This is a genomic window from Anabaena subtropica FACHB-260 (assembly GCF_014697105.1).
Lineage (GTDB): Bacteria > Cyanobacteriota > Cyanobacteriia > Cyanobacteriales > Nostocaceae > Trichormus > Trichormus subtropicus.
Window position 1 is genome coordinate 1 of record NZ_JACJRF010000011.1, and the last position, 57,671, is coordinate 57,671.

At 41.3% G+C, this 57,671-nt stretch carries 41 protein-coding genes, 1 pseudogene and 1 CRISPR repeat array; of the genes and pseudogenes, 27 read left to right on the top strand and 15 right to left on the bottom strand.

Annotated features, from left to right (window positions below; translation table 11 throughout):
• Positions 1-108: 108 nt before the first annotated feature.
• Positions 109-1,329: pseudogene (locus H6G18_RS08665) on the top strand (FAD-dependent oxidoreductase); the annotation flags it as partial.
• Between the two features lie 81 nt (positions 1,330-1,410).
• On the opposite strand, the gene H6G18_RS08670 reads toward H6G18_RS08665, so the two are convergent.
• Positions 1,411-2,277, bottom strand: coding sequence for a WYL domain-containing protein (locus H6G18_RS08670; protein WP_190406693.1), 867 nt, complete (start codon positions 2,275-2,277; stop codon positions 1,411-1,413).
• Between the two features lie 99 nt (positions 2,278-2,376).
• On the opposite strand from H6G18_RS08670, the gene cas3 reads away from it, so the two are divergent.
• The 12 genes from cas3 (at position 2,377) to H6G18_RS08730 (ending at position 19,737) form a co-directional block, all read left to right on the top strand.
• Positions 2,377-4,593, top strand: a complete 2,217-nt coding sequence (gene cas3, locus H6G18_RS08675) for a type I-D CRISPR-associated helicase Cas3' (protein ID WP_190406694.1) — start codon at positions 2,377-2,379, stop codon at positions 4,591-4,593.
• A gap of 274 nt (positions 4,594-4,867) precedes the next feature.
• A complete protein-coding gene (locus H6G18_RS08680; RefSeq protein ID WP_190406695.1) occupies positions 4,868-5,113 on the top strand; it encodes a hypothetical protein in 246 nt (81 codons plus the stop codon).
• Positions 5,114-5,126: 13 nt separating this feature from the next.
• On the top strand, positions 5,127-6,146 hold the full coding sequence (locus H6G18_RS08685; RefSeq protein ID WP_190406696.1) for a PDDEXK nuclease domain-containing protein: 1,020 nt from the start codon (positions 5,127-5,129) through the stop codon (positions 6,144-6,146).
• Between the two features lie 64 nt (positions 6,147-6,210).
• The gene (cas10d, locus tag H6G18_RS08690; protein ID WP_190406697.1) at positions 6,211-9,690 is read left to right on the top strand and encodes a type I-D CRISPR-associated protein Cas10d/Csc3; all 3,480 of its coding nucleotides are present in this window, start codon (positions 6,211-6,213) and stop codon (positions 9,688-9,690) included.
• A 90-nt stretch (positions 9,691-9,780) separates the two neighbouring features.
• Positions 9,781-10,815 carry a type I-D CRISPR-associated protein Cas7/Csc2 gene (gene cas7d, locus H6G18_RS08695; protein ID WP_190406698.1) on the top strand — a complete coding sequence of 345 codons (1,035 nt, stop codon included), beginning with the start codon at positions 9,781-9,783 and terminating at the stop codon, positions 10,813-10,815.
• Entirely contained in the window at positions 10,815-11,522 is a 708-nt protein-coding gene (gene cas5d, locus H6G18_RS08700; protein ID WP_190406699.1) for a type I-D CRISPR-associated protein Cas5/Csc1, read from the top strand. Before cas7d ends, cas5d begins: the two co-directional genes overlap by 1 nt.
• A 20-nt stretch (positions 11,523-11,542) precedes the next feature.
• Positions 11,543-12,154: a 2OG-Fe(II) oxygenase gene (locus H6G18_RS08705; RefSeq protein ID WP_190406700.1), complete on the top strand. Its 612-nt coding sequence runs from the start codon at positions 11,543-11,545 to the stop codon at positions 12,152-12,154.
• 38 nt (positions 12,155-12,192) lie between these two features.
• On the top strand, positions 12,193-13,020 hold the full coding sequence (gene cas6 / locus H6G18_RS08710) for a CRISPR-associated endoribonuclease Cas6 (protein ID WP_190406701.1): 828 nt from the start codon (positions 12,193-12,195) through the stop codon (positions 13,018-13,020).
• A 38-nt stretch (positions 13,021-13,058) separates the two neighbouring features.
• A complete protein-coding gene (cas4, locus tag H6G18_RS08715) occupies positions 13,059-13,649 on the top strand; it encodes a CRISPR-associated protein Cas4 (protein ID WP_190406702.1) in 591 nt (196 codons plus the stop codon).
• A gap of 79 nt (positions 13,650-13,728) precedes the next feature.
• Positions 13,729-14,730 carry a type I-D CRISPR-associated endonuclease Cas1d gene (gene cas1d / locus H6G18_RS08720; protein ID WP_190406703.1) on the top strand — a complete coding sequence of 334 codons (1,002 nt, stop codon included), beginning with the start codon at positions 13,729-13,731 and terminating at the stop codon, positions 14,728-14,730.
• 40 nt (positions 14,731-14,770) lie between these two features.
• Positions 14,771-15,043, top strand: coding sequence for a CRISPR-associated endonuclease Cas2 (cas2, locus tag H6G18_RS08725; protein WP_190406704.1), 273 nt, complete (start codon positions 14,771-14,773; stop codon positions 15,041-15,043).
• Positions 15,044-15,299: 256 nt separating this feature from the next.
• A CRISPR array of direct repeats spans positions 15,300-17,648; the repeat unit is 37 nt; unit sequence GTTTCTATTAACATTAATCCCTATCAGGGATTGAAAC.
• Between the two features lie 142 nt (positions 17,649-17,790).
• Positions 17,791-19,737 (top strand): ATP-binding protein, encoded by a 1,947-nt coding sequence (locus tag H6G18_RS08730; RefSeq protein ID WP_190406705.1) that lies wholly within the window; start codon positions 17,791-17,793, stop codon positions 19,735-19,737.
• Between the two features lie 79 nt (positions 19,738-19,816).
• Here the strand turns inward: H6G18_RS08730 and H6G18_RS08735 are convergent, their stop codons facing one another.
• Positions 19,817-21,871, bottom strand: a complete 2,055-nt coding sequence (locus tag H6G18_RS08735; RefSeq protein ID WP_190406706.1) for a chromosome segregation ATPase — start codon at positions 21,869-21,871, stop codon at positions 19,817-19,819.
• 152 nt (positions 21,872-22,023) lie between these two features.
• On the bottom strand, positions 22,024-22,929 hold the full coding sequence (gene hslO, locus H6G18_RS08740) for an Hsp33 family molecular chaperone HslO (protein WP_190406707.1): 906 nt from the start codon (positions 22,927-22,929) through the stop codon (positions 22,024-22,026).
• A gap of 413 nt (positions 22,930-23,342) precedes the next feature.
• Between hslO and H6G18_RS08745 the strand changes: the two genes are divergently transcribed.
• Positions 23,343-23,729, top strand: a complete 387-nt coding sequence (locus H6G18_RS08745) for a hypothetical protein (protein WP_190406708.1) — start codon at positions 23,343-23,345, stop codon at positions 23,727-23,729.
• Positions 23,730-23,808: 79 nt separating this feature from the next.
• On the opposite strand, the gene H6G18_RS08750 is transcribed toward H6G18_RS08745, so the two are convergent.
• Positions 23,809-24,234, bottom strand: coding sequence for a universal stress protein (locus tag H6G18_RS08750; RefSeq protein WP_190406709.1), 426 nt, complete (start codon positions 24,232-24,234; stop codon positions 23,809-23,811).
• Between the two features lie 73 nt (positions 24,235-24,307).
• Entirely contained in the window at positions 24,308-25,609 is a 1,302-nt protein-coding gene (gene hisD / locus H6G18_RS08755) for a histidinol dehydrogenase (protein WP_190406710.1), read from the bottom strand.
• Between the two features lie 720 nt (positions 25,610-26,329).
• Between hisD and rpsT the strand changes: the two genes are divergently transcribed.
• Both rpsT and H6G18_RS08765 read left to right on the top strand, forming a co-directional pair.
• Positions 26,330-26,623 carry a 30S ribosomal protein S20 gene (rpsT, locus tag H6G18_RS08760; protein WP_190406711.1) on the top strand — a complete coding sequence of 98 codons (294 nt, stop codon included), beginning with the start codon at positions 26,330-26,332 and terminating at the stop codon, positions 26,621-26,623.
• Positions 26,624-26,708: 85 nt separating this feature from the next.
• Entirely contained in the window at positions 26,709-27,494 is a 786-nt protein-coding gene (locus H6G18_RS08765; protein WP_190406712.1) for a TatD family hydrolase, read from the top strand.
• 469 nt (positions 27,495-27,963) lie between these two features.
• On the opposite strand, the gene H6G18_RS08770 is transcribed toward H6G18_RS08765, so the two are convergent.
• Positions 27,964-28,206 carry a hypothetical protein gene (locus H6G18_RS08770; RefSeq protein WP_190406713.1) on the bottom strand — a complete coding sequence of 81 codons (243 nt, stop codon included), beginning with the start codon at positions 28,204-28,206 and terminating at the stop codon, positions 27,964-27,966.
• Between H6G18_RS08770 and rpoB the strand changes: the two genes are divergently transcribed.
• The 3 genes from rpoB to H6G18_RS08785 all read left to right on the top strand — a co-directional run bounded on the left by rpoB (position 28,205) and on the right by H6G18_RS08785 (position 37,710).
• Positions 28,205-31,558, top strand: a complete 3,354-nt coding sequence (rpoB, locus tag H6G18_RS08775; RefSeq protein WP_190406714.1) for a DNA-directed RNA polymerase subunit beta — start codon at positions 28,205-28,207, stop codon at positions 31,556-31,558. The genes H6G18_RS08770 and rpoB overlap by 2 nt on opposite strands.
• Before the next feature lie 123 nt (positions 31,559-31,681).
• Positions 31,682-33,559 carry a DNA-directed RNA polymerase subunit gamma gene (locus tag H6G18_RS25000; protein ID WP_190406715.1) on the top strand — a complete coding sequence of 626 codons (1,878 nt, stop codon included), beginning with the start codon at positions 31,682-31,684 and terminating at the stop codon, positions 33,557-33,559.
• Positions 33,560-33,654: 95 nt separating this feature from the next.
• Positions 33,655-37,710, top strand: coding sequence for a DNA-directed RNA polymerase subunit beta'' (locus tag H6G18_RS08785; RefSeq protein WP_190406716.1), 4,056 nt, complete (start codon positions 33,655-33,657; stop codon positions 37,708-37,710).
• A 67-nt stretch (positions 37,711-37,777) separates the two neighbouring features.
• On the opposite strand, the gene H6G18_RS08790 is transcribed toward H6G18_RS08785, so the two are convergent.
• From H6G18_RS08790 to H6G18_RS08800, 3 genes are all read right to left on the bottom strand, one after another.
• Positions 37,778-38,857: a fatty acid desaturase gene (locus H6G18_RS08790; RefSeq protein WP_190406717.1), complete on the bottom strand. Its 1,080-nt coding sequence runs from the start codon at positions 38,855-38,857 to the stop codon at positions 37,778-37,780.
• A gap of 345 nt (positions 38,858-39,202) precedes the next feature.
• Complete coding sequence (locus H6G18_RS08795; protein WP_190406718.1) at positions 39,203-40,255, bottom strand: fatty acid desaturase; 1,053 nt, start codon at positions 40,253-40,255, stop codon at positions 39,203-39,205.
• Between the two features lie 230 nt (positions 40,256-40,485).
• Complete coding sequence (locus H6G18_RS08800; RefSeq protein ID WP_190406719.1) at positions 40,486-41,304, bottom strand: acyl-CoA desaturase; 819 nt, start codon at positions 41,302-41,304, stop codon at positions 40,486-40,488.
• Between the two features lie 87 nt (positions 41,305-41,391).
• On the opposite strand from H6G18_RS08800, the gene H6G18_RS08805 reads away from it, so the two are divergent.
• Positions 41,392-42,621 (top strand): methionine gamma-lyase family protein, encoded by a 1,230-nt coding sequence (locus tag H6G18_RS08805; protein WP_190406720.1) that lies wholly within the window; start codon positions 41,392-41,394, stop codon positions 42,619-42,621.
• A 74-nt stretch (positions 42,622-42,695) separates the two neighbouring features.
• Positions 42,696-42,824 (top strand): GxxExxY protein, encoded by a 129-nt coding sequence (locus H6G18_RS08810; RefSeq protein WP_242040239.1) that lies wholly within the window; start codon positions 42,696-42,698, stop codon positions 42,822-42,824.
• Between the two features lie 23 nt (positions 42,825-42,847).
• Here the strand turns inward: H6G18_RS08810 and H6G18_RS08815 are convergent, their stop codons facing one another.
• Both H6G18_RS08815 and H6G18_RS08820 read right to left on the bottom strand, forming a co-directional pair.
• Positions 42,848-44,041, bottom strand: coding sequence for a Coenzyme F420 hydrogenase/dehydrogenase, beta subunit C-terminal domain (locus tag H6G18_RS08815; protein ID WP_190406721.1), 1,194 nt, complete (start codon positions 44,039-44,041; stop codon positions 42,848-42,850).
• 161 nt (positions 44,042-44,202) lie between these two features.
• Positions 44,203-44,904, bottom strand: a complete 702-nt coding sequence (locus tag H6G18_RS08820) for a DJ-1/PfpI family protein (protein ID WP_190406722.1) — start codon at positions 44,902-44,904, stop codon at positions 44,203-44,205.
• 87 nt (positions 44,905-44,991) lie between these two features.
• Here H6G18_RS08820 and H6G18_RS08825 point away from each other — a divergent pair, with 87 nt between their 5' ends.
• The 4 genes from H6G18_RS08825 (at position 44,992) to H6G18_RS08840 (ending at position 50,345) form a co-directional block, all read left to right on the top strand.
• Positions 44,992-45,714: a helix-turn-helix transcriptional regulator gene (locus H6G18_RS08825; protein ID WP_190406723.1), complete on the top strand. Its 723-nt coding sequence runs from the start codon at positions 44,992-44,994 to the stop codon at positions 45,712-45,714.
• A 249-nt stretch (positions 45,715-45,963) separates the two neighbouring features.
• Positions 45,964-48,243, top strand: a complete 2,280-nt coding sequence (locus H6G18_RS08830; RefSeq protein WP_190406724.1) for a glycoside hydrolase family 65 protein — start codon at positions 45,964-45,966, stop codon at positions 48,241-48,243.
• A 188-nt stretch (positions 48,244-48,431) separates the two neighbouring features.
• Positions 48,432-48,683: a hypothetical protein gene (locus tag H6G18_RS08835; protein WP_190406725.1), complete on the top strand. Its 252-nt coding sequence runs from the start codon at positions 48,432-48,434 to the stop codon at positions 48,681-48,683.
• A 63-nt stretch (positions 48,684-48,746) separates the two neighbouring features.
• On the top strand, positions 48,747-50,345 hold the full coding sequence (locus H6G18_RS08840) for a B12-binding domain-containing radical SAM protein (RefSeq protein ID WP_190406726.1): 1,599 nt from the start codon (positions 48,747-48,749) through the stop codon (positions 50,343-50,345).
• Positions 50,346-50,446: 101 nt separating this feature from the next.
• On the opposite strand, the gene H6G18_RS08845 is transcribed toward H6G18_RS08840, so the two are convergent.
• From H6G18_RS08845 to fni, 4 genes are all read right to left on the bottom strand, one after another.
• Positions 50,447-51,340 carry a LysR family transcriptional regulator gene (locus H6G18_RS08845; protein WP_190406727.1) on the bottom strand — a complete coding sequence of 298 codons (894 nt, stop codon included), beginning with the start codon at positions 51,338-51,340 and terminating at the stop codon, positions 50,447-50,449.
• 448 nt (positions 51,341-51,788) lie between these two features.
• Positions 51,789-52,328, bottom strand: a complete 540-nt coding sequence (locus tag H6G18_RS08850; RefSeq protein WP_190406728.1) for a GNAT family N-acetyltransferase — start codon at positions 52,326-52,328, stop codon at positions 51,789-51,791.
• 20 nt (positions 52,329-52,348) lie between these two features.
• Positions 52,349-54,178 (bottom strand): signal peptide peptidase SppA, encoded by a 1,830-nt coding sequence (sppA, locus tag H6G18_RS08855; protein WP_190406729.1) that lies wholly within the window; start codon positions 54,176-54,178, stop codon positions 52,349-52,351.
• A 64-nt stretch (positions 54,179-54,242) separates the two neighbouring features.
• Entirely contained in the window at positions 54,243-55,292 is a 1,050-nt protein-coding gene (fni, locus tag H6G18_RS08860) for a type 2 isopentenyl-diphosphate Delta-isomerase (protein WP_190406730.1), read from the bottom strand.
• Positions 55,293-56,076: 784 nt separating this feature from the next.
• Here fni and H6G18_RS08865 point away from each other — a divergent pair.
• Positions 56,077-56,880 (top strand): SDR family NAD(P)-dependent oxidoreductase, encoded by an 804-nt coding sequence (locus H6G18_RS08865; protein ID WP_190406731.1) that lies wholly within the window; start codon positions 56,077-56,079, stop codon positions 56,878-56,880.
• Positions 56,881-56,993: 113 nt separating this feature from the next.
• A complete protein-coding gene (locus tag H6G18_RS08870) occupies positions 56,994-57,671 on the top strand; it encodes a DUF305 domain-containing protein (protein WP_190406732.1) in 678 nt (225 codons plus the stop codon).

A 57,671-nucleotide genomic window follows, 5' to 3' on the forward strand; every position in this document is an offset into this window, starting at 1 on the left:
AGGTAGACATGACAAGTCCCAATTCATTGAGGAGCCGTGTGAATTGAAAGATTCAGGCACGGTTCTGAAGACGAGTCAAAAAGGCGACTTTTTGGCTTAGTTTAACCAACGACTGAAGTAGAGAACTTTCCGGGGTTTCCCCAAGGGATTACTGGGCCGGAATTAATGGACAGGATGAAGGCTCAGGCGGAACGCTGGGGGGCTGAGTTATATACTGAAGATGTTATATCAGTTGATTTAAGTCAGCGTCCATTTACTGTACGCTCAGAGGAACGAGAAGTTAAGGCACACACTATTATTATTGCTACTGGTGCAACTGCCAAGCGTTTGGGTTTACCTAGTGAGCATCAATTCTGGAGTCGGGGGATTTCTGCTTGTGCAATCTGCGATGGTGCAACCCCAATTTTCCACGGTGCAGAGTTAGCTGTGATTGGGGCTGGTGACTCGGCGGCGGAAGAGTCGATTTATTTAACTAAGTACGGCTCGAAGGTTAATTTGTTGGTGCGTTCTGAAAAGATGCGGGCTTCTAAAGCGATGCAAGACCGCGTTTTGAGTAACCCCAAAATCCAAGTGCATTGGAATACAGAAGTAGTCGATGTGTTTGGTAATGGTTTTATGGAAGGGGTGAAAGTCCGCAATAACCAGACTGGGGAAGAAACCAAAGTACACGCCAAGGGTTTATTCTACGCCATTGGTCACAAGCCCAACACCTCGTTATTTCAGGGACAACTAGAACTGGATGAAGTTGGCTATGTTGTAACTCAACATGGTTCACCAGAAACCAGCGTAGAGGGTGTGTTTGCGGCGGGTGACGTACAAGACCATGAGTATCGCCAAGCAATTACGGCGGCGGGTAGTGGCTGTGCGGCGGCGCTGTTAGCAGAACGGTGGTTGTCTGCAAATGCGTTGATTCAAGAGTTCCATCAACAGCAAACTATCAACAATGAGTTAGAAACTCAACCAGTAGCACAAAAAACCGAAGCTGAACAAGAAGCGGGATTTGAATTGAGTGCAACTCGCCATGCTGGTGGTTATGCTTTACGGAAATTATTCCATGAAAGCGATCGCCTACTCATTGTCAAATACGTCGCCCCTGGTTGTGGCCCTTGCCATACCCTGAAACCGATATTAAATAAAGTAGTCGATGAATTTGACGGTAAAATCCACTTTGTGGAAATTGACATCGACCAAGACCGGGATATTGCGGAAAATGCTGGTGTCACTGGAACACCAACAGTCCAGTTTTTCAAAGATAAAGAACTGGTAAAAGAAGTTAAAGGTGTGAAGCAAAAGAGTGAATATCGCCAGTTGATTGAAACTAATATTTAGGGATGGGGGAAGATGCTTCCCCATCTCTTGTCTAGGAACTAATAATCAATACTATTCTTAAACTACCTCTACCCTCCAAGATTAGCTCTTGGTTTCAATGTCATACAACTGACATAGGGTGAGGAGTTTTTGTTTGAGGCGATCGCGCACATTCTCCGGTGATACAATCACACAATCTGGTGCATACTGCATAACTTCGCGGTTAAACCAAAAGGTACTGGAAACACCTCTAACTACTCGCCGTACACGTTGTCTGTCAGGTAGCCATTCATTAGTCTTATCTTCTGGTTTGGCTTGGTAGGCAAAAGCTAAACCAGAAAATAGGTGCATTTCGACATCAATTTCATCTAATTGAGTACGCCATTCACCGTCAACTTGGGAGACTGCGGCATCAAGTATGCGGTCTAAACGAAAACACCAGTTATGTGTAAGTTCTGGGATATCCAAGTTTCCTGTTGTCTCCTCACACCAGCAATCAAGATACTCTCGCTTTTCATGGGGAGTGATTTTAGCATAGCGAATTGTAAAATTAGATACTCGTTCTGCTGCATCTTGATAGGAAAGTTGAAAGGGTTGTTGACGGAGAATATAGCGGTCTATTTGCACCCGCCAAGCTGGGAGTGTGTTCCCTAGTAAGGCTTGAATTTCGTTCCGTAGTGGGGTTGATAGTTCACCTCGTTCTAGTAATAATTCAGCAATAATTTCTGCTTGTTCAATTTGTCCAATATCGGTTAAAGCACCAATACACCGATGTAAGGCGCGGATACGTGATTCTTGCCAATCATTATTTTTACCAATAATTAGCTGACGTTGGGCGATCGCCTTGATGAGTTTGGAGATATTGGGATCATCTCCCCACATCATACCGAACTCACGGGCGATCGCTTCTAGTTCGGCTTTATCTCGTTCTGTTACCGACAGGGTTATAGACTGACCTTTACGACTCATGAAAATACACGGACACTTTTATACAGATAAATATTGCCAATCTCTATTTTGCGTGTCAATATAGTTTTTAACAACCAGTTACGGACACTATTTAAGTTTATGTCCGAAAGTTACAAAATCACTCTCAAGCCTGTTTATTCGCAAACAGTCCCCACACCTGATGGGGTGCAAATACCTAAAGATTGGTCACTATCTTGGCATCAAGCCGCTACCTTAGAAGCACTACGCAATCCCAATATTGACGTAATATTCAACACTGCGATGACTGGCGATGGTAAAAGTCTCGCCGGATACCTAGATATTTTGCAAAGACACTCTCCAGTTTTAGGGCTATATCCCACAAACGAACTCGCTAGAGATCAAGAAAAACAAATTAGAGGATACATTGAAAAATTTCAGCCTGAACATAAACCGCGTGTTAATCGATTAAGTGGGCAAGAATTAGAAATTTATGCTGAAGAAGAAAACTTGAAAAAAGGAGTAGCTTTAGAAACTCGCGCTGGGCAATCTGAAATTTTGCTTACCAATCCTGATATTTTTCATTATCTACATTATGGTGCATATTTACTATATAAAGATAATCCAGATAAACTCTGGAATAGAATAGATAAGCGTTTCAATGTCATTCTTTTTGATGAATTTCATGTGTTCAAAGCACCACAAATTGCAAGCGTAATTAACACAATGCTTTTGATTCGTCGCACTAATAGGCGTAAAAAGTTTTTATTCCTTTCTGCTACCCCAAATACCCAATTAATTGAAAGGCTTAAATTAGCAGATTTTCGCTGTCATGAAATTAATCCACTTAAAGAGAATAAATATCATTTTCCTGATACTCTTACTGAATCCAAGCATCTAAAAACTTCAGATTGGCGAAAAGTTGTAGGGGAAATATCATTGCATTTTTTCGGTTTAGAATCTACACCTAAAGCTTCTGAAACTTGGTTAAAAGATAATGCAGCGTTGATTTTAGATCATTTACAAAAGTATCCAGGTAGCAAAGGCGCAATTATTCTTAATTCTATTGCTGCTGTGAAACGATTAAAGGATTTTTTTACACCTTTTTTCCAGCCGTATAATTTCACAGTTGAAGAAAATACTGGTTTATCTGGGAAAAAAACTAAAGAAGAATCCCTAGATGCTGATTTAGTTTTGGGAACTAGCACTATTGATGTGGGTGTTGATTTCAAAATCAATTTCTTGTTTTTTGAATCAGCAGACGCAGGTAATTTTATCCAGCGTTTAGGCAGACTGGGACGACATGATGGTTATGAACGTGACGGACAGCAGATTAATTTTACTAACTTTACTGCTTATGCACTTGTCCCTGAATTTTTGGTGAAAAGGCTTTTTGAAAAAGATGAGAAGGATGAAGCACCACTATTGAAGTCAGGCGAAGTTTATGAACGTCCATTTTTTCATGATCAAATTAGGGATAAATACCGCAAAATTAATGATTTTACAGGCTATTACTTTAAATGGGGTGTTGTTCAATCTATGCGACTGGTTCGACAGTTGGGACATCCTAATATTAAACAGCAATATGCAGCAGGTAGTCAGGAAGCACTAAAGAAAGATTGTGAGATAGTTTTCAGCACTGACAAAAGAAAAGCCAGTCTTAAAGCAGCGTTTGTCCGTAGCAAGGAATGGGAAGAAAAATGGCACGAACTTTCACGAACAGATAAGGGAAATCCTATTTTAGAAGAGGCTGTGAGTTTTCGGGGTAAGAGTCCTTTACTGTGTGGAATTTACGACACTACTGAGAAAAATGAGGTGGATAAGTTCAAAACTTACGATTTACCAGGAATTCTCAGCAACTTGGAAATTGAACCGATGAAGGGGACAGAATTTGAACGACTGCGACAAGCAACAGCAGAACGCACAGATACAACTATTCCCAAAGGCAGATTTAAAAACTGTCTAGGATTTATGAAATTACTTCGCTATCGAGAAGAAAGACTAGATTGGAAATTTACTTATCCTGGGGACTTGAAACCCTTTGCTGATACTTGGGATGTGCAGGTGTTGTTAGGTATTCAGGTTTGGCAACCTGCAAACTATTGGATTAGTGAAATTAACAAGCAATTGAAGAAACAGGCATTAGTTAGTTATCTGCTGCCTTTTCCCTTAGAGAGAGTACGTCAGCAAGGACGATTGCCAATGCACTTTCAGATTTACCCAATTAGTGACCAATATAGTGTTTTAGATAATACACCACCATACTGCATTGCCTTCGGGCAGTCTGCACTATTGCTAGATACCTTGACACATTGGTTTAAGAGTAAAGGGGATGAGATATGGATAACGCCATGTTGAGATCCCTAATAGGGATTCGCTGCTTTGTCAGCAGGGTGGGTTCAGTATCAGTGAATTATGAGTCTGTGTTTCAATCCCTAAGAAGGGATTATTTAAAGACCCCACCATTATAAGGTAGCACGAAAGAGGCATTCACAGTTGAATTTATTTATGGTTACAGAATCATTATTCACCGATATATTGTTAAAGAGTGCTTTTACGATGAAAATCAATGGTCTGAGGAAAAATAGTATGCTAGGCTCTAAAGTAATCCTTTAAACCAGGAAACACTTAGATGCAAAGCCAAAACTCTGACCCCTTAGACCAACTCCGTTATGCCATCAATGATCTGATTGATCGCATTAAAGCGCAGCAGCAGCACAATCTCATTCAAGATAATCGACTCTCAGAGCATGACCGTAGAATTGAGGAAACTGAGGAATCAATCCAATTGTTATGCAGAAAAGTTGCTCAATTCGACTATCTAATTGGTAGAAATCAGGAACTAGAAGAAAAAAACAATTTTTACTGTAGAGATTGAAATATTGTCAATTATGAGTAATTCCATTTCTGACGATTACAGAAATCTACTTATGGAAGTACAACAACGGATTCGTTCAGCCCAGTACGAAGCATTAAAGGCAGTTAATCGGGAAATGATTAACCTGTATTGGGATATTGGGCAAATGATTGTTATCAAACAACAGGATGCTAGTTGGGGTAAATCAGTAGTAGAACAGCTAGCAAAAGACTTACAAGCAGAGTTTCCTGGTATTAGTGGGTTTTCTGTTCGAAATATCTGGAATATGCGGAATTTTTACGTCACATATAGCCAAAAAGAAAAACTGCAACCAATGGTTGCAGAAATTGGATGGACTCACAATTTGGTCATTTTAGAAAAATGCAAAGATGACTTAGAACGAGAATTTTACATTAGAATGACTCGGAAGTTTGGCTGGACAAAAAACGTTTTAATTCACCAAATTGAAAATCAAACTTATGAAAAAACTCTGCTAAATCAAACTAATTTTGATCAAAGTATTTCAGCAGAGATCCGTAACCAATTAAAGTTAGCAGTTAAAGATGAATATACTTTTGATTTTTTGGAATTAGCAGATGAACACAGCGAACGACAGCTAGAAGAGTCAATTTTAGCAAAAGTTCAACCTTTCTTACAAGAAATGGGTGGAATATTTGCCTTTATTGGTAGCCAATATCGTTTAGAAGTTGATGATGAAGAATATTTTATAGATATCCTATTATATCATCGCCGTTTAAAGTGTTTGGTGGCAATAGAATTAAAAATTGGTAAGTTTTTACCTGAATATATTGGCAAAATGCAGTTTTATTTAGCTGTTTTAGATAATACGGTAAAGCTACCAGAAGAAAATCCTTCTATTGGCATTATTCTTTGTAAATCCAAACAGAGAACTATTGTTGAATATGCACTAAAGGAATCTAATAAACCAATTGGTGTTGCAACTTACCAAATAGTTTCTAAAGTACCAAAAGAATTAAAAAATCAGCTTCCAGATCCAGAACAAGTTGCTAGATTGCTAGAAGGATTTGAATGAATCTTGACGATTATCGATAATGCTGGAGAACTCAAATCTTATTTAATTTCATTTAATAAAGAAGATGGCTAAAAAAAGTAAGAAATCAGATGAATATCAACAACTATCACTCTTAGAAGCAGAAACAGAAAATGATTCAACCGCCGAAATATCAGATGATGATTGGATGTCTGGAGATGATTCTGACTTTCAAGAAACATCTAATCTAAAAGTCGAAACACAAACAGCAGAACTCTTAACTCTCAAGTTACTTCAAGATGCAATTAAATCAGAAAATGACGATGATTTAATTATGCAGGAATTTAGTGATTACGTTTTACCCAATCTTTTACGGGTAGCAGTTGGAGTGACAGCAAAAGGTGGAAAATTTTTTGATTATCTTGATAAAAAGAGAGAAAAGGAGATAGAAAATTTCCACAAAAATAATTTAGGAAAAAGTCACAAAATAAAAGAGCCAAAAAAACTTGATCGAAGAAATGCAGGCGATCAATCTTTGAATACTCATTTACTCAATGGGTTACTACCAGCTAATTTAATAGAACGTTGTCTAAATAAGCTTGATACCACTGCAAAAAGGGTAATTCAAGAACAAGAAAGGCGCTTATTAATTGCTGGGTTTATTTTACATGATTTTGAAAAGTTTGATTATCGGCTATTTCCTAAAATGCCAGATAATTATAAAGCAATTAGCCAAGATAAAGAACAAGACATTCGCAAGTTATCTGTAGATGCCCACCGCGAAATTATAGATGTTATAGTCTGTGAATTAGCTCTTGATAAATTTGTTAGTCCTGATGAACCAACAGCATGGCAAGAATATCGAGATGATTTGTTATTTATTGCTTACAATGCCCAGCGCCGAAATGATACAAATCTCAATGTTTCTGAGCATGGTTTACAACCAATAATTGATGATTATATTCTGATATGTCTTGCTGATTTAACTTGTTTAGCTGATTTACTTTCCTCAGTTATTAAACATCCTCAAGATGCAGAACACCAGACATTAAATGGAATTCTCCACAGCCTCAGTGATGGACAATTAAAGTTTACCTATCACAGCATTGCTGAGAATCGTGGTGTTTTAACTAATGTGGTGAATAATGCTTTAATTCAGGCTCATACTAGTCTCAATACTGATGAGCATACCTACTATGAACCTTTGTTATATCTGCCAACAGGCGTAATTTACTTAGCTTCGCGCAATGCTCTAGCTATCTCGCCGGAAGATTTACCAGACCGTGTAGTTAACAGTATTAAATCGCTTTGTGCAGGTCAATTACGCCTCAGACAAACAGGATTTGGTAGAGATGGCAAAGGCATGAAATATGCCGAATATTACAACTTATTTTTTGATGATATAGGCTTGATGAAAGTAGCCTTAGATGCTACATTACGCATCTTAAACCCTAATAAAGCCTCTGTTGCTAAAAGTCGCAGTGACAATCTGAATAAGTTTCAGCAACAAAATGTTTTATCTGCTGATTATGACTTCACATTTGAAGATGATATCCGCATTGATCAAATAGCAGAGTTTGGTGATTTAGTTAGCCGAAAGATTTGGAAAGAGACAGTTAATCGCATTGATTCTGCTCGTAAAAAAGATAAAAAGCTGCCAGCAGTTCCCGATTTTGATTTAACTCATAAAGTTGCAGAATTTTGGAATTTAGCAGAATGTTTACCCCAAATTAGAGAAATTCAACGTATTAATGAAAGTCTGAAAGAAAATAAGTTAAAGGGAAATACGGGAGGAGTACCTTATGAATGGTATTATCTGGCAGCTAAGTATTTAGAACATCATCCAGGAATTGAAGATGTACGCGAAGCTTGTCAGCAAGTCATTGACTATTTGTCAACCTTAATTTCTCCGATAATTTCTCAGTATCAATTACCTGATGGTTGGGATGATTTAAGGCTTTGGGTAAAACGAGTTGTCATGTTACCAGGCACTAATCAAGAGTCATCTGTTAAAACTCAAGTTGAAACATTTCTAAATGAGTTAGACAATTACAATGCTGCGAAAAAAGCAGGGCGAGGGAAACAATTAATCTGCTCAATTTCTCATTCTGCTTACACGGTTACTGAGCAAATGGAATCAGCAGTTTTATTTACCCCTCAAGTTTATACAAACAAGCAAATGTTAGGAGGTTCCAACGCTAAACGCAATATCTCCAGTATTGCAGGTGTGGAGATGATGCTGAGGCAAATCTTGATGAATCAAACTCAAGCTGTAGGTAAGCGATTTGAAGATGGAAAATATCGCTATCTCTATTTTTATCCTACTTATTACTTTACTCCAGAGACTAACAAGTTTTTGCAAAAAGCATACAACGGCATTGCTCAAACTCGCTTTGATACCAGCGTTCGTAATCATTTTATCAGTAAAGATTTACAGGCTGATTTGGGGCGTGATCGCTACCAAAGTGTAGATAGTTTCTTAATCGATGAAAACCTCCAACGTGACAAGGATCGCACCTTTAAACTTTCCTATCCTGAAGACCAGCCTTTAACATTTTACTTCATGGCACTCCCGCCAGGAAGAGACAGCACCGATACAGAATCTTGGGTAATGCCAACTTGGTTAGCGTTTGCTTTCCCGATGATTTTAGATGTTAAAACTGTAGTTTCTGAGTCACCGATTCCACCTTTTAATGATGGGGCTGAATTTGAGGAAAGCGTTTTCCTTGATAGTGCGCCTCATGCTTTCCGTTCTTTAGTAAGGCGCGATCGCTTCCGTCTTGACTACATCCTCGAAGGTTGGAATGAAAACGGCATCCAATACCCAGCACCTTTAAATGTGCTTACCGCCGCTTACGCCATTCATTTAGATGTGAATGCTAGGCAAGGTAAGTCTGGTTACGATGCCAACTGGGGGAGATTTACAGAACTGGCTAAAGATTTTGAAACCAGTCCATTGTACGTTTTTTCTTATCTCAATCGCTGGGTGCGTAACCAAAAAGTTGATACTGCAAGCTTGAGTAAAATCAAGCTTTATGCTCACCACTTTTACCCTTGTTTTGACCCTTATGTTAAATATGATTTTCAACTGGAGAAGTGGACTATGACAGAAGAATCACACTTGCATCATCCTAAAATATTAACTGACCTTTACCGTAAATTTTACCGAGCAAAATCTAGTAAAGGAAAACCAATCAAGTCTAATGCTATCTTGAAACCAATTGATGAGGCTGCTGAGACTATTATCAAAGCCGATAAAAATTTTTTTCACGGTGAAGTATTAGTTGATGCTGTAGCTGCAAAAATTTTCAAACTGATGGAGCGAGTGCGTAACTCCACAGCAGAGGGACGTTGGGTTATTGTCCATCGTGATGAAGAAAGAGAGGCGATTTTAGATTTTTCACGACACTTTGTAGTAGAAGTATTTGAGAAAGCATTTGCAGGCGATCGCGCTCGTTTAGCTGGCCGTCAACTGAATCTAATCAAAGATACTTGCGAGTTTTTATATCGCTTAGAGAATGATAAAGAACGCCATGATAAAGGTAATAAACCTGATAATGACATACAAGATGAAAATGAAGATTAAACTTTCTAGGCTATTTTAGCCTCTAGAAAAAATGATTCTGCATACAAAACAATCAAGCAATTCTTTCATGTATTTAAATTGGGGAAAAATATGTCACTTTTGAAAACTGTTGAAAGCAAATTTTTTCAATCCGAAATCCCCTATAAACCAATGGGTAAGTATGTTCATTTCCTGAGTATTCGTATTACAGAATCTTATCCTTTGTTTCAAACAGATTCAGAACTTAATAAAGCACGGGTAAGAGCCGGAATCAAAGATAAAACTACAATTAGTCGTTTATCAATGTTCAAACGTAAGCAATCAACACCAGAACGTTTAGTAGGTCGAGAATTACTAAGAAACTATGGTTTAATGACTGCTGAAGAATGTGAGTATAACGTAGCTTTTGCAATGGATAATCCTGATTGCATTATTTACGGGTTTGCTATTGGTGATTCTGGCTCTGAAAAATCCAAGGTTGTGGTAGATACGGCATTTTCAATTACATCTTTTGATGAATCACATGAAACCTTTACTCTCAATGCTCCCTATGAAAATGGCACAATGGCTGCAAAAGGAGAAAAAAAATCAGATGGTAAACTAGATGGTGAAATAGGTACAGTAACAGCCAGAATTAACCAACAAGATCATATCCTGCCGCAAGTTTTCTTTCCTAGTATTGTCACCTTGAAAGACCCCACTGAAGCTAGCTTCCTTTACGTTTTTAATAACATTCTGCGAACTCGTCATTATGGAGCGCAAACCACCCGTACAGGCCGCGTGAGAAATGAGTTAATTGGTGTTGTATTTGCGGACGGAGAAATTACTAGTAACTTGCGTTGGACTCAGGCAATATATGACCAAATGAAATCTAATAATACTTTAAATGCTCCCGATCCACTAGATGAAGATGATGTAATCACTGCTGCAAAAAACGCTATTGAGGCATTAATGGCTGATGAGTTTATTGTTCACACAGATTTCATTGGTGATGCTTTTGTATCCCTAATTAATGAAGTTAAAACTTTAACAGGAAGTGAGAAAGGAATTCAAGCAATTTTACAAAAAGCTGATGCAGAAGCTAAAGATTATGCCAAGAAGCATATTAGCAAGAAGAAAACTACTGCTAAAGCGGAGAAAGAGTAATGGTGTTTATTTATCGCTGTCAAATAGAACTACATGACAGCCTTTATTTCGCAACTCGTGAAATCGGGCGATTGTATGAAACAGAGCCAATAATCCACAATTACGCTCTCTGTTATGCACTGGGTTTAGTTGATAGCCAAATCTACTCTACTACCGTTGCTGAAGAACATTCGTACCGTTATTTTCGTCCTGAACAAGTACCCAAATATGAGGAGCATTTAACGCCACTTAATCAACAGGGAATTTATGTTACTCCTGCATTAGCTATTAGTTATTCTGCTATTCTCAATACATGGAAGTATGCTAACAATAACTATCATGTGGAGATGGAGAAAACGCAGAAAAACATCCCTAGTTTTGGGAGAACCAAAGAAATAGCACCAGAAAGTCAATTTGAGTTTTTTGTGATTTCTCAAAAAGAACTCAAATTACCAAAATGGCTTCGCTTGGGTAAGTGGATGAGTAAAGCTGAGTTAACAGTTGAGCAATTACCTAAACCTCAAAATGCTGAAGGTTTATTCACCTGCAAACATCCCTTAAATCCTTTAGATGTCATGTTCACCAATCAAGTGATTAGCTACGATGTGGTAAATATGCCTCCAGTTAGTTTAATTCAGAATGTGCAAATGCGAGGGCAATATTACCAATTTACTGAGATGAAAGACATAAAAATTCCGGCTCGAATGGCTTATCATTTTCGTAGTTAATTATTACTGTGCGATCGCCTGTGAAACACTATCAGCAACAACCAAACGCCTTCCCCAGCGAATACTTGAACAACCTGTGGGGAGAAATCCAAGCTTGTCCTTACTTTGCTATCAACAACCTCAACCGTGATTTTGTGGGTACGAAAGGATTTTCGGTGGTGTTTAGGCGATCGCATATCTCCACGGTAGAGCAAAAATTCCCCTACTTCCAGTCTTACCTAGATTTGGCTCTCCAACCTGAATGTAACGCTTTTTACCTCAATCCCTTACTACTAAAGGAAGGTTCTCGCGTCGATCCACACATAGATCGCTCTCTGCGTTCCTACTGCAAAACTATTGAACCACCGATGTTTGTTAGTGTTCTTTATGTGCGTGTACCAGAAAATATGGAAGGGGGAGAACTGGTACTCAAGTCGCACAAACGCCAACTGGGACAAATTAAGCCACAGACGAATACTTTACTCCACTTTCAAGGTGATTTAACACACTCGGTTAATGCCGTAAAAACACCAGGAAATCGCCTAAGTTTGGTTTGCGAACAGTATAGTTTAAGTGACGAAGAACTTGCAGACATCCCAGAGTTTACCATCGAGTCGAGAGTTTTTCAGTCCACAAGCAAAAAACGCAAGTAAATTTTTGACTTTTAACTTTTAACTTTTGACTTGATTCTATGCCCCACAGCTTAGTTCTTAACCTACTTCCCCAGTCACCCATTCCCCCGCAGTATCTCACAGGCAGACATCTCCACGCCCTATTTTTAACATTAGTTAGTTCTGTAGATCGAGAATTAGGCGATCGCCTCCACGATTCCGACGCAGATAAAGCCTTCACCCTTTCACCTCTGCAAATTGCTTTTACTAGGGGGAGTAAGGGATCACAACTGCAATACTTCCATCAACAACAAATTTCCGCCGGAACTCCTTGTTGGTGGCGTATCTCTCTATTAGATGACACCCTTTTTAGCCAACTTACTCAACTGTGGCTAAATCTCAACCCCGATCATCCTTGGCATCTTGGCCCGGCTAACCTATATATTACAAGCATTCAAGGCACACCCCAATCTACCCAACCTTGGGCAAATGCTACTACTTACGCTCAATTATATGAGCAAGCCAGCGAGAGCGATCGCACTTTTAACTTTAGCTTCGCCACACCCACAGCCTTCCGCCAGGGAAAGTTTGACACAACCCTCCCTACTAGAGAATGTGTATTTAATTCCCTCCTTTCTCGTTGGCATAAATATAGTGGTATAGAATTTTCTCAAATTGCCATAGAATCAATTTTCCCTTCATTTCTTAATATTCACACAGAAATATTAGCCGATTCCCGTAGTAAATTTATCGGCATTCTTGGACAGGTAAATTATCGAATTTTAGGTGATGTAGAACCAATCCAAATTAAACAAATCAATGCTTTGGCTAACTTTGCTTTATATGCAGGTGTAGGACGTAAAACTACAATGGGTATGGGAATGATGCGCCGACTATATTCTACGTGAGAGAAAAGGTAAAACTTTTAATTTTTGACTATTAACTTATGAATACCGAATACATTTCTATTGCGGCATTAAATCAATATGCCTATTGTTCCCATCGTTGTTGGCGGATGTTTTGCGCAGGTGAATTTATTAATAATGAATATACCATAGAAGGCACATCTTTACACGATCGCGTCCACACTACCAGCGAAAATCAGCGAGAAGAAACCTGGCAAGTTCGAGCAATTTGGTTGAAGTCAGATAAGTACAAACTTATCGGTAAATCAGATTTAATTGAAGCCGCAGACGGTCAATTTTATCCAGTAGAATATAAGCGAGGACGTAAAGGTGAATGGGATAATGATGAGTTGCAAGTTTGCGCTCAAGCCTTATGTTTGGAAGAAATGACAGGGCAAAATATTACTACTGGATATATCTATTATGCCCATTCCCATCAACGGCAATTAGTAGAGATAAATCAAGAATTAAGAGAAAGTGCGATCGCTACAATTAAAGCAGTCACAAATTTAATCACAACAGGCATAATGCCTACACCAATTTATAGCAAACGCTGTCAAGGATGTAGTCTTAATTCTCAATGTTTACCTAAGGCTACTGATAGAGTTAGAACTTACCAAGAAGCTAATTAATGGTGTTGTCTAGATACCCGACCTCTTAAAGAAGTCGGGGATATAAATAAATCAAAAGTTTTTAATTGTAGGTGAAATCATGGGAACTGTTTACGTTACACAGGATGATTCATTTATCAGTAAGGTTGATGAACGTATCAATGTTAAATTTGAAAAAAAGACAATTTTAGATGTACCTTTAATTAAAATTGATGGGTTAGTAGTGATGGGAAGGGCTAGTATTTCTCCGGCTGCTATTTTTGAACTCATCGATAAAAAAATACCTCTCACATTCCTCACAAATAACGGTAAGTATCTCGCTAGTTTAGAACCAGAAATGGGTAAAAACATTTTCGTCCGTACTGCTCAATGGAAAGCGGCTGGAGAATCACCACAAGCTATTCATGTTACCCAAGGATTTGTCAGAGGTAAACTCAAAAATTACCGTCATACTTTATTAGAAGCCCAACGCCGATATGAGGTTGATTTAAATAGTAATATTAATCAAATATCAAATGCGATCGCCTCTTTAGAAAAATCCAATTCCATCGATAGCATCAGAGGCTTTGAAGGTGCTGGTAGTGCTGCATATTTTGGTTGTTTTAATCAACTTATCCGAGTTGACAATTTCAGCTTCAATACCCGCAACCGTCGCCCACCAATAGATCCGGTTAATTCACTTTTAAGTTTAGGATATTCCTTACTACGTCACGATATTCAAGGAGCCTTAAATATTGTTGGCTTCGATCCCTATTTAGGATACTTACATACAGAGCGATACGGTAGACCCTCTCTAGCTTTAGATTTAATGGAAGAGTTTCGACCTTTAATAGTAGATGCTGTTGTTCTCACTGCAATTAATCGCCGGATGCTTTCACCAAAAGACTTTATTACTGAACCTATCAGCAATGCAGTTTCACTTACTAAAGAAGGGTTACACATCTTCTTGAGATTATATCAAGAAAAGAAACAAACTCAATTCAAGCATCCAGTCATGCAGAAGAAATACACCTATCAAGAAACATTTGCTATTCAAGCCCGCCTTCTTGCTAAATACCTACTGGGAGAAATCGAAAAATATCCACCCTTAATTATGAAGTAAATAATTCATCATTCGTAATTAAAATACTTTTTTACTCTCCATGTATTTAGTCATTTCTTACGATGTACCAGAAGATAAGCGTCGTACCAAAATTCACAAGGTTCTCAAATCTTATGGACAGTGGATGCAGTATTCTGTTTTTGAGTGTGACCTAACACCAACTCAGTATGCTAAACTGCGATCGCGTCTAGCCAAACTCATCAAACCAGAGCAAGACAGTATCCGTTTTTACTGTCTCTGTGCCTGCTGTCAAGGTAAAATTGAGCGCATCGGCGGCGAAATGCCAATGGACACCACTGTATTTTTCGCTTAACCTGTGCGTCAACCTGTAGGTGTTTGGCAAACCATCTCAAATTTTACGCCTCAAAGCTTTACTGGTTATACTTTTGAAGCCTCTTACACCACAATTGAGGTTGACGCAAACACCCCAAACCCTCGCTATAACTACTGTTCAAGCAATTTTTTCTCGTTCACTCTTGACAACTCAGTGCCTGAAAAGCTAACTTGATGTGGGGTTGACGAAACAGAACCTTGAAAAGTAAATATGGTAAGCCTTTCAAACCTGGGCCGTTTCTATTAACATTAATCCCTATCAGGGATTGAAACTAAAATATCAGAAGTAACTAACTGTATTTTACTAGTTTCTATTAACATTAATCCCTATCAGGGATTGAAACATGGCTGAAGACTTTGAATCAAAATTAACCGAGTGTTTCTATTAACATTAATCCCTATCAGGGATTGAAACTTAGTTTTCAACAAATTTCAGATAGCTGAAGAAATTGTTTCTATTAACATTAATCCCTATCAGGGATTGAAACTAGTTGATTTCTTTTAGAACCTCCGAAAAGTCTCGTTTCTATTAACATTAATCCCTATCAGGGATTGAAACGCCAGAAATAAGTTTGCCTCAATTACCAGAGTTCCAACTGTTTCTATTAACATTAATCCCTATCAGGGATTGAAACAGCATCGTAACCGATAACATTATGAAAACACCAACGTTTCTATTAACATTAATCCCTATCAGGGATTGAAACCTAGTATATATACACAAGATACAGATTTGACAGAATGTTTCTATTAACATTAATCCCTATCAGGGATTGAAACAAAGGTAGAATTTTGATATTGTAATAATCGTAAGGGTTTCTATTAACATTAATCCCTATCAGGGATTGAAACTCTTTCTTAGTCCAGATATAGATACACGTTCAGGTTTCTATTAACATTAATCCCTATCAGGGATTGAAACCCGCTTTAACAGCTTCTTCAACATCAGTAAGTTGTTTCTATTAACATTAATCCCTATCAGGGATTGAAACTCAGCACCCGTAGAAGAAAGATTTTTTGCAAGTCGTTTCTATTAACATTAATCCCTATCAGGGATTGAAACTTGATAATACAGCTTATCATTTTTAATTTTACATTGTTTCTATTAACATTAATCCCTATCAGGGATTGAAACTTCGCAGTTGTCGCTTACTGCGATTTTCTAAAAATGTTTCTATTAACATTAATCCCTATCAGGGATTGAAACAAGCACCTTAGCCCGTCCATTACCGCAAACTTTCATGTTTCTATTAACATTAATCCCTATCAGGGATTGAAACTTTTTATTCAGAAATCAACTTGATGGAAATAATTGTTTCTATTAACATTAATCCCTATCAGGGATTGAAACGTGAGACTACTGGGGATTCGTTAGGGTTCATCAAGTTTCTATTAACATTAATCCCTATCAGGGATTGAAACGCGGTATTGTGGTCTATGGTGCAAGAACTCTTAGTTTCTATTAACATTAATCCCTATCAGGGATTGAAACGTTGTAGACCCACATTTCCGCAACTCCTGTAGAAACGTTTCTATTAACATTAATCCCTATCAGGGATTGAAACCCGAGTAACCGTGAATGGTAGACGGTGGGGCAAAAGTTTCTATTAACATTAATCCCTATCAGGGATTGAAACAAGATACCCTAGTTGTTTTTATTACATATTGTAGTTTCTATTAACATTAATCCCTATCAGGGATTGAAACATCAAACATAACAATGGTTATACCACTAGGTACGTTTCTATTAACATTAATCCCTATCAGGGATTGAAACGAGTACAAGGTATCCAATATGGTATCGTGGCAACGTTTCTATTAACATTAATCCCTATCAGGGATTGAAACAGCCTAGTAATATCTGAAAACCCTACAAATAAAGGTTTCTATTAACATTAATCCCTATCAGGGATTGAAACGAGACTATTAATTCTTGGACATTTGCCGCCATGATGTTTCTATTAACATTAATCCCTATCAGGGATTGAAACAGATAACGATAATTCAACACAGCAAAACGACACCACAGAGGTTTCTATTAACATTAATCCCTATCAGGGATTGAAACAAGGGTCTGAGGCAGTACACAAGGATGTGCGACACATCACGTTTCTATTAACATTAATCCCTATCAGGGATTGAAACATTTTTTTGATTTAAATTACCTACTTAAATCATGTTTCGTTTCTATTAACATTAATCCCTATCAGGGATTGAAACAAATTCCAGAAATTGCACCTCAATTAGTTGACCAGAGTTTCTATTAACATTAATCCCTATCAGGGATTGAAACGATGCTTATGTGAATTGGGTAAATAAGTTTCCTTTAAAGTTTCTATTAACATTAATCCCTATCAGGGATTGAAACCCATTGTGGGCTACAACGTTCAATATGACCGCTCTAGAGTTTCTATTAACATTAATCCCTATCAGGGATTGAAACCTCGTTATCCCATAGTAACGGCTCCGACTTCCAGGTTTCTATTAACATTAATCCCTATCAGGGATTGAAACCCTGCGTAGCCCTGGTGTATTTTCGGATAACCTAGTTTCTATTAACATTAATCCCTATCAGGGATTGAAACTTACTTCTCATGGTTGCAATGATGTGAGATGAACAACCATCTTTATTAACACCAATAGCTATCAGGTAGTAAAACAAGTGCTATTTTGGGCATACTAAGGAGAAACTTAGATAATCTTTTGGGTTACTCATCCCTAATTGGGATGAAATGCCTAGAAGAAAGTCAATACCTTGCAGGATTCAGCAAGATGGTGTTTTTCGACAAAATTATTTCGCAACAATCTTCTCAGACTTTCCTGTGGAGTATTCTTAACAGCATTACAGATCCAATTTTTGTCAAAGATAGACAACATATTTGGGTATTTGTCAATGATGCCTTATGTAAGTTCATGGGATATGAACGTGCAGAACTAATTGGTAAATCTGACTATGATTTCTTTTGCAAAACAGAAGCAGATGTTTTTTGGAAGAGAGATGAACTGGTATTTACAACAGGCTTGACTGATGAACATGAGGAGTTAATCACAGATTGTCAAAGTGAAATTCAGATCATTTCTACCAAGAAAAGTCTATTCTTCGATGAAGTTGGTAATTCATTTTTAGTGGGTTCAATTCGGCTGATTGCTTCCAAAAATAAAATCGAAACTACTTTGCTACGTCAAACAGTAAATAAGTTAGAACAGGAAATTCATGAACGCCAAGAAACAGAGAAGCGTTTTCGCAGACATAGTAATGCTTTACAGCAACTTGTGCAAAGTGAAAAACTACAACACGATGATTTTCAAATAGCCATTCAATATGTAACTCAAGTGGCTGGTTTGGGTCTTGATGTCGAACGTGTAAGTGTTTGGTTATACACAGAAAAATGTCTAGGAATTGAATGTATTGACTTATATGAGCGTGAGAATAACTGTCACAGTCATGGTTTAAAATTATCTGTTTGCGATTTTCCTAGATATTTTCAAGCTCTAAAGGAAGAGCAAGTAATTGCAGTTGTTGATGTTCATACTGATTCTCGAACTTCAGAGTTCTCTGCAACTTATACAACCCCACTGGGAATTACTTCGATGCTTGATGCTAGGATTTGGTCTAGAGGAGAGGTGATTGGTGTAGTCTGTTGTGAACATTTGAGAACTCAGCGTCAATGGACATTAGAAGAAGAAAGTTTTATTGGCTCAATCACTGACTTTGTGCGACTGATAATTGAATCACGCGATCGCAAAATTGCAGAAGAAGCACTACGACAATCAGAAATGCAGCTTAGACAACAAACTCAAAAATTAGAAGAAGCACTATTTGAATTAAAACGCACCCAAACCCAAATGATCCAAAGTGAAAAAATGTCTTCCTTGGGACAATTGGTAGCAGGTGTTGCTCATGAAATCAATAATCCAGTAAACTTCATTTATGGCAATATTGCACCTGCTCATGATTACATTCAAGACTTACTAAATCTAATTAACCTATATCAAGAATACTATCCTGACCCATGTCCTGTGATTCAATCAAAAATTGCGGATATAGACCTAGAATTTTTGATTGCAGATTTACCTAAGCTACTTTCTTCAATGAAAATAGGCGCAGATCGCATTCGGGAAATTGTCCTTTCTCTGCGAAATTTTTCTCGCCTAGATGAAGCTGAATATAAAGCAGTTGATATTCATGAAGGAATTGATAGTACGTTATTAATTTTGGAAAATCGCCTCAAAGCAAAACCTGATTATCCAGGGATTGAAATTATTAAGAAATATGGAAATATACCTCTAGTTGAATGCTATGCAGGTCAACTTAATCAAGTGTTCATGAATATTATAACTAATGCTATCGATGCCTTAGAAGAACGGGACGAAAAATGCACTCAACAAGAAATTCAACAATTCCCAGGCGTAATTCAGATTCACACAGAAATAATTAATCAAAATCAGATTGCTATTAAAATTGCCGATAATGGTCTGGGTATACCAGAAAATATCAAACAACGTATTTTTGATCCCTTCTTTACTACAAAAGAAATTGGTAAAGGTACAGGAATGGGTATGTCAATTAGTTATCAAATTATCACCAAAAATCATCATGGAACTCTTGAATGTATTTCATCTCCAGATCAGGGTGCAGTATTTGTGATGACCATCCCTTTAAAACAGAAATAGTGTGCTAATTAACCAAGACATTTATTGCTAGTAATAAAAAAATAAACCTCCTGCAAAACTGACCAGGAGGTTGATAAAATTACTGCCCATTAATAATAGTTGCAGGCTCAAATTGCTCAGGCTGAGGCTGAGGTGCAGGATTGAGAAATTGTTGCCAAATTTTAATTTGCTCTTGCGCCGCACGATAAGCCGAACTACCACGTGGAATCAACCGAGCAGTTTCAATCGCCTTAGACATATCAGAACTGCCTTCAGAACGGGCAATATCTAATATTTGCTGACCCCATTGGTCGATAGCGATATTTGCATCCATCCGCAAGAGACTTCTATTAGATACCTGATCAGCCAACCGTATTGCTTCTACCAAAGCTTGTGAAGTACCAGCCGCCGCAACTTCCCTAGCACGGTTCCAATTTTCTCTGGCGCGAATTTGCGATCGCCAATCATCAATTATTGTCTGCGCTTCACCAGAAAGCGCCCGCCCAGAGGATGCTATTGGTTGCGCTGCATTAATAGCCGCAGATAAATCACCCCGTGCTGCAAATTCCCGCGCCTGATCCAAATAAGGTTGGTCTTGGATGCGCTGTACCCTTCCTACCCAAGTCCTAATTCTTCTGCGTGCTTCTGGATACAATGCCCGACCTTGACGAATTTGACTAGCTTCAGCGATCGCCGCTTGCAAAGAGTTAATATCACTTAACAAGGCAATTTGTTCAGCCCGTTCCAAGTAGGGTCTATCTTCAATAGTCTCAACTTGCGATTGCCAACGGTTAATATTTTGTCTCGCCTCTGAACCACGAGGATTACTAGTAGGAATCATCTGCGCTTCAGCGATCGCTCCTACTAAATCGTTGATTGTACCTTGATTAGCTAATAACTGCGCCTTTTCTAAACGGGCAACATCTTCAATTTCCAACTGCCAACGGCTAATTAACTGTTGAGCCTTATCATAGTTTGGTCGAGACGCGTTAATTTGTTGTGCTTGAGTAATTGCTGTCTCTAACCCGGCAATATTACCCAACCAAGCATTTCTTTGAGCATCAGCTAAAGCCATAAAATCTTCAACTTCCGTCTGCAATCCAGTACTTTCAGGAATTTGTCTGGCAATATCTAAAGCTGTATCTGCATCCCGTTCATCCATTTTCGCCTGTGCCAAATCCAGCATCTTGCGCCCAAATGCTGGAATTGATTCTTGAGCTTTGCGATACAAATAACTTTTTGGTTCAACAGACGCAGCCAGTTTAATTGCTTCTAGTAAGTTATCTACCACTTTACTATCAGCCAATCTTTGGGCTTTATCCAACTTGTCCACATCCTCCTTAGAAGAAGTGATGATGGCGTTGAGTTCATCGTATTTGGCACTTGCCCAATATTTATTATCTACACGCAGCAATTTAGACGCTACCATAAACGCCGATTGCCAGCGCTGTTGTCGCAGTTCCTCTTCAGCTTGTGTGTATATACCCTCAGCCTTATCCCATGTCGTCTGCCATTTAGCGATTTGCTCGTCTACCAACTTATAAGCCGAGAGGTCTTGAGGTATTTTCTGCGCTGTAGCGATCGCCTGTTCTAAATTCCCTGCCTGAAAGCTCTGGTCAGCTAACCGCAAAATTTCTTTTGACCACTCCTCTGTAAAGCGTTCAATTTCACCGTGTAGTGGGTGGTCTTGTGGCAGTTGCTTGATTAAAGCGATCGCCTGCAACAAGTCATCAACAGTTTGTTTTGAAGCTGCCAACTGAGCGCAATGTATCCGCACCGAAGCACTTGCTAAAGGCCAGAATATCGAAGGACAATTGGGTGCAGTCGGCAACTTTAATAGCATTGCCATTGCCAAAAACCCTACACCACCAGGAATGAGCGTTAATAATAAAACCCATCCCACCCAACCTTTCATCCACCGTGGCAACTTAACAAAACTCTTTTTAGTATCTTCAGTTACTTTACTTTCCCGATCTATAAGTAATCCTTCGGAATCATAAATTATTCGCTGCTTCACCGGATTAGAAGAACCAGGAGCTGGGACACCAAATGCTTGGGTGTCACCGACTTGTGGCGATCGGGATACACCGTCCATTTCATCTGGTTTTCTTCCTCTGGTTGGATGCCAACTTTCTGGGATATCCCGCTCTGTCATCTCTCACACCAAAATAGTTGAATAGCTATCTGTTTTAGAATGATAATGCTATTTTTGCCATAGTAACTTTCTCATAATTAAAAAGCTACTTGTTACATTACCTTTCCCAAAAAGAATATTAATAATTAGCAGATTCAGCGCCCTTTTATACCTTAACCCGACACAGAAGACTCAGTTTGCAAATCCATAATTAATTGAGATAGATGCTCGCTATTTGCTTGATAAACGCTCCCACAAAAATCGCAAGTCGCCTCAGCGCCATCATCTTTAACAATCATATCTTGTAATTCTGCTTCTCCCAAAATCTTTAATGCTCCTAACACGCGATCAAACGAACAACCACAATGGAAGCGCAACATTTGGCTTTCGGGAAAAATACTCAGCCCCATATCACCCAGGAGATCGTTAAAAATTTCCGGCAAAGTCTTACCAGCTTGCAACAAAGGCGTAAACCCTGACAAAGAAGCCACCCTAGATTCCAACTTTGCCACTAAGGCCTCATCCCTAGCTGCTTTCGGCAACACCTGTACCAGCAAACCACCAGCAGCCGTCACTCCAGTAGCCCCCACAAACACCCCCAAAACCAAAGCCGAAGGTGTTTGTTCAGAAGTCACGAGGTAATGAGCAACATCATCACCAATTTCCCCAGAGATTAGTTCTACGGTACTAGAGTAAGGGTAACCGTAACCAATATCTCTCACAACATAGAGATAGCCATTACCGACGGCACCACCCACATCGAGCTTACCCTTAGCATTGGGAGGTAGTTCTATCTGTGAATTTCCCACATAACCGCGTACTGTGCCATCCAAGCCAGCATCTACCAAAATACCACCCAAAGGCCCATCACCCTTAACTCGGACGTTAACCCTAGAACCAACTCGTTTCATACTAGAAGCCATCAACAAGCCAGCCGCCATCGTCCGTCCCAGAGCAGCCGTAGCTACATAAGAAAGCTGGTGACGCTGCCGTGCTTCTTCCGTCAAGCGTGTGGTAATCACACCCACCGCACGAATACCGCCATCGGCTGCGGTGGCGCGAATTAATTGATCCGCCATGAAGAACCTTACCAAATAATAATTTCTTAACAAATGCCCTGGCTGTTAAGCTAGAGGCACAAAACGTTAAACTATTATAACAAAACTTAACTTATACAAAACTTACCCAAGTGTCATTGGTACAGACATTGCAAGAATTAAGAGTTTCGGTAAGCGCCGCACCTTGGCAACAATAGGCTAATGATGCTTTTTGGCGTGTAGCGTTCGCTTTGAACCCAGCAAGGCAAGCAATCTTACTTGTAGCAGGTAATAATAGTGTGTTAACCAAAGCATTTTTACAAACAATTAATCAAAAAAGCTTCTTTTAAAGTTAGAAAAGGATTTCGCACAACATCATTCAAACAAACGGCGGTCTTGTTGTTCTAGCATGATTTAGGATTACTACAGAAACCTCTTTAATCTAACTTCTACAAATGCTAGGTAACTTTCAACAAAGCCAACTGCGAATCGAAATAGCAGCATCAGCCAATGCCATTCATGATAGTTTGCTGCGTCCAGTACAATTAGAAAAATGGCTAATGGGGCAACGTTTTGCGCCAGGAACACCAGATGAACTACACACAGGATTGCAGTTCACAACCTGGACTGGGCCAGTAGCTGTCCATCATCGCGTAGATGTAGCCAAATCTAATTGTCTGCGCTTGCTACTCAGTGGTGGTATTGATGGTTTTCATGAATGGTATTGGGGAGACGGTTGGGTACAGTCGCGCTTAGAAGGAGTCTCCCTTTTACCCTTGAACCTGGGACAAACCTTGAGTTTATTCAGTTTGCGCCAGTTTTTGACAACTCAAGAAAAATAAAAACCTTTAATCTCCAGCAGATAGTACTTGCTCAAGGCTTTGAGCGTGTGTATCTGCCACATTTTTTTTTAAATGGGTATCACTTAGGCTTCACTACCAAAACTGAGCAATTAGCCTCTTCCACTACTTGATTGCTGACAGAACCTAAGACAATACGCTTCATACCAGTTAAACCACGACTGCCAATAATAATTAAGTCAGTTTGATAAATATTAGCTAAACGAATAATCTCTTGTGCTGGGTCGCCAGTCACCAGTTCTAATTCCGTTTTAACTGATAAGTTCTCTTGGTAAGATTGCAACTGTTTTTCAATTTGAAAATAAGAACCTGTGGTAGATTCTGGATGGGGACGATCAGCAGGTAATTCCATCTCTGAATCGGCTGTGGGAAAAACATGACAGAGAACTACCTTGCTATCGGGTGATAACAATAATTCATCTAAAGTCTCAATTACTCGTGGGGCAATTTCCGAACCATCTAGAGCTACCAAAACATTTTTTACCACTGCTGTTGCCTCCTCAAGATTACACCCCCGATTCAATAATTCGTAAGTATAGGAGAAAATTCAACATTCATCATCATTCATCTTGCTGAATGCGCCGTTTTACTGAATCAGCATGGGAGGGTAAGCCTTCGGCTGTGGCTAAAGCGTCAATGGCTCCAGCTACCTTATTCAGTGCAGTTTGGGAGTACTGAATAATGCTGGAATGTTTGAGGAAAGTTTCTACACCCAAGGCCGAAGCATAGCGAGCAGCACCAGAGGTAGGTAAGGTATGGTTAGGGCCGGCTAGATAATCTCCTACGGCTTCTGGTGTGGAATAACCGAGAAAGATGGCTCCTGCATGACGAATGTTGGGTAAGACTGCCCAAGGGTCTTTAACTTCTAACTCCAAGTGTTCCGGTGCAAATTCATTCGAGAGTTCTGCGGCTGCTTCTAAAGATTCCACAAGGACGATTAAACCATAATGAGCGATCGCTTTTTCGGTATCTATCCGCCTGGGGTGGTCTACTAACTGTCTTTCAATTGCTACTTGTACGTTTTTCGCTAAAGCCGGGTCTGTGGTTAACAAAATTGCCGCAGCTATTGGGTCATGTTCAGCCTGTGCCAACAAATCAGTAGCTACATGGACGGGATTTGCTCCTTCATCGGCAATAATCAACACTTCACTAGGCCCGGCTAAAGAATCGATTCCCACTGTGCCGTAAACCAATTTTTTTGCCAAAGTTACATAGATATTACCAGGGCCAGTTATCACATCCACTTTGGGGATTGTCTCTGTACCATAGGCTAAAGCCGCGATCGCCTGCGCCCCTCCTACCCGATAAATTTCTTGCACTCCCACTTCTTGGGCTGCTACTAACACTGCGGGATTAATCGCTTTCTGTGCGCCTGGTGGTGTTGCTATCACTATCCGAGGTACACCAGCCACCTTCGCCGGAATCGCGTTCATCAGGACTGTGCTGGGGTAGGACGCACGACCACCAGGGACATACAAACCCGCCCGATCTACCGGAGTGTAACGTTTGCCTAGCACAATATCATCATCGCCAAAGTGTACCCAGCTTTTGGGGACTCGCTGACGATGAAATGCTTCAATTTGGCGACTAGCCAGTCGAATTGCCTCCAATAGATCCTTCGATACCTGCTGGTAGGCTGCGTCCAGTTCTGAGCCTGTAACCCGCAATTCTTCAGCCTTGAGAATTTGATTGTCAAATTCATCGGTATAGTGCAGAACAGCTTTGTCGCCTTGGCGTTTTACCGCTTGCAACACTTCCCGCACTGTGGCTTCTTTATGAAGCACTTGTTCGTCATGAGTGCGATCGCAGATTCTTTGCAGTTCTGCTTTAACATCTGCCTGCTGAGTAATGATTCGCAGCATGGAGTAAGGACAATGCCAAAATTTAGAATATATCCGCCTGAGAACTATCTCTACTTTTTATCCCAAAGGATGCCAAGCTGGATCTAATTCTCTTCTCTAGCTTAACCTGGATTTTTTTGATACTCCCAAGGCATCCAGCACATGAGTTGCTTGGGAAGGCGACTAATTTTTTCAGTCCGATTACCATTGTTGGCTACGGCAGGGATTAAACACGTCAATCTTTAATTCCCTTAGTCCTCTTTCCTGAAAATTATGAACAACAAGATTGTGCTGTTACACGTCTAGTTGTTGTGAATCTATGAGGAATAGCAGGCTCTGATGATAAATTTTACTTATGTTTATGTTTTAGTAACTAGCTTTGGGGATAGATGATGAATCTGGTTTATACTGGTACTCCGGCTGATTAACCGTTGCTGTCTTTATGAAAAAAATCCCTTTTAATAACAGACTAAACAAGTGGTACTCTTGCTATTTGGCAATTTGTCCAGAATTTAATGGTAGATTATTTTTTGATTAAAGTACCTTATTTTAAACTGTTTTTTTCACTTTAGTACACACTTATTCTGTTAATTGTTAACTATACTACAAGTATTGCCCTTACGTAGCTCCGAAAAAACCTGAGCAAAAAAAAATCTCCTAAATTATAACATTGGCAATATAGATGCTATATTAGTAAGTCTGGTAGTGTGTGTACATATAATTTTCTTTTTGGAATCGACAGTGGCTAATAATAAGTCTGCTCTAAAACGCGCCCAAATCGCAGAACGCAATCGGCTGCGTAACAAAGCCTACAAATCAGCAGTTAAGACGCTGATGAAAAATTACTTGAATGCTGTACAAGTCTATGCAGCTAATCCTAACCCAGAATCACAACAAGAAGCACAAACTCGCCTAGCGGCGGCTTACAGCAAAATCGACAAAGCCGTTAAACGGGGCATCCTCCATCCCAATAACGGAGCAAGGAAAAAGTCCAGATTGGCAAACAAACTCAAGCCTATTGAGCAAACAGCATAATAGTCCAAGAGTCAATAGTCCAAAGTTAACAGTTTCTCTAATAACTCTTGACTATTGACTGTTGACTATTTGACTAAAAACAAAAATGCAGCTAATAGACACCCACGTACATCTCAATTTCGACAGCTTCCAACCAGATTTGGCAGCAGTGCGATCGCGCTGGCAAGCAGCAGGAGTTATACATCTAGTGCATTCCTGTGTTGAACCGGCTGAATTTTCCAGTATCCAAGCCATAGCTCACCAGTTTCCTGAAGTGAGTTTTGCCGTAGGACTTCATCCTCTAGATGCTGATCAATGGCAAAGTGACACAGGAGAGCAAATATTATCCTTGGCTAGTTCCGACTCTAAGGTAGTAGCAATTGGCGAAATGGGACTAGATTTTTACAAAGCCAATAACTATGAGCAGCAGCAAATGGTATTTGAGGCACAACTAGCGATCGCCTCCCATCTCAATCTACCAGTGATTATCCACTGTCGGGATGCCGCAGTGGCGGTGAGAGAAATCTTGCAGAAATGGCAGGAGCGTACAGGTAATCAAATCCGGGGTGTCATGCACTGTTGGGGAGGAACACCAGAAGAAACCCAATGGTTTCTGGATTTGGGGTTTTATATTAGTTTTAGCGGTACAGTCACATTCAAAAATGCCAAAGCCATTCAAGCCTCAGCTGCGATGGTGAAAAGCGATCGCTTACTAATTGAAACGGACTGCCCTTTTTTATCGCCAGTTCCCAAACGAGGCGAAAAACGTAACGAGCCTGCTTATGTAAGCCATGTAGCTGAACAAGTAGCAGCTTTACGCAAAGAAACAGTAGAAGCGATTTCTGTTCAAACTACCCAAAATGCCTGTAGATTATTCGGTCTGGTATTATAAAACTTGCTAGTTTAGCTTTTAGGTTAAAGTAAAATAAATCAACCGTTAGGAGGACAAAAATATGCTAAAATTAATCCCTCCAAAACATTTTGTGTGCGTCATAATGATAAAGGAAGGAACTGAAAACTCCTAAGCTTGATTTTGTGAAGTTATCAACTTGACCATCCTCCTACCTCTACAAGTGGATGATCTCAATGTTTAACTAAACCTAACAATCACATTGAGATAGACCTCGAGTACAAATTGCCTGTTTCGGATTGAACCTATAGAAAATTATTAAAAGAAATTGCCTTGTGATTAAAACCCAGCAAAATCAGGCCATTTTAATTCAAAACCTCCATAATGCGGCTCATCGGCTTAGTCCTTGGGTATCACCGTAAATACAAACCGGGTATTGCAGATACTCTGGTCTAGAGTTGCAGCAAGTTAAAGCGCTTTTGGGAGGAGAAGTGAGGAAAAGAAACAAAATTCAGACATATCTCAAACAACTGCTGTTGGGGAATCGCCTGCATCGCTGGATAGAAATGCCCTTGACTGGCAATTGGGGGTTATTACCCCCCTTGTCAAAATCGCACTCTCCAGCTTCAATTGCTGCGTTTGCCATTGCCTGTAAATAATCAGGTGAGCATAGAGGATAAGTTCCCAAACGGCTACGGACACTAACTGTAGTGTCATCTAAAAAATTTAACCAGGTTGACAAAGGTAGAGGCATGATTAGCGAAAATTATATTGAACCCGCCTTTTTGTTGCCCGACTTGATTGAAATCCAGCGTTCGAGCTTTCGCTGGTTTTTAGAAGAAGGGCTGATCGAAGAACTTAACTCCTTTAGTCCTATTACAGACTATACAGGCAAATTAGAACTGCATTTTTTAGGACATAATTACAGATTAAAGGAGCCAAAGTACAGCGTCGAAGAATCGAAACGCCGGGATAGTACCTATGCTGTACAAATGTATGTCCCTACCCGCCTATTGAACAAAGAAACAGGGGACATCAAAGAGCAAGAAGTATTTATCGGGGATCTGCCTTTGATGACCGATCGCGGAACGTTTATTATTAACGGAGCCGAACGGGTAATTGTCAATCAGATTGTGCGATCGCCTGGAGTTTACTACAAATCAGAAATCGACAAAAACGGTCGCCGGACATATTCAGCTTCGCTCATCCCCAACCGGGGCGCATGGTTGAAATTTGAAACAGACCGGAACGATTTGGTGTGGGTACGCATCGACAAAACCCGCAAACTCTCAGCCCAAGTACTTTTAAAAGCTTTAGGACTCTCAGATAACGAAATCTTTGATGCCCTGCGCCACCCAGAGTACTTCCAGAAAACCATCGAAAAAGAAGGACAGTTTTCTGAAGAAGAAGCCCTGATGGAGTTATATCGTAAACTCCGTCCCGGTGAACCACCAACCGTATTAGGTGGACAACAACTGTTAGATTCTCGCTTCTTCGACCCAAAACGTTATGACTTGGGTCGAGTTGGTAGATATAAACTCAACAAAAAACTCCGCCTCTCAGTCCCCGATACAGTCCGAGTCCTCACCTCTGGCGATATCTTGGCAGCAGTCGATTATCTCATCAACCTGGAATACGATATCGGCAGCATCGACGACATTGACCACTTAGGTAATCGTCGAGTCAGAAGTGTGGGTGAATTGCTGCAAAACCAAGTCAGGGTTGGTTTAAACCGATTAGAACGGATTATTCGGGAACGTATGACCGTATCCGACGCAGAAGTATTAACACCAGCATCCTTGGTTAACCCCAAACCATTGGTAGCAGCCATCAAGGAATTTTTTGGTTCCAGCCAATTAAGTCAGTTCATGGATCAAACTAATCCTTTAGCCGAACTGACCCACAAACGGCGTCTGTCAGCCCTTGGCCCTGGTGGTTTAACCAGAGAACGGGCAGGTTTTGCCGTGCGAGATATCCACCCCTCCCACTACGGTCGGATTTGTCCCATTGAAACACCAGAAGGCCCCAACGCCGGACTGATTGGTTCCTTAGCAACCCACGCCCGTGTTAACCAGTACGGCTTCTTAGAAACTCCATTTAGACCGGTGGAAAATGGACAAGTGAAATTTGACCAAGCCGCCGTTTACATGACCGCCGATGAGGAAGACGACCTGCGGGTAGCACCAGGAGATATCCCTGTAGATGAAAATGGTTACATCATTGGTCCCCAAGTACCAGTCCGCTATCGTCAAGAATTCTCCACCACCACGCCAGAACAAGTAGACTACGTAGCCGTATCCCCAGTACAAATCGTCTCCGTAGCTACTAGTATGATTCCCTTCTTGGAACATGACGACGCTAACCGCGCCCTCATGGGTTCCAATATGCAACGGCAAGCAGTACCCCTACTCAAGCCGGAGCGTCCGTTGGTGGGGACAGGCTTAGAAGCCCAAGGTGCGCGAGATTCCGGAATGGTAATTGTCTCTCGGACTGATGGGGATGTAGTTTACGTAGATGCGACAGAAATTCGCGTCAGAGTCAGTGGACAACTACCAGCAGCCAGTGGCAAAACAACCGACAACGGACAACTGACAACTCACAAGGGACAAGAAATTAGGTACACCATATCCAAGTACCAACGCTCTAACCAAGATACCTGTCTCAACCAAAAACCTTTGGTACGGATTGGTGAGCGTGTAGTAGCTGGTCAGGTATTAGCCGATGGTTCCTCCACAGAAGGCGGAGAACTAGCATTAGGTCAAAACATTGTCGTCGCTTATATGCCTTGGGAAGGCTATAACTACGAAGACGCGATTTTGATCTCCGAGCGACTAGTACAGGATGATATTTATACCTCAATACACATCGAAAAATATGAAATTGAGGCTAGACAAACCAAACTAGGACCAGAAGAAATCACCAGAGAAATTCCCAACGTCGGGGAAGATGCCCTACGTCAGTTAGATGAACAGGGAATTATTCGCATCGGAGCTTGGGTAGAAGCAGGAGATATCCTAGTTGGCAAAGTTACACCCAAAGGGGAATCTGACCAACCACCAGAAGAAAAGCTATTGAGAGCGATTTTCGGGGAAAAAGCGCGGGACGTGCGCGATAATTCTCTCCGTGTACCCAACGGTGAAAAAGGACGTGTTGTAGACGTGCGCCTATTTACCCGCGAACAAGGAGATGAATTACCACCGGGAGCCAACATGGTAGTCCGGGTGTATGTAGCCCAGAAGCGTAAAATCCAAGTTGGCGACAAAATGGCAGGTCGTCACGGGAATAAAGGGATTATTTCCCGCATATTACCCCTAGAAGATATGCCTTATTTGCCCGATGGCTCCACTGTAGATATCGTCCTCAATCCCTTGGGTGTACCCAGCCGGATGAACGTTGGACAAGTATTTGAATGTCTGTTGGGTTGGGCTGGTCATACTTTGGGTGTGCGGTTTAAGATTACTCCCTTCGATGAAATGTATGGTGAAGAGTCATCCCGCCGCATCGTGCATGGCAAGCTGCAAGAAGCTAGGGATGAAACAGGCAAGGATTGGGTGTATAACCCAGATGACCCTGGCAAGATCATGGTGTATGACGGTCGTACAGGTGAAGCTTTCGACCGACCAGTAACTATAGGTGTGGCTTATATGCTGAAGCTGGTACACCTAGTAGACGACAAGATTCACGCTCGTTCTACAGGACCTTACTCCTTGGTTACTCAACAACCCTTGGGAGGAAAAGCCCAACAAGGTGGTCAGCGCTTTGGAGAAATGGAAGTATGGGCATTGGAAGCCTTCGGTGCAGCTTATACATTGCAGGAATTGCTGACTGTGAAATCAGACGATATGCAGGGACGGAACGAAGCATTAAATGCGATCGTTAAAGGTAAGGCTATTCCCAGACCAGGAACACCAGAATCCTTTAAGGTGTTGATGCGAGAACTACAATCCTTGGGGTTAGACATCGCTGTACACAAAGTAGAGACTCAAGCGGATGGTAGTTCCTTAGATGTAGAAGTTGATCTAATGGCAGACCAATCAGCTCGTCGCACACCACCCCGACCAACATACGAATCGCTCTCCCGCGAATCACTGGACGATGATGAGTAGAGAGTGCTGAGTGCTGAGTGCCGAGTTTTCTACTCAGCACTCAGAGCTTAACAATCTCTTGATTCATTACTTTTAACTGAATAATTTACTCAAAACTCATAATTCAGAACTCAGCACTTAAGTATGAGACCAGCCCAAACTAATCAGTTTGACTACGTTAAAATCGGCTTGGCATCACCAGAACGTATCCGCCAATGGGGTGAGCGTACACTACCCAATGGTCAGGTTGTAGGTGAAGTTACCAAACCAGAAACGATTAATTACAGGACTCTCAAGCCGGAAATGGATGGCTTGTTTTGTGAGCGCATATTTGGCCCTGCTAAAGATTGGGAATGCCACTGTGGTAAGTATAAGAGAGTCCGCCATAGAGGAATTGTGTGTGAGCGTTGTGGCGTAGAAGTTACCGAGTCACGGGTACGCCGTCATCGCATGGGGTATATCAAGCTTGCAGCCCCAGTAGCCCACGTTTGGTATCTCAAAGGGATTCCTAGTTATATAGCTATTCTTCTAGATATGCCCTTGCGGGATGTGGAGCAGATTGTATATTTCAACTCTTATGTTGTTCTCAGTCCTGGTAATGCCGAAACTTTAACCTACAAGCAACTACTGAGTGAAGACCAGTGGTTAGAAATTGAAGACCAAATCTATAGTGAAGATTCTCAGCTACAAGGTGTAGAGGTAGGTATCGGAGCTGAAGCACTGTTGCGCTTGCTCGCTGATATTAATTTAGAGCAAGAAGCAGAAAGCCTGCGGGAAGAAATTGGTAGTGCTAAAGGGCAAAAACGAGCAAAACTGATCAAGCGTCTACGGGTAATTGACAATTTCATCGCTACAGGCTCTAAACCAGAGTGGATGGTGATGACAGTCATTCCCGTAATTCCACCAGATTTGCGCCCAATGGTGCAGTTAGATGGTGGACGATTTGCCACCAGTGACTTGAATGATTTGTATCGTCGGGTAATTAACCGAAATAATCGTTTGGCACGGCTGCAAGAGATTTTAGCGCCTGAAATTATTGTGCGAAATGAAAAGCGGATGCTGCAAGAAGCAGTAGACGCTTTAATTGACAACGGTCGTCGCGGACGTACAGTAGTCGGGGCCAATAACCGACCCCTGAAATCTTTATCTGACATTATTGAGGGTAAGCAAGGACGTTTCCGGCAAAACTTGTTGGGTAAACGGGTTGACTATTCTGGACGTTCTGTAATTGTGGTGGGGCCAAAGCTGAAGATTCACCAGTGCGGTTTGCCCAGAGAAATGGCAATTGAACTATTCCAGCCATTTGTGATTAATCGCCTGATTCGTAGCGGTATGGTGAACAACATCAAAGCTGCGAAAAAGCTGATCTCTCGCAATGACCCTAGTGTTTGGGATGTACTGGAAGAGGTGATTGAAGGACACCCAGTCATGCTCAACCGTGCGCCTACCTTGCACCGTTTGGGTATTCAGGCTTTTGAACCGATTTTGGTGGAAGGTCGCGCTATTCAACTCCATCCTTTGGTGTGTCCCGCATTTAACGCTGACTTTGACGGTGACCAAATGGCGGTACACGTCCCTCTATCTTTGGAAAGTCAGGCTGAAGCAAGACTGCTGATGCTGGCTTCTAATAATATTTTGTCACCAGCTACAGGTAGACCAATTATCACACCTAGCCAAGACATGGTATTGGGAGCCTATTACCTGACGGCGGAAAATCCAGGTGCTAACAAAGGTGCGGGGAATTATTTTGCTTCTCTGGATGACGTAATTATGGCCTTCCAGCAAGAGCAAATTGACTTGCACGCTTACATCTACGTAAGGTTTGACGGGGAAGTAGAATCTGATCAACCAGATACAGAACCTCTGGAAGTGACAAATAACGAAGATGGTAGCCGGACTGTACTTTACAAGTATCGCCGAGTGAGGGAAGACGCTCAGGGAAATTTAATTTCTCAGTATATACGCACAACTCCAGGTCGCGTTATTTACAATAAAGCGATTCAAGAAGCACTTGCCAGTTAGTCAAGAGTCCCAAGTCAATAGTCCATTAGTAAAAACTAGGGACTGTTGACTTAATGACCAATGACTAATGACCAATGACTAAGGATTAATGACTAATGACTAACGAAAAGATGATTTTTCGCAATCGCGTCGTTGACAAAGGTCAACTGAGAAATTTGATTTCTTGGGCGTTTACCCACTATGGGACAGCCCGTACAGCAGTGATGGCGGATAAATTGAAAGATTTAGGCTTTCGCTATGCTACCAGGGCTGGGGTTTCTATTAGTGTTGATGACTTGATGGTGCCACCAAGTAAGCGGAGCCTTTTGGAAGCAGCTGAAGAAGAAATTCGTGCTACTGAAGTCCGTTACCAAAGGGGTGAAATTACGGAAGTAGAACGGTTCCAAAAAGTAATTGATACCTGGAATGGTACTAGTGAAGCACTCAAGGACGAAGTAGTAGTTCACTTCAAACAAAATAATCCTCTGAACTCTGTCTACATGATGGCTTTCTCTGGCGCACGGGGTAATATCTCCCAGGTGCGTCAGTTGGTAGGAATGCGGGGTTTGATGGCAGATCCTCAAGGGGAAATTATTGACTTACCCATCAAAACTAACTTCCGTGAAGGTCTGACTGTCACAGAGTATATTATCTCGTCTTATGGTGCGAGAAAAGGGCTGGTAGATACAGCGTTACGTACCGCCGACTCTGGCTATCTCACCCGTCGTCTTGTGGATGTATCCCAGGATGTGATCATTCGGGAGATTGATTGTGGGACTACTAGAGGGATTCCCGTCCGACCGATGACCGAAGGGAGTAAAACCTTAATCAAGCTGTCTACACGTTTGTTAGGACGGGTAGTGGGAGAAGATGTTATCCATCCCAAAACAAAAGAAGTAATTGCGCCGCGCAACACTCCAATTTCTGACGACTTAGCTAAAGAAATTGAAAAGGCTGGGGTGGCAGAAGTTGTAGTGCGATCGCCTCTGACCTGTGAAGCTGCCCGTTCCGTGTGTCAACACTGCTACGGCTGGAGTTTGGCTCACGCCAAAATGGTAGACTTAGGTGAAGCCGTCGGAATTATTGCTGCCCAAAGTATCGGTGAACCAGGAACCCAGCTGACCATGCGGACATTCCACACTGGTGGTGTGTTTACTGGAGAAGTGGCACAACAAGTCCGTTCCAAAATGGATGGGACAATCAAACTACCCCGGAAACTGCGGACAAGAACCCATCGTACCCGCCACGGGGAAGATGCCTTGTTTGTGGAAAGCAATGGAATCATGATTCTGGAACCACGCAAAGAAGGTTCGGAAACTCCACCGCCTCAAGAAATTCATGTGACCCAAGGTTCCACAATATATATAGTTGATGGACAACAGGTCAAACAAGGTCAATTGTTGGCAGAAGTAGCCCTCGGTGGTCGTACTACCCGGACTAATACAGAAAAAGCTGTAAAAGATGTGGCTTCTGACTTAGCAGGGGAAGTGAAGTTTGCCGAAGTCGTTCCTGAACAAAAAACCGACCGTCAAGGTAACACTACCACTACAGCCGCTAGGGGTGGTTTGATTTGGATTCTATCAGGGGAAGTGTATAACTTACCACCAGGAGCCGAATTAGTAGTTAAAAATGGCGATCGCGTCGAGACTAACGGTGTATTAGCAGAAACCAAGTTAACAAGTATACACGGTGGTGTGGTACGTTTGCCTGAAGCTACCCCAGGTAAGAGTACTAGAGAAATTGAGATCATCACCGCTTCTGTAGTCTTAGACCAAGCAACTGTTACCGTTCAGAGTTCCCAAGGACGTAACAACTACTTAGTTAGCACTGGCAACAACCAAGTATTTAACTTACGGGCAACACCAGGCACAAAAGTGCAGAATGGTCAAGTAGTAGCCGAGTTAATTGATGACCGCTATCGGACAACCACGGGTGGTTTTCTGAAATTTGCGGGCGTGGAAGTCCAGAAGAAAGGCAAAGCGAAGCTTGGTTATGAAGTGGTGCAAGGCGGTACACTGTTATGGATTCCCGAAGAAACCCACGAAGTTAACAAAGATATCTCCTTGCTGTTGGTAGAAGATGGTCAGTTCGTGGAAGCTGGCACTGAAGTCGTCAAAGACATCTTCTGTCAAAACAGTGGTGTAGTAGAAGTCACCCAGAAAAACGACATTCTACGGGAAGTCGTGATTAAGCCTGGTGAACTGCTAATGGTAGATGACCCAGAAGCAGTGATTGGTCGAGATAACACCCTGCTGCAACCAGGAGAAGAACTCTTGGGACAAGTTGCCACAGAACTGCGATACATCCAGTATGTAGAATCTCCAGAAGGCCCAGCACTATTGAGCCGTCCAGTTGTAGAGTTTGCAGTTCCTACTAATCCTGATGTGCCATCCACTACATCTGTTAGTCAGCAAACTGGACGTTCAATTCAAATGCGGGCAGTACAAAGACTGCCTTACAAAGATTCAGAACGGGTCAAATCTGTGGAAGGTGTAGAACTGCTACGTACCCAATTAGTATTGGAAATTGAGCAGGAAGGCGAACAAGAACACAATGCGTCTCCCCTAGCAGCAGACATTGAATTAATACCCGACCCAGAAGATGCAGATGTTCAGCGCTTGCAGCTAGTGATTTTGGAATCCTTAGTTCTGCGTCGTGACATTGCCGCAGATGCTACCCAAGGTAGTACTCAAACTAGCCTAGAAGTACAAGATGGACAAACCATTGTCCCTGGTTCTGTAGTTGCCCGTACCCAAATCTTATCTAAAGAAGGTGGGATTGTTCGGGGAGTACAGAAGGGAAGCGAAGCTGTGCGTCGTTGTTTAGTCCTGCGACACAGTGACATGGCAACATTGAATATCAGCAGCCAACCCAAAGTCAAAGCAGGTGATTTGATAGTTGCAGGTGCAGAACTTGCCCCTGGTGTGTTTGCTGAAGAATCTGGACAAATTGTCGCAGTGAAAAATGCTGCCGAACGTTCAACCACTCAGGACGCAGCACTTAGCACTCAGAACTATGCTGTTACTATTCGTGCTGGTCGTCCCTATCGAGTCAGCCCTGGTGCAGTCTTGCAGATAGAAGATGGTGATTTGGTACAACGGGGCGATAACTTAGTACTACTAGTGTTTGAACGGGCAAAAACTGGAGACATCATCCAAGGTTTGCCCCGGATTGAGGAACTACTAGAAGCCCGGAAACCCAAAGAAGCTTGTATCTTAGCAAAACGAAGTGGGGAAGTTAAGGTAGTCTACGGTGATGGTGATGAAGCGATCGCCATCAAAGTTGTAGAATCCAATGGGGTAGTCACAGATTATCCTCTCGGCCCTGGGCAGAACCTAGCCATGCCAGATGGCTCTATTGTCACAGCCGGACAACCCTTGAGTGACGGCCCTTCCAACCCCCACGAAATACTGGAAGTATTCTTCAGCTTGGGTTCGGAAGATGGGATTTATGCTTGCGCCAGCCACGCTTTACAAAAGGTACAAACATTCTTAGTGAATGAAGTACAGATGGTTTACCAATCCCAAGGTATTGACATCGCCGACAAGCACATTGAAGTAATTGTGCGCCAAATGACCAACAAAGTACGGATTGATGATGGTGGCGATACTACCATGCTTCCCGGTGAGTTGGTAGAATTGCGCCAAGTAGAGCAAGTAAACGAAGCGATGGCAATTACTGGCGGTGCCAGAGCGCAATACACACCAGTATTATTAGGTATTACCAAAGCATCGTTGAATACAGATAGCTTTATTTCTGCTGCATCCTTCCAAGAAACAACGCGGGTTCTCACCGAAGCAGCCATTGAAGGAAAATCTGATTGGTTGCGTGGTTTGAAAGAAAACGTGATTATCGGACGATTGATTCCGGCGGGAACTGGTTACAACACTTATGATGAACCTGGTGCGCTCGAAGATTATTCTACTCTGGAAACTACTAGTGTCTTGGATGAAACCGATGACCCATTAGATATGGTGTTAGATGACCGCACAGCTCGCGCCTACAACTTAGATACTCCTGGTCTTGGGGAAAACGGATTTAATAATCGGCGCTCAATTCTAGATGATGATGAATTGATTGCTGATGAAATCCATGACCTCGTAGAAGTAGAAGATGAAGCAGATGATGATTACGAGGATGATGATGAAGACGAAGACGATTTTGAAGACTAAGGTCTAACAGTCACAATTTAAATTAAAAAGGCAAAAGAAGTAATTCTTTTGCCTTTTTTGAATTGAGCTATTGATTAGCTACTTTATGCTTTGAAGTGTAATATACTTTCCCACCAGTATCTGGTACAAAATGGCAACTCAAGCAAGAACGCCATAAAGACTGCCAAATTGGTTCCTCTGACTTACGGTAATACTCACCCATAACTGGTTTAATCGCCTCAGTCGCCTGAAGCAAATTGTAGTGAGGGATATTCAAGAAGATGTGGTGCGCCACATGAGTACCGATATCGTGATGGATGTGATTCACTAAACCATAATTGCGGTCAATACTGGAAATTGCCCCTTTAAGGAAAGTCCAATCTTCGCCACGATACCAGGGAATATCAGCCTCAGTATGGTGTAAAAATGTCACCAAATCGAGCCAAATTACAAACACAAGATAGGGTGCAGCGTAGTATTTTAACAACCACATCCAACCCCATTGATAAGTGAGAAATCCTAGCAAACCAACCATGCAGGTCAAGAGGACAGTACTGGTGATGACATCCCATTTTTCTGATGGCTTGAACAGCGAACTACTAGGCAAAAAATGAGAGCCTTCTTTATTAGGAGAACGCTTAAACAAATATACTGGATAAGCCAGTAAAAATGCGTAATAGCGTCCTATCTTTTGCCCCAATGGCATCTCCTTATATTGCGATTCCGTTACTGGATACCAGCTTTCGTCATTATCGATATTGCCAGTATTTTTGTGATGAGTTCTGTGACTAATTCGCCAACCGTGATACGGAACCAATATTGGTGTGTGAGTTAGATGCCCAACTAAATCATTGAGCCATTTATGTTTAGAAAAAGATTGGTGTCCACAGTCATGCCCGACCACAAATAAAGCCCAAAACATCGTTCCTTGCATGAGCCAGAAAATAGGCCAGAAATACCAAGAATCGAGATAATGAGCGACTGCATACAGCAAACCAACAATCAGCACATCACGAAAAAAGTAAAACAGTGACTTGCTAACATTTGGTTGAAAACATTCAGCCGGAATAGCAGCTTTTAAATCTTGAAGAGTAAAAGGCAGTGTATTTGTATTTGGTGACTGCTCAAAGTTAGGCGAATTATCAGAGGAGATGGTGGTTGATTGCACTTGATTCTGTTATTAGATTAAATCTGACTTTTTTGAGACATGATAAATAGACTTCTGCAATGTCTGCGAAGCTATCTCTTGCACATTCAAGGACATAATGAAGAATTTAGAATCAATTTAGTGGAAAATAAAGCTACATCAGCCAGTTGGATTCTCACCTATTATGGCCTCTGACTCCTGATTCCTGATTCCTGACTTCTTACTCAACATTTTCTGGCAATTCACATAGTAATCATTAGTGAATCGGGAATTGCCAGATTGTTTCGAATTGATCCGAACAACAAGTTCTCTCTTAGCATGAGAGGCATAGGCTATTACCTAGCTAATGCTACTGGCTAAACTAACTTATCGTCCTGAGTAATATTCATCAAAAGTCTGATAGCCAACATCGGTTTGATAAAGTTGACACTGGTCGGTAATTTGCTTCATTAAAGACCAAGAAAAATGACATTCATCATGTAAATAATTACCCCAATTTTCTTTGATGCTGCTATAAGCTAGTCGCAAATTATAAGAGGGAATAGCTGTAGACAGATGATGAGGAACATGAACGTTAATATCGTGACACAGCACTTCTACCCACTTAGGATAATCACAATGAATAGTACCAAATAACTGTGCCATCGCTTCATGCCATCTGTTCTCCGTTTCAAAAGGAACATCGGAGAATGTATGGTGAACGATGGTGAAAGTACTCATCCAGAAATGATAACCGAGCCAAGGCACAAACCAAAATTTGATAAATCCCCAAATACCAGTTGTAGCGATGAGAGTAGGGAAAGCAACTGCTGCAAATAAAACTACGACAGCTACAGAAAGTTTCACATCATCTTGGTCTTTAGTTTTGAACTTACGCCAATCAAAATGGACGACAGCCCAATGTCCAATGGAGCCTACCCACCAGAGACGTTTACGCATAAACAACTCAAAGGCAGACTGACGAGTTTTATCCCAACTTGCAAACACTTCTGGTCTGATGGGATGCCAAGCATTATCCTCATCTAGCTTGTTAGTGTGTTTATGGTGATGATTATGCTTAATTCGCCAACTGTGAAAGGGATATATTAACGGCATCATAAATATATGCCCTACTAAGTCATTTACCCAACGACGTTTGGCAAATGAACGGTGTCCACAATCATGACCAATGACAAAAAAACCTGTTAAAGCAGTACCTGTAAAAATCCAGGCGATGGGTAAGAGAAACCAGGGAGCTATTGCCAAACTGCAATAACCCAGGGCAACCATGACAACACTCAGTATTGCTTGTGTCCATGCTTTGCGACGGTTCTGTTGGAAACACTCCTTTGGCAGAGTTTTGATAATATCTTTGAGCCTCAGTTCGGAATTACTAAGGTGATTATTTATGTCCTGATTTTTGATTATTGATGTAGTCATGAAAACCTGAAGAACAACAAACTCCTCTACCAAGCCACTAAACAAAGTAACTTGCCGCAAAGTCCCTTACGATAACGTTCTGAATCATAACAACTTAAGCTAGCCAAGCGCAGCTGTAACTAACTTTCAGAAGCTATTTAAGAACTGACGAGTAGATATTTGATTACGAAAAAATTACTAAGTCATTAGTCATTTTTTAGACAAATAACTAATGACATATAATAGACCAATTACTGCTTTTTGTCTGCTAATTTCACATTAGTTGCCAGACCAAATAATTGCAGCAGTTGAATAGTCATCCAAGTCAAATCAACTTCCCACCATTCCAATCCGTGACGAGCCGAATATTGAAAAGCGTGGTGGTTGTTGTGCCAGCCTTCACCAAACACTAGTACAGCTACCCACCAGCAGTTAGTTGATCTGTCACCAGCATCATAGCTGCGATAGCCAAATTTATGAGTGGCGCTGTTTACCAACCAAGTGCAGTGGTAAACCCAGACAATGCGGACGAAAATTCCCCAAACAACAAAAGACCAGCCACCCAGATATAACAGCAATAAACCCAGAGCAATCTGGATCAAAATAAAATATTTACTTAAAAACTGATAAACTGGGTCTTCGGCAATATCTTTGGTGAAACGAGGAACATCAGCGTGGGAGGGAGAGTGATAAATCAGCCAACCAATATGGCTCCACCAGAAACCTTTACTGGAATCATGGGGATCTCGGTCATTATCAGAATGTAAGTGATGAATGCGATGTATTCCTACCCACTCGATTGGACCTCCTTGACAGGAAAGAGTCCCACAAAGCACCAAAAAGTATTCCAACAGCTTGGGAGTCTGGAAACTGCGGTGGGTGACAAGGCGATGAAAACCTAAGGTAACGCCCAAACCACCAGTTATCCAGTAAAGCAATAAAGCTACACCAACTGCTTGCCAGCTGAAGTTACTAGGAACGAAAGCGAACAAAGCGCCGATGTGTAGCCCAAGAAAAAATAGGGTGTTTACCCAATTGATTTGAGGTTTAGTTGAAGTAGCAATTGTCATGCAGTCATCCGAAATTAAAATGGTTCAGCCTAGTCTGTGCGAGCGCTAAATTCGCATATTTATAGTTTTTTTGTTAACGAGGAAGTAATGAACAGCTTGGAACAGCTGCGGCAAGCAGAACAGGCACTGTTAGAGATTTTTTCTGGAATTGACGCTCAGGTCAAGCAGAATTTGAAAAAAGTGCTGGAAGCCTTTCGCAATCAGCGTGTAGGGGCGCACCACTTTGCTGGTGTAAGTGGCTACGGTCACGATGATTTAGGTCGAGAAACTTTAGACAAAGTTTTTGCCGAAGTAATGGGTGCTGAAGCTGCGGCGGTGCGAGTGCAGTTTGTTTCGGGAACTCACGCGATCGCTTGCGCCCTATTTGGTGTACTCCGGCCTGGTGATGAAATGTTAGCAGTGGTCGGTTCCCCCTACGATACGCTTGAAGAAGTTATTGGTTTGCGGGGTCAAGGTCAAGGCTCCCTTATTGAGTTTGGCATAAAATACCGCCAATTGCAGTTAACTTCCCAAGGTTCTATCGATTGGCAAACCTTAAGCACTAGCGTTACTGATCAGACTCGCTTAGTATTAATCCAGCGTTCCTGCGGTTATTCTTGGCGACCAAGCTTATCAATTGCCGATATTGAAAAAATTGTTAATTTAGTCAAACAGCAAAATCCTCATACTGTTTGCTTTGTGGATAACTGCTACGGCGAATTTATTGAAACCCAGGAACCCACCCACGTTGGTGCTGATTTAATGGCTGGTTCCCTAATTAAAAACCCTGGTGGAACTATTGTCACAGCTGGCGGTTACGTGGCTGGACGCGCTGACTTAGTAGAAGCAGCTGCCTGTCGCCTGACGGCTCCTGGTATAGGTAGTTATGGTGGTGCTACCTTTGACCAAAATCGCCTATTATTCCAAGGGTTATTTTTGTCGCCGCAGATGGTGGGTGAGGCGATGAAAGGAACTTACCTGACTGGTTATGTATTTGACAAACTAGGTTATGCGGTGAATCCTGCACCATTAGCACCTCGTGGGGATGTGATTCAGGCAATTAAACTGGGTTCTGCCAAAAAGCTGATCGCTTTCTGTAAAGCCATACAACAGCATTCTCCTGTGGGTTCTTACCTAGACCCTATTCCTGACGATATGCCTGGGTATGAGAGTCAGGTGGTGATGGCTGGGGGGACATTTATTGAAGGGAGTACCTTGGAATTTTCGGCGGATGGGCCAATGCGTGAGCCTTATGTGGTGTATTGCCAGGGGGGGACTCATTGGACTCATGTGGCGATCGCTCTAGAAGCGGCGATTGAGGCTGTGGGGGGTGTATGAGGGTAGTAATGCTGGTTACATGAGTTAGGATTGTGTTACGCAGAGAAGCTCCAGACGCAGAGAGGAAGAGGGTGATGACGAAGAATGAGATTGCGGGGGCTGTGGTGGATGTGGCTCTTGCTGATAAACGAGTCGGATTACTCATCAACTTCAACGTCATACTCATCAAAGACGGGATCTCCCGCGTAGGGAATAACCTCTAAAAACTCTCCGCGCCTCTGCGTGATCAATCCGGTAATTTATACTGCCCAACGATGCGTTTAGCAAACTCCGGTACATGATCCGCTAACTTCTCAGAATAATTCCGCTTCACATACAAATAATTCCGGGTAAAGTGGGAATCAATCGAGAATCGCGCATATTCCAACCCCTTAGGGCCAATCTTATCAATCACTACACCCATAATTTTTGCCACCCACATTGGCAGGGTCACACCCTTGTCATAAGCAGGTATCCCCTGCTGTACGGCCTCTTGTCGATTCCCTTGAGACATCACAGGCTGAGTATCTAACTGGTCTTTCACTAAGTCCAGCATTTCTTTACCTGTATCATTTCTGACAACAATCCACTGCCAGCCGAAGGGTGCGCCCATGTAACCGACGACTAAATCGGCTAGGGAGTTGACATAATCAAAGCAACTCATGCAGGAAGGGGCAAAGACATTTTTGAGTTGGTTGGTTTTCAAGCCAAAGAAAGGTACTTTCTCAATTGAGCCATCTTCATGTTTGAAGTGAATACGGAAGTCCTGCATGAACTCATAGTGTACGACTGTATCAGGCGAGCGGCTGGTGGTTTCTAGGAATTTTTGTAGTCCGGCGCGGGTGACGTTATCTACGCAAGGTGTACCTAAAACGTATAATTTTTCTAAGCCTAATTGTTTTTCTACAGCTCGTAATGCCTGAATTTGACAACCAACACCAATGACTAATAGTCGCTTCATCCCCGATTTTTCTATCTGTTCGAGTACGGAAAGGTTGGGAGAAAGTGTTGGTTTATTTACTCGTGCTGCTAGTATTTCTTCTGCTGTGCGAGCAATTACAGGCATGGGTTGGAAGCGGTCTTCTTTGCTGTTTTGGACGCAGACAACACCTTCAACTAAGCCGCGATTGAGCATTTCGATGGCAATGCTACTGACAATACCAGTCCATTGTGCGCCTGCGATGGGTTGCTGTTTTCGGGCAGCGATCATGTCTTGATGAACACCAAAGTAGAGTTCATCGGGATTATCAAGGTCACGAGAACGGGTGTGTGTTTGTTTTTCTAGTGTGTCTATCTGCTGGGTAATAAAAGCACAGGCTTCCTTGACATAATGAATATAGTATGTATCGCAAAGTCCGCATTCGCTGCATAGTTCTTTCGCAGGGCGACGGCTACCGGGTTTTAAGGCTTTGGCTTTTTGGTGAGGAGTAAGCGAAGTCATGTTAAGCGCAATTTGTTATCTCAAAACTTAAGATAGCGGAACCTGGCACTTTACACAAAATTTCACGGCAAGATGCAATCTTTGATTCAGCAAATAGACAAGCCAGGCGATCATCTCCATTAAGTTTAGAGGCGATCGCCTGATGAAAATTATGACTGGTATCAGATATAACCTAAATGAGAAGCGGCTTTTTGGCTGGCTGCATTTGATGCTTGAATCAAGGGGTTGGCAACATCTAAAACAGTTTGTACCAGTTGAGAACCAGCTTTTTCTGGTGAACCAACACCAAAAGGGGGTACAGGGTTGTACTCCAGCATCAATTCGATAAATTTAGCCCTATCTTCTCCACATAATATAGCAGCGATCGCTAAAGCAAAATCAATTCCTGCTGTTACGCCGCCACCTGTGATCCGGTTGCCATCTATTACCACTCGTTCGTTACTTACTTCTACACCCATTAGTATCAGATGTTCTCGAAATGCCCAATGACAGGCTGCACGATATCCTTTCAGCAATCCCGCAGCTGCCAAAATTAAAGAACCAGTACACACAGCCGTCACGTACCTAGCTATCTGTGCTTGCTGTTGCAGAAAGGTCAACATTTCCATATCTTGCATCATCTTCACTCCCCCAAGAACACCACCAGGGACACACAAGACATCTAATTGCGGACATTCATCAAAGGTGGTAGTCGGTAAAATTGTGAGTCCACCATTGCTAACAACAGGTTTCAGCGTTTTCCACAACAACAAAACTTGAGTATTAGGTATAGATGAGAACACTTGATGTGGCCCAGTAATATCTAATTGGGTCATATCAGGATAAATTACTAACCCAATTGTATGCTTAGACTGACTTTCCATACTTAAATCCTAGACACTGTAACGAATACAGCTATCCTAGAATTGAATATTTTGGTTGCCAATTACCCAGTTGAGTACATTTTTATCATGTCTCAGACTTTACAAGCGTTGATTCAAAAAATCGGAAATGCTCCATCAGTAAACCAACTATGTGGCCATTACATGGATACAGCAGGAGAGTTGTTTAGTAGCCAACATTGGGGTATTCATATACGAAACAAGCAAGGACAACGCGGCATTATTCAGATGAAAGGCTTACCTGATAGTTTTATTGATTACTACTCTAATGTTGGTGCAGCTATGGATAAAGTGATGGAGTATGTTGTTTCCCATCATGCACCTGCTCACGAACAAATTATTTTCACTGAAGAGGCTTGGAAACAAAGTGAACTATATCGAATTGGTTGTGGCAAGATATATGACCATGAGCATATTATGACTGGACCTATTGTTGGCGAAGGAAAGCTCATCGGTACAGTTCAATTTGCCCGTACTAGCGGAACCCCAGCATATAACACGCAAGATTTGTTACGATTAAGCGCCGTCTGCTCTCATATTTCTGCAAAATTAGCACTCCTGCGCTCCCAACCGGAATTATATTTACCTAAAGACGAGATTTGTTTAACCCCACGGGAATTGCAAATTGCGACTTTGGTAGGAAAAGGTCTAACAAATGCAGAAATTGCCGCCGAATTATGGATTAGTCAAAATACAGTTAAACAGACGTTAAAACGCATTTTTCGTAAACTTGGCGTGTCTGCAAGAGCCGAAATGGTAGCACGACTGCAATTAGTTTATTTTTTAAATTGATTTAGTAAATCTATAATGTTTTACATTTTTAATAACAAAATGTATCAATTATCGAGTCTTGCTGTTTTACCTCTCCTATATAAGCTATTAATAAAACCTAACTACAGAGAGATGAAATCGGTAAAATTCCTATTAGTGGAAATATAAAGGTTCGCTAACAGTGAAAGCCGGGATTTAAAGATAGAAAAATCCTACCGATTAGGTCTCATCCTACCAATAGCCAGCCCTAAAATTTAGGTTTTCTGACTCATGCTTGACGACGTTGATGTATCTGTATCTATTGATAATTCTCTTGAACCATTGCTAGACTCTAGCGAATGGAATGTGAGCGAAACAGAGTTTAATCCTACAAAATTGCACCACAAAGAAACTGTTTTCACTCTCAGCAATGGTTATTTAGGAACAAGGGGAAGTTTTGAGGAAGGCTATCCAGGCGATTTTTCCGCAACTATGATTCATGGCATTTATGATGATGTCAAAATTTCCCATACAGAACTTGTAAATAGTCCTAACTGGCTGCCATTGGTAGTGGAGGTAGCAGGTGAACAATTTAAGATGAATACTGGGGAAATTCTCCATTATGAGCGTCGGTTAGACTTACGCTTGGGTTTAGTTAGTCGTGATGTGCGCTGGCGTTCTCCCAAAGGTCATACTGTAGATTTACGCTTTGAGCGTTTTACCAGTTTGGCAGACCAACACGTTTTAGCCATTCGTTGTCAAATCACATCTGTAGACTTTACTGGTGAGATTACTGTAGAAGCTGGATTTGATGCTGAACCAACTACCCAAGGTGTTCCCCATTGGCGGACTTTAAATCAAGGTGGAGTAGACCAGATTATTTGGTTGGAAAGTCAAACTCTGCATTCTGGTATTAGTTTGGGAATGAGTGCCAAGTTGATAGTTGAGGGTGATGATACTCAACCCGTGTATGTCGAGAAGGCTGGTTCTCCGATGTTGGCGACTACCTGCGAGTTTAACCCAGGAAAGACAGTCATTGTGGAAAAGATTGTGACTGTATTTACTTCACGGGAAACAGAAAGCCCAATTGCCGCCGCACTACAGAGATTAGCTGATGAACCGAGATATACTACTTTATTAGCCGCCCATATTGCAGCCTGGGAGCAAGTCTGGCAAAATAGCGACATTATTATTGAAGGCGATCGCCAAGCTCAAGTCAGTGTCCGTTACAATCTTTTTCAGTTACTAGCAGTCGCACCACGTCACGACGACCGCGTCAGTATAGCACCCAAAACCCTCTCTGGCTTTGCCTATAGCGGACATATTTTTTGGGACACAGAAATATTTATTCTGCCTTTCCTCACTTTCACCCAACCAGCCCTAGCCCGTAACTTACTCACCTATCGCTACCACACCTTACCAGGAGCAAGACGCAAAGCCCAAGAAGCCGGCTATCAAGGAGCGATGTTTGCCTGGGAAAGTGCTACTACAGGTGATGAAGTCACTCCCCGATGGGTTCCTGGTGCTAATGGTGAGTTAATTAGAATTTGGTGCGGTGATATTGAAGTACACATCACGGCTGATGTGGCTTATGCCGTTTGGCATTACTGGCAAACTACCGACGATGATCAATGGATGCACGACTATGGTGCAGAAATAATTCTCGATACTGCCGTTTTCTGGGAAAGTCGGGTGCAGTGGAACCAACAACGCCACAGCTACGATATTCTGGATGTGATCGGCCCTGATGAAAATCATGATCGCGTCGATAATAACGCCTTTACCAACCTGATGGTACAGTGGCATTTACAATCAGCTTTAGCACTTTGGGATTGGTTCAAACACGTCTATCCCCAAAAAGCCGCCCAACTGGTAGAACAACTCAACTTAACAACAGAACGTCTACACTGTTGGGCAGAAATTCAAGAGCGTATTTTTGTTAATCAAAATGCAGCCACAGGTTTGATTGAGCAATTTGAGGGATTTTTTCAACTAGAAGATGTCAACTTAGCTGATTATGAACCCCGTACCAAATCTTTGCAAGGTTTGTTAGGTATTGAAGCCACCAGCCAAAAGCAGATACTCAAACAACCTGATGTGTTGATGCTGCTTTACTTGTTGCGTCAGGGTTATGACTATAATACCCTCAAGGTTAACTGGGACTATTACACTCAACGCACCGACCACACCTATGGTTCCTCACTAGGCCCAGCAATTCACGCAGTTTTAGCTTGTGACCTGAATCAACCCACAGAAGCTTACAATCACTTTCTTCGAGCTGCATTAGTAGATTTAGAAGATGTCAGACTCAACGCAGCTGAAGGAATTCACGCCGCTAGCGCGGGGGGAATTTGGCAAGCTGTAGTTTTAGGGTTTGGAGGTGTGAGAATGACTCAGTTCGGCCCAATGGCTTGTCCTAATCTTCCTCCAAGTTGGAAACGCCTGAAATTTAAGCTGCAATGGCGCAATGAATTGTATGAGTTTGATTTACAACAAGAAGCAGCAATGGCAATGGTGACAGAGGAAGTCTCAGTTCCTGTTTTTGCCAGTTTACAAGCTGCGATGGAATGAATACCGTAGATATACACCAACAAAAGACGAAATATAATTAGGTGGCGATACAAAACCCCACCTAATTTTTTTTGAATTAAGATTAATCTTTGATTGCAAATATCCATAATTACCTATTTACCTATATAGATAGGGTCTAGGCAATTTTTAAAAGTTTAGAATTAACTGTAAACTTTCTCAGAGTTGTTATGACTAAACTAAATTTTGAACCGGGTAAGATTTATGAAATGTTTGATATTAATAACTTGCGAGTTTTATGGCGATTAAAATACCTGGAAACAGTTTTAAATCCAGATAGTAAAGAGATATGTCTACATTTTGAGGAATTGGAATCTTCTACAGAAAAACAAAAAGATATCTACTTGAATCAAAACGATATCTATCAACAGATAGGTGGTATAAATGAAGCAATGGAGTATCAAGTTAGGTATGAGTACTAACTAGAGTACATAAGTACTTTGCGTAAGTCCTACAGAGTAAACCAAAATCGCATCAAGGATTTCATGAAAGCACTATTGCTCTACCCTCGGTTTCCTCAGTCGTTTTGGTCTTATGATCGCTTCATGGAAATTGCTGGACTTAAAGCCGTCCTACCGCCATTGGGGATTATTACAGTTGCAGCCCTCTTGCCACAAGACTGGGAAATTAGATTTTGCGATCGCAATGTTAATCTGGAAACTGACGCTGATTGGGAATGGTGTGATTTGGTAATCCTTTCAGCAATGTTGGTGCAGAAACCAGATTTCCACGCCCTGATTCAAAAAGCGATACGTTTAGGCAAAAAAGTAGCAGTCGGCGGCCCTTACCCTACTTCTGTCCCCCAAGATTCCCTCGACTCTGGAGCGCATTATCTAATTCTAGATGAAGGAGAGTTGACAGTTCCTAAGTTTTTAGCAGCACTAACCCAAGGGAAAGAGCAAGGAATCTTTCGCTCTTCGGAAAAGCCTGATGTCACCCAAAGCCCAAAGCCGCGTTTTGACTTGCTGCAACGGGATGCTTATTTGATGATGGCTGTCCAGTTTTCTCGCGGTTGCCCTTTTAACTGCGAATTTTGCGATATTATTGTTCTCTACGGTCGTAAACCACGGACTAAAGAGCCTCACCAAATCATAGCCGAGCTACAGAATCTTTATGATTTAGGCTGGCGAGGTTCACTCTTTATCGTTGATGACAACTTTATTGGCAATCAACGTAACGTCAAACGCTTCTTGCGAGAATTGATTCCTTGGATGAAGCAGCACAATTACCCGTTCACCTTCATAACTGAAGCTTCTGTGAATTTGGCAGAAGACGATGAACTATTGCAATTAATGAGTGAAGCAGGTTTCTATGCAGTTTTTCTCGGTATTGAAACCCCTGACCAAGATAGCCTACAAGTAACCCAAAAACTACAAAATACTCGCAATCCCTTAGCTGAAGCCTGCCGCAAGATCAACGACGCTGGTATGCTCATCTATGCAGGCTTTATCCTGGGATTTGATGGAGAACGCCCAGGCGCAGGAGAAAGAATTCAAGCTTTTGTAGAACAAACCAGCATTCCTCAACCAATGCTAGGTATCCTCCAAGCTCTACCCAACACAGCCTTATGGAACCGTCTGCAAAAAGAGCAGCGTTTAATAGAGGGTGTTGGCGTGACTGAGGTGGGAGACCAAAACACTTTGATGAATTTTGTCCCTACCCGTCCCGTTGCTGAAGTTGCGAGGGAATATGCAGAAGGCTTCTGGACGTTATATGAACCTAAAAACTATCTCAGACGCTGTTTTCAGCAATGTCTCAGCATTAACTCGCCCTCACAACGAAAGCAGACCATGCAATTTTCTCCCGGTAAGGGGTTGCGCCTCGTTGCTCAGTTAATTTGGCTCCAGGGCTTACGAAGACCAGAAATTCGTTTACAGTTCTGGCAACAACTATGGACGATTTTACGAAGAAAGCCCCAAGTTCTCAATATGTATTTAGGTCTATGCGCCGCAGGAGAACATTTTTGGGAATACCGTACTTTAGCTAGAGAAAGAATTACTCAACAGTTAGGTTATGACCCATTGGAAGTGGTGATACTACCTGATTTTCAATCCTCAATTCAGGAACTTACCCCTTTGAAATAAGTAATTAGTTAGGCGCAAATATTTATAACTATGTAAAGACAAATTAAGTGTAGGGTGTGTTGTCGCGCAGGACAACGCACCGCCAGGAATTAAACATTTATTTAATATGTACATTTAACTAAAGTATGAAAGTCAAAATCCCTTAGCATTTCCAGAAATTTGAACACAGCCGGAATATGTAAAGAATCAGATAGAACAGCTACACCCATGACTCTTTCTAAAGGCTTTGGTAAGCTATAAACTTGTATTTCTGAAGGAATTGGTACAGCTGCTAAACGAGGCAGAATTGCTGCTGTTAATCCTTGATTGACCATGCTGACAATAGTTGAATCTTCTTGAATGTTGCTGGTGGTGTTAATAAAAGATGCTAAATCTTTCAAATGCTGATGAAGAGATTTAGCACAAGGTAGACAAGACAATATTACTGGTGAATATTCAGCGATATCTTCCCAAGTAATTTGATGATGATTAATTTTGGCTTTTGGTGGTAATAAAGCAACGTATTCATCCCGCACAATTTCCCAGGTTTTAAATTCATCGCTAGTGGGTAAATAGGTGACACCAATATCAGCGCGTCCTTCCCGCAAACAATTTTCGACATCTAGATAAGAAAGACATTCAATAATTGTTACACCCACTTCGGGAAATTGTTCGTGAAACTGAGCGATCGCTTTTGGTAATAAATGAGTAGCTACACTGCGAAAAGCCGCTACTCGCACATGACCACCATGTAACCCTTTATGTAGGTTGGCTTCTTGCTGCATCATTTCTAAATGCTGCATCGCTTGGCGGACATGATGTAAAATTCTCTCGCCTGCTGGTGTTAACACAGCACCATGACGGCCTCTAGCAAATAAAGGTACACCCAATTCTTCTTCTAGGGTAGCGATCGCATGACTGACTGCCGGTTGTGTAAGCTGTAATTCTAATGCTGCTTCACTAAAATTACCACACTCTGCTACTGCAATGACGGCGCGAAGTTGGGAAATTTTCATAGGCATTTAATTGTAGAAATAGAAAATGATTCGGTTGCCTATTTGTTCTCTCATGGTTTGAATATTTTGGACTTTATATTTCTTATTCTGACACTTTTGATATTATATAAATCATATTTATAGAAACTATATAAGCCATAATTTGATTACTAATTGAGACATTGTTAAAGTTCTATTTATTGAGCGAATGTCACGAGTAATCTTATGCAAGATGATATCAGATGTCTACAATCTAAAGACATAGAAACACCAAACAGCATACTATTGGGACATAATTCTTGCTGGAGAAAGTTACATAATATTTGGCAAAATCTCTTAAAAATAATACGAGTAAACCCAAATGAAATACAAGTCAGCAAAAAAGTAGACCGTTACGGCAATCAATATTGGTACGCATACGACCCTGTAACAGGTAAATCTTTTGCATCAGGTTCGGAAGTTGACATATCTATGTGGATTGAACAGCTTTACAGGTAATAAAACTATGACAGAGTTTCATTTTGTAAGAGATACCACCAACTCGGTTAATAACTTCACTACCAGGAATTTTTTCCCAGCCAAGTCGTTGATATAAACGCAAGGCTGGGTTTGAACTTCTGGTACTGAGTGAGATTGAAGGATAAACGGTTCTGGCGGTTGCTAACAAATGTTTGAGTAACTGAGTACCAATACCTTGATTTCTGTATTCTGGGAGAACGGCGATCGCCAATTCAGGAGTGCGATCGTCTACGTAACCATATCCCTGATGTTCACTCGTTAGCAACCGCAACCATGCGGCTCCCACTGGCTGATTAGTATTGACTAGGGTAGCCACAAAACCCATATCATCTTTTAATCCCCAGTTTTTTACATATTTTGTCAAATCAGGATGATTCATTGCATCCTGCACAGTTAAATTACCTTCTTCTGCCAGGTGCGCTGCTTCGTAAAGCATTTGCCAAAGAAAAGGCTCTTCTTCTTGTATCAGTGGACGAATTACGTAATTCATACGTCAGATACAACTCACAACTACTCAATTTTTAGGTTAAAAGGCAACCGTGCATAAATGCCTTGGGGGTCGTTCATTCTCTGCAAAATAGCCATTTCCTGTTGCAGTTTTTGAAATTCTATTGTTAGGGGATCATTTGGTTTACTTACTAATTTTTCCACCCCTAACTTATTACTAATTTCTTCAACTGCTCCACCAAAAAGGCGAGCTTCCAAGGAACTTTCTCTGGGATATTCTTGTAATTGCCAATTTTGACCTAGTTTCGCTTCCTTGGCAGCATATTCTATAGCAGCATTTAAACCACCGATTTCATCGACTAAACCTATTTGTTTCGCTGTCACACCAGACCAAACTCTACCTTGGGCAATTTCTGCTACTTTTTGTGTGGGTAATTTGCGACCTTGGGCAACTTTGTTGACGAACATATTGTAAAGGCGGTCAACACTGCGCTGGTAGATTGCTATCTCTTGGGGTGATTTGGGACGGGCAACGGTTTGATTATCAGCATAACGTGCAGTTTTGACGGAATCCCAGGTAATACCATTGTCATTTGCTAGCTTCTGCCCGTTAACTAGCACGCCAAATACACCAATGGAACCTGTAATTGTATTAGGTTCAGCAAAAATGCGATTGGAGTCTGTGGCTATCCAGTAACCACCAGAGGCGGCATAATCACCCATAGATACAACAACAGGTTTGACCTCACGAGTCAGGCGGACTTCTCGCTGCATGACTTCTGATGCTGTGGCGCTACCACCAGGAGTATTGATTCGCAAGACGACTGCTTTGACATTCTCATCTTGCCTGATTTTATTCAAGATTCGGGCAAAGCGATCGCCTCCTATTTGTCCACCTTCACCTTTACCATCGACAATATCCCCTTCTGCGTAAACTACAGCAATCTTATTCTGGGAATTACGTTCTACACCTAGAGATTGTCCAGGTACTTGGGCATATCGACGTAGACTAATTTGAGTAAATGTATTTTCTTTTCCATCGCTACCTGTTAATTTTTTCAGGTCGGCGACTACTTGATCGCTATATACTACTTGATCAACTAAGCCATTGGTTTTAGCTGCTGCTGCCTCTAAGAGTGCCTCATTATCGGCGATCGCTTGTAGTTTTTGTGGACTAATTTTCCGGCTATTGCCAACTGTAGTCCGCCAGTCTCCCCAAACATCGTCTAATAATTTCTGGATTTGTTCGCGGTTCTCTGGACTGAGTTTATCTAATACTAACGGTTCGACGGCTCCCTTAAATTTACCGGCGCGCACAACCTGAACACCAATACCATACTTTTGTAATGCTCCTGATAAGAACATTGGTTGACTACTTAAACCGTTGACCTCTATTCTACCCAAGGGATTAAGGGCTACGGTATCGGCTACTGAACTCAGATAATATTCCTGTTCTCCCCAACCCACACCATAAGCTATTACCTTTTTCCCTGATTTACGAAATTCTTCTAAAGCTTTGCGGATTTCTCTCAGGGAGGCAAAACCTAGATTATTGCTTCCACGACTACCATCTAGGTAGATAGCAACAATCCGGCGATCGCGTCGTGCTTTTTCTATACTATCGAGAACATTGCGGAGTGTCATCCTCTCTTGTGTCACACCGGAGAGTCTGTTTTGCAGTTCTTCGCCAGCGCTGGGTTCCCTATCGGTGATATTCATCGACAAGTCAAACACCACCACTGATTTATCTTTGACTACTGGGCCTGTATTGCTAGAACTAGCAACAGCAAATAATAAAAATAAAAGTCCTGTAGTACTGACACCAGCGAATATAAACAGTCCTAATAAAGTACCTAGTAAGCTGGCAAGGGTTTGTTTAAGGAAGTTAGCCATTAGTTATTTAATCATTGGTCACTGGTCATTAGTCCATAAAAATCATGACAGACTAACTACTCATTTATTGTAGGTGCTGTAAACTGCCAGAGTGTTTTAACTGATGTAAACTGACGTTGCCAGTGCAAAATAATACTGTAGTGATTTCTGCGATTAATACCTCAGCTAAGTCATGCAAGGCGGCTTCTGATTCTACGGCTGCTTGCAGGAAAGGCATAGCTAAACCAGCCATATCTGCTCCTAAGGCGATCGCTTTGGTGACATCAAGTCCATTACGCAACCCACCGGAGGCTATTAAGGGGATATGGGGGGCGATCGCTCTGACACTGGTAATACACTCTGCTGTGGGTATTCCCCAATCTGCAAATGTTTTGCCTAACCGTCGTTGCATCGCGGTTTCTGCCCTTTCCCCCTCTACTTTTGCCCAAGAAGTACCACCCGCACCAGCCACATCAATTGCTTGGACTCCCGCAGCAATTAATTTTTCTGCCATTGCCCCGGAAATACCATTGCCTACTTCTTTCGCAATCACCGGCACAGATAATTTACTGCACAAATTATTTATTTTGTCAAGTAATCCCTGAAAATTCACATCACCCCTTGGTTGAATACACTCTTGTAGGGGGTTGATATGCAAAATCAAAGCATCTGCCTCTAGCATATCTATGATTCGCAGACATTCATCTAAACCATACTTATAGTTAAGCTGTACTGCACCCACATTAGCAAACAGCAACACATCGGTTGCATACTTGCGAATAGCAAAAGTTTCAGTCACCTGGGGTTTCTCTACTGCTACCCGTTGGGAACCCACACCCATCGCCAATTTGTAGTGTTGGGCGAGTTCGGCTAAACGCTGGTTGATAATTCCTGCTTGTTCCGTTCCCCCAGTCATAGAAGAGATTAACAATGGTGCGCCTAAGTCTTTACCGAAAAAAGTCGTGCTGAGATTAATATCGTTGCGGTCTATTTCTGGTAAGCAACAATGGGTGAAGCGATAGCGTTCTAATCCATTGGTAGTTTCACGGAACTGTACGTCTTCTTCTAAGCAGATACGGATATGATCTGCTTTGCGTGATTGGGTTTGAGCCGAGTTGCTAGTGGGTGCGTTCACTGGTGGGTATGATTTATGGCTTGTGATTACTATTGTATAGACATTGACCGAATTTAATTAACTCTTGAGTTACCATTTAACTCTTGTATATGTATTTTTACAAATTAAAATGTATTAAAAAAATCTCCATATTGGAGATAGTTATAAGTCAATAAAATTCTGAGTTTGGTAGTTATTTTGAACAGTCAGTAACTAAAGTAATAGATGAATTTGTAACTTTATTCATAATTGATATTTTACAAAAGTATGTTTAATTAAGAGAGTCTGAATAAACTTAGTAGCCCACTAAATCATGAGGCGATGGGTAACAAACACTCTACGGACACTTAGATTTTCAATAATTAAGCAGGATATTATAGCAAATTATGCTAATAAATATTGCCGTCATATATAGGTTATTATGAAATAGCTAGAGTTTTGATTTTAGGAATAGATATGCTCTCATTACAATCAACACAATAATGAGCAGAAATTATTTTTAAGATAGCGTATCTTTATACAAAATCAAAACTATCAATTAGATATAATTTTGGACGGCTTGCTCGTGTTGATCAAAAAAAGCAGCATGGATAATGTATGAACTGTGAATAAATGTCTGGGCTTAAGTCACCTAGTAATTAATTCTCTTTTCTCAACTCTATCTACACTGAGACTTTTAATCTACTGAATTCTAATTCTAGAGTTATCACTTCATTTTTTGAACATAAGTATACTCCGTAATCATCAATTCATTTTTTTGGTAATACAGACCCAGTTAATTTATTGAAATCACCCAACATCTAACATGAACAAAACACATGAATACCAGTACAAAAAGTTTGCTCTCATTACTGGTGCAGCTAGTGGGATTGGTTATGAATTAGCGTATATTTTTGCTCAAAATAATTACAACCTTGTTTTAGTAGATCGGGTAGAAGAAAAAATTCAAGAAATTGCGGTGACATTCCCAAAAGAATTCGGTATTTTTGTCAAATCTATTGTCAAAGATTTATCTAAACCAACATCTCCTGAAGAAATTTTTCTAGAGTTACAACAAGAAAATATTAAAGTTGATGTGCTGGTTAATAATGCTGGATTTGGTACTTATGGATTATTTAATGAAACTAACCTGACGGATGAGTTGGAAATGCTCCAGGTAAATGTGGTATGTACTACCCATTTAACTAAACTATTCCTGAAGAATATGGTTAAGCAAGGTGACGGTAAAATCTTAAATGTCTCTTCGGCTGCGGCTTTTCAACCAGGCCCTTTGATGGCAGTTTATTTTGCTACTAAAGCCTATGTCTTATCTTTTTCAGAAGCACTGGCTAATGAATTGAATGGTACAGGTGTCACTGTAACAGTTCTTTGTCCAGGAACAACACAGTCTGCCTTTCATGAAAGAACGGGGATGGCTGATTCTAAGCTGGTCAAGGGTAAAAGGATGATGGATGCAGCAACGGTAGCTCATATTGGTTATGATGCTTTGATGCAGGGCAAAACTATCGTTATTCCTGGTTTAATCAATAAAATATTCGCCAAAAGCATAAGATTTATCCCCAGAAATTTAGTCACTAAAATTGTCAGAAGTATGCAAGAAGATAAATAATTACAGGGAAATAAGGTTTATTTAATTCATGTTTAGCAAGAAAGGGGTTGACTCTCTAGCTGACTGGAGAGTTCACAATGAAATTAGAAAATCATTTTGGAGATGATATCTAGATGCAACTCCCTTCTCTCAAAAATAGCTTTTTGGCGTTTAGCTTTGTAGTGGTGACATCCCTAACAGGTGGAGTTTTGACTGCTTGTTCTACAACTTCTCAAGCCGAAAACAAAAACCCCGAAACTACTACAACTGATATCAGTAATCATCAGCATTCCCATCACAGCATGGAAATGGATTTAGGGCCAGCAGATGCTAACTACGATTTGCGATTCATCGATGCCATGATTATGCACCATCAAGGGGCAGTGGACATGGCAAAGGACACACAACAGAAGTCCAAACGCCCAGAAGTCAAAAAGCTAGTAGATGATATTATCAAAGCCCAAAACCAAGAAATCTCTCAAATGAAGCAGTGGCGAACAGCTTGGTATCCCCAAGCAGGAGATCAGCCAATGGCTTATGATGCCAAAATGGGTCACATGATGGCAATGTCATCTCAGCAACAACAAGCCATGATGATGAGTCTGGACTTAGGTAATGCTGATGCCGAATTTGATTTACGCTTTATTAACGCGATGATTCCCCATCATGAAGGAGCTGTAGTGATGGCGCAAGATGCTTTGCAGAAGTCTCAACGCTCGGAAATTAAAAACTTAGCTCAAGCAATTATTAAAGAGCAGGAAGGTGAGATTAAGCAAATGCAACTGTGGCAAAAGAATTGGTATAACAAGTAA

Bases quoted from the DNA above. Each gene is read 5' to 3' on its own strand.
- H6G18_RS08670 (WP_190406693.1), bottom strand. From the start codon at position 2,277: ATGAGTCGTAAAGGTCAGTCTATAACCCTGTCGGTAACAGAACGAGAT.
- cas3 (WP_190406694.1), top strand. From the start codon at position 2,377: ATGTCCGAAAGTTACAAAATCACTCTCAAGCCTGTTTATTCGCAAACA.
- H6G18_RS08680 (WP_190406695.1), top strand. From the start codon at position 4,868: ATGCAAAGCCAAAACTCTGACCCCTTAGACCAACTCCGTTATGCCATC.
- H6G18_RS08685 (WP_190406696.1), top strand. From the start codon at position 5,127: ATGAGTAATTCCATTTCTGACGATTACAGAAATCTACTTATGGAAGTA.
- cas10d (WP_190406697.1), top strand. From the start codon at position 6,211: ATGGCTAAAAAAAGTAAGAAATCAGATGAATATCAACAACTATCACTC.
- cas7d (WP_190406698.1), top strand. From the start codon at position 9,781: ATGTCACTTTTGAAAACTGTTGAAAGCAAATTTTTTCAATCCGAAATC.
- cas5d (WP_190406699.1), top strand. From the start codon at position 10,815: ATGGTGTTTATTTATCGCTGTCAAATAGAACTACATGACAGCCTTTAT.
- cas6 (WP_190406701.1), top strand. From the start codon at position 12,193: ATGCCCCACAGCTTAGTTCTTAACCTACTTCCCCAGTCACCCATTCCC.
- cas4 (WP_190406702.1), top strand. From the start codon at position 13,059: ATGAATACCGAATACATTTCTATTGCGGCATTAAATCAATATGCCTAT.
- cas1d (WP_190406703.1), top strand. From the start codon at position 13,729: ATGGGAACTGTTTACGTTACACAGGATGATTCATTTATCAGTAAGGTT.
- cas2 (WP_190406704.1), top strand. From the start codon at position 14,771: ATGTATTTAGTCATTTCTTACGATGTACCAGAAGATAAGCGTCGTACC.
- H6G18_RS08730 (WP_190406705.1), top strand. From the start codon at position 17,791: ATGAAATGCCTAGAAGAAAGTCAATACCTTGCAGGATTCAGCAAGATG.
- H6G18_RS08735 (WP_190406706.1), bottom strand. From the start codon at position 21,871: ATGACAGAGCGGGATATCCCAGAAAGTTGGCATCCAACCAGAGGAAGA.
- hslO (WP_190406707.1), bottom strand. From the start codon at position 22,929: ATGGCGGATCAATTAATTCGCGCCACCGCAGCCGATGGCGGTATTCGT.
- H6G18_RS08745 (WP_190406708.1), top strand. From the start codon at position 23,343: ATGCTAGGTAACTTTCAACAAAGCCAACTGCGAATCGAAATAGCAGCA.
- hisD (WP_190406710.1), bottom strand. From the start codon at position 25,609: ATGCTGCGAATCATTACTCAGCAGGCAGATGTTAAAGCAGAACTGCAA.
- H6G18_RS08765 (WP_190406712.1), top strand. From the start codon at position 26,709: ATGCAGCTAATAGACACCCACGTACATCTCAATTTCGACAGCTTCCAA.
- rpoB (WP_190406714.1), top strand. From the start codon at position 28,205: ATGATTAGCGAAAATTATATTGAACCCGCCTTTTTGTTGCCCGACTTG.
- H6G18_RS08770 (WP_190406713.1), bottom strand. From the start codon at position 28,206: ATGCCTCTACCTTTGTCAACCTGGTTAAATTTTTTAGATGACACTACA.
- H6G18_RS25000 (WP_190406715.1), top strand. From the start codon at position 31,682: ATGAGACCAGCCCAAACTAATCAGTTTGACTACGTTAAAATCGGCTTG.
- H6G18_RS08785 (WP_190406716.1), top strand. From the start codon at position 33,655: ATGACTAACGAAAAGATGATTTTTCGCAATCGCGTCGTTGACAAAGGT.
- H6G18_RS08795 (WP_190406718.1), bottom strand. From the start codon at position 40,255: ATGACTACATCAATAATCAAAAATCAGGACATAAATAATCACCTTAGT.
- H6G18_RS08800 (WP_190406719.1), bottom strand. From the start codon at position 41,304: ATGACAATTGCTACTTCAACTAAACCTCAAATCAATTGGGTAAACACC.
- H6G18_RS08805 (WP_190406720.1), top strand. From the start codon at position 41,392: ATGAACAGCTTGGAACAGCTGCGGCAAGCAGAACAGGCACTGTTAGAG.
- H6G18_RS08810 (WP_242040239.1), top strand. From the start codon at position 42,696: ATGACGAAGAATGAGATTGCGGGGGCTGTGGTGGATGTGGCTCTTGCT.
- H6G18_RS08815 (WP_190406721.1), bottom strand. From the start codon at position 44,041: ATGACTTCGCTTACTCCTCACCAAAAAGCCAAAGCCTTAAAACCCGGT.
- H6G18_RS08820 (WP_190406722.1), bottom strand. From the start codon at position 44,904: ATGGAAAGTCAGTCTAAGCATACAATTGGGTTAGTAATTTATCCTGAT.
- H6G18_RS08825 (WP_190406723.1), top strand. From the start codon at position 44,992: ATGTCTCAGACTTTACAAGCGTTGATTCAAAAAATCGGAAATGCTCCA.
- H6G18_RS08830 (WP_190406724.1), top strand. From the start codon at position 45,964: ATGCTTGACGACGTTGATGTATCTGTATCTATTGATAATTCTCTTGAA.
- H6G18_RS08835 (WP_190406725.1), top strand. From the start codon at position 48,432: ATGACTAAACTAAATTTTGAACCGGGTAAGATTTATGAAATGTTTGAT.
- H6G18_RS08840 (WP_190406726.1), top strand. From the start codon at position 48,747: ATGAAAGCACTATTGCTCTACCCTCGGTTTCCTCAGTCGTTTTGGTCT.
- H6G18_RS08845 (WP_190406727.1), bottom strand. From the start codon at position 51,340: ATGAAAATTTCCCAACTTCGCGCCGTCATTGCAGTAGCAGAGTGTGGT.
- H6G18_RS08850 (WP_190406728.1), bottom strand. From the start codon at position 52,328: ATGAATTACGTAATTCGTCCACTGATACAAGAAGAAGAGCCTTTTCTT.
- sppA (WP_190406729.1), bottom strand. From the start codon at position 54,178: ATGGCTAACTTCCTTAAACAAACCCTTGCCAGCTTACTAGGTACTTTA.
- H6G18_RS08865 (WP_190406731.1), top strand. From the start codon at position 56,077: ATGAACAAAACACATGAATACCAGTACAAAAAGTTTGCTCTCATTACT.
- H6G18_RS08870 (WP_190406732.1), top strand. From the start codon at position 56,994: ATGCAACTCCCTTCTCTCAAAAATAGCTTTTTGGCGTTTAGCTTTGTA.